The 57671-nt window shown below is 43.0% G+C and carries 33 protein-coding genes and 1 other RNA gene (2 of these 34 running past the window's edge); 21 read left to right on the plus strand and 13 right to left on the minus strand.

Annotation, left to right across the window (positions count from 1 at the left end; translation table 11 throughout):
• The 3 genes in view from Q4592_RS00510 to Q4592_RS00520 are tightly spaced (at most 9 nt apart) and all read right to left on the minus strand, a layout consistent with a single transcriptional unit that may run on beyond the window.
• Nucleotides 1–884, minus strand: the 5' portion of a protein-coding gene (locus tag Q4592_RS00510) for a peptidoglycan binding protein CsiV (protein ID WP_303508457.1). 304 nt of this gene lie to the left of the window's left edge; the window shows 884 of its 1188 coding nt (coding positions 1–884); the start codon lies at nucleotides 882–884; the stop codon falls past the left edge of the window.
• Nucleotides 868–4323, minus strand: a complete 3456-nt coding sequence (gene mfd / locus Q4592_RS00515) for a transcription-repair coupling factor (protein ID WP_303508459.1) — start codon at nucleotides 4321–4323, stop codon at nucleotides 868–870. The genes Q4592_RS00510 and mfd overlap by 17 nt, the downstream gene beginning before the upstream one ends.
• Before the next feature lie 9 nt (nucleotides 4324–4332).
• Complete coding sequence (locus Q4592_RS00520; protein ID WP_303508460.1) at nucleotides 4333–4911, minus strand: hypothetical protein; 579 nt, start codon at nucleotides 4909–4911, stop codon at nucleotides 4333–4335.
• 216 nt (nucleotides 4912–5127) lie between these two features.
• Here Q4592_RS00520 and Q4592_RS00525 point away from each other — a divergent pair, with 216 nt between their 5' ends.
• The 3 genes from Q4592_RS00525 to lolE are packed head-to-tail and all read left to right on the plus strand — an operon-like array spanning nucleotide 5128 to nucleotide 8243.
• Complete coding sequence (locus tag Q4592_RS00525) at nucleotides 5128–6312, plus strand: lipoprotein-releasing ABC transporter permease subunit (RefSeq protein WP_303508463.1); 1185 nt, start codon at nucleotides 5128–5130, stop codon at nucleotides 6310–6312.
• Nucleotides 6305–7003, plus strand: a complete 699-nt coding sequence (gene lolD, locus Q4592_RS00530) for a lipoprotein-releasing ABC transporter ATP-binding protein LolD (protein ID WP_303508465.1) — start codon at nucleotides 6305–6307, stop codon at nucleotides 7001–7003. Before Q4592_RS00525 ends, lolD begins: the two co-directional genes overlap by 8 nt.
• A gap of 1 nt (nucleotide 7004) precedes the next feature.
• The gene (gene lolE, locus Q4592_RS00535) at nucleotides 7005–8243 is read left to right on the plus strand and encodes a lipoprotein-releasing ABC transporter permease subunit LolE (protein WP_303508467.1); all 1239 of its coding nucleotides are present in this window, start codon (nucleotides 7005–7007) and stop codon (nucleotides 8241–8243) included.
• A gap of 43 nt (nucleotides 8244–8286) precedes the next feature.
• Here lolE and Q4592_RS00540 read toward each other — a convergent pair whose 3' ends face one another.
• A complete protein-coding gene (locus Q4592_RS00540) occupies nucleotides 8287–8790 on the minus strand; it encodes a DUF2062 domain-containing protein (RefSeq protein ID WP_137673015.1) in 504 nt (167 codons plus the stop codon).
• 68 nt (nucleotides 8791–8858) lie between these two features.
• Here Q4592_RS00540 and Q4592_RS00545 point away from each other — a divergent pair, with 68 nt between their 5' ends.
• From Q4592_RS00545 to Q4592_RS00570, 6 genes are read left to right on the plus strand one after another with little or no spacing between them, the layout of a single operon-like run.
• Nucleotides 8859–11042, plus strand: a complete 2184-nt coding sequence (locus Q4592_RS00545; protein ID WP_303508471.1) for a DNA internalization-related competence protein ComEC/Rec2 — start codon at nucleotides 8859–8861, stop codon at nucleotides 11040–11042.
• 56 nt (nucleotides 11043–11098) lie between these two features.
• Nucleotides 11099–12847, plus strand: a complete 1749-nt coding sequence (gene msbA / locus Q4592_RS00550) for a lipid A export permease/ATP-binding protein MsbA (protein ID WP_303508473.1) — start codon at nucleotides 11099–11101, stop codon at nucleotides 12845–12847.
• A gap of 47 nt (nucleotides 12848–12894) precedes the next feature.
• On the plus strand, nucleotides 12895–13833 hold the full coding sequence (gene lpxK / locus Q4592_RS00555) for a tetraacyldisaccharide 4'-kinase (protein ID WP_303508475.1): 939 nt from the start codon (nucleotides 12895–12897) through the stop codon (nucleotides 13831–13833).
• Nucleotides 13817–14005, plus strand: coding sequence for a Trm112 family protein (locus Q4592_RS00560; RefSeq protein WP_137673012.1), 189 nt, complete (start codon nucleotides 13817–13819; stop codon nucleotides 14003–14005). Before lpxK ends, Q4592_RS00560 begins: the two co-directional genes overlap by 17 nt.
• Nucleotides 14002–14736, plus strand: coding sequence for a 3-deoxy-manno-octulosonate cytidylyltransferase (gene kdsB, locus Q4592_RS00565; RefSeq protein WP_303508480.1), 735 nt, complete (start codon nucleotides 14002–14004; stop codon nucleotides 14734–14736). Before Q4592_RS00560 ends, kdsB begins: the two co-directional genes overlap by 4 nt.
• 32 nt (nucleotides 14737–14768) lie before the next feature.
• Nucleotides 14769–15245, plus strand: coding sequence for a DUF2947 domain-containing protein (locus Q4592_RS00570; protein WP_137673010.1), 477 nt, complete (start codon nucleotides 14769–14771; stop codon nucleotides 15243–15245).
• 70 nt (nucleotides 15246–15315) lie between these two features.
• Here Q4592_RS00570 and gltA read toward each other — a convergent pair whose 3' ends face one another.
• Nucleotides 15316–16587: a citrate synthase gene (gene gltA / locus Q4592_RS00575; RefSeq protein WP_137673009.1), complete on the minus strand. Its 1272-nt coding sequence runs from the start codon at nucleotides 16585–16587 to the stop codon at nucleotides 15316–15318.
• A gap of 336 nt (nucleotides 16588–16923) precedes the next feature.
• Here gltA and sdhC point away from each other — a divergent pair, with 336 nt between their 5' ends.
• From sdhC to Q4592_RS00620, 9 genes are all read left to right on the plus strand, one after another.
• Nucleotides 16924–17367, plus strand: a complete 444-nt coding sequence (gene sdhC / locus Q4592_RS00580; RefSeq protein ID WP_137673008.1) for a succinate dehydrogenase cytochrome b556 subunit — start codon at nucleotides 16924–16926, stop codon at nucleotides 17365–17367.
• Nucleotides 17361–17702: a succinate dehydrogenase, hydrophobic membrane anchor protein gene (sdhD, locus tag Q4592_RS00585; protein WP_303508486.1), complete on the plus strand. Its 342-nt coding sequence runs from the start codon at nucleotides 17361–17363 to the stop codon at nucleotides 17700–17702. The genes sdhC and sdhD overlap by 7 nt, the downstream gene beginning before the upstream one ends.
• Nucleotides 17703–17707: 5 nt before the next feature.
• Nucleotides 17708–19477 (plus strand): succinate dehydrogenase flavoprotein subunit, encoded by a 1770-nt coding sequence (sdhA, locus tag Q4592_RS00590; RefSeq protein ID WP_137673006.1) that lies wholly within the window; start codon nucleotides 17708–17710, stop codon nucleotides 19475–19477.
• Between the two features lie 11 nt (nucleotides 19478–19488).
• Complete coding sequence (locus Q4592_RS00595; protein ID WP_137673005.1) at nucleotides 19489–20202, plus strand: succinate dehydrogenase iron-sulfur subunit; 714 nt, start codon at nucleotides 19489–19491, stop codon at nucleotides 20200–20202.
• Between the two features lie 124 nt (nucleotides 20203–20326).
• Nucleotides 20327–23128 carry a 2-oxoglutarate dehydrogenase E1 component gene (gene sucA, locus Q4592_RS00600; protein WP_303508491.1) on the plus strand — a complete coding sequence of 934 codons (2802 nt, stop codon included), beginning with the start codon at nucleotides 20327–20329 and terminating at the stop codon, nucleotides 23126–23128.
• A gap of 21 nt (nucleotides 23129–23149) precedes the next feature.
• Nucleotides 23150–24331 (plus strand): 2-oxoglutarate dehydrogenase complex dihydrolipoyllysine-residue succinyltransferase, encoded by a 1182-nt coding sequence (gene odhB, locus Q4592_RS00605; RefSeq protein WP_303508492.1) that lies wholly within the window; start codon nucleotides 23150–23152, stop codon nucleotides 24329–24331.
• Nucleotides 24332–24423: 92 nt separating this feature from the next.
• On the plus strand, nucleotides 24424–25590 hold the full coding sequence (gene sucC / locus Q4592_RS00610; protein ID WP_303508495.1) for an ADP-forming succinate--CoA ligase subunit beta: 1167 nt from the start codon (nucleotides 24424–24426) through the stop codon (nucleotides 25588–25590).
• Nucleotides 25590–26462 carry a succinate--CoA ligase subunit alpha gene (gene sucD / locus Q4592_RS00615; RefSeq protein ID WP_137673001.1) on the plus strand — a complete coding sequence of 291 codons (873 nt, stop codon included), beginning with the start codon at nucleotides 25590–25592 and terminating at the stop codon, nucleotides 26460–26462. The genes sucC and sucD overlap by 1 nt, the downstream gene beginning before the upstream one ends.
• A gap of 216 nt (nucleotides 26463–26678) precedes the next feature.
• On the plus strand, nucleotides 26679–28766 hold the full coding sequence (locus tag Q4592_RS00620; protein ID WP_303508499.1) for a hypothetical protein: 2088 nt from the start codon (nucleotides 26679–26681) through the stop codon (nucleotides 28764–28766).
• 53 nt (nucleotides 28767–28819) lie between these two features.
• Here Q4592_RS00620 and Q4592_RS00625 read toward each other — a convergent pair whose 3' ends face one another.
• The gene (locus tag Q4592_RS00625; protein ID WP_154675870.1) at nucleotides 28820–28972 is read right to left on the minus strand and encodes a hypothetical protein; all 153 of its coding nucleotides are present in this window, start codon (nucleotides 28970–28972) and stop codon (nucleotides 28820–28822) included.
• A 462-nt stretch (nucleotides 28973–29434) separates the two neighbouring features.
• Here Q4592_RS00625 and pfkA point away from each other — a divergent pair, with 462 nt between their 5' ends.
• A complete protein-coding gene (gene pfkA, locus Q4592_RS00630; RefSeq protein WP_303509126.1) occupies nucleotides 29435–30397 on the plus strand; it encodes a 6-phosphofructokinase in 963 nt (320 codons plus the stop codon).
• Nucleotides 30398–30470: 73 nt separating this feature from the next.
• On the opposite strand, the gene Q4592_RS00635 is transcribed toward pfkA, so the two are convergent.
• Nucleotides 30471–31262, minus strand: a complete 792-nt coding sequence (locus tag Q4592_RS00635) for a DUF547 domain-containing protein (RefSeq protein WP_303508501.1) — start codon at nucleotides 31260–31262, stop codon at nucleotides 30471–30473.
• Between the two features lie 59 nt (nucleotides 31263–31321).
• Between Q4592_RS00635 and ffs the strand changes: the two genes are divergently transcribed.
• Nucleotides 31322–31418: signal recognition particle sRNA small type (gene ffs / locus Q4592_RS00640), an RNA gene on the plus strand.
• Between the two features lie 364 nt (nucleotides 31419–31782).
• Here the strand turns inward: ffs and Q4592_RS00645 are convergent.
• From Q4592_RS00645 to Q4592_RS00670, 6 genes are all read right to left on the minus strand, one after another.
• Nucleotides 31783–32619 (minus strand): hypothetical protein, encoded by an 837-nt coding sequence (locus tag Q4592_RS00645; protein ID WP_303508503.1) that lies wholly within the window; start codon nucleotides 32617–32619, stop codon nucleotides 31783–31785.
• Nucleotides 32620–32734: 115 nt separating this feature from the next.
• Entirely contained in the window at nucleotides 32735–33685 is a 951-nt protein-coding gene (locus Q4592_RS00650; protein ID WP_303508505.1) for a hypothetical protein, read from the minus strand.
• Nucleotides 33642–38330 carry a hypothetical protein gene (locus tag Q4592_RS00655; protein WP_303508507.1) on the minus strand — a complete coding sequence of 1563 codons (4689 nt, stop codon included), beginning with the start codon at nucleotides 38328–38330 and terminating at the stop codon, nucleotides 33642–33644. Before Q4592_RS00655 ends, Q4592_RS00650 begins: the two co-directional genes overlap by 44 nt.
• 5 nt (nucleotides 38331–38335) lie before the next feature.
• A complete protein-coding gene (locus tag Q4592_RS00660) occupies nucleotides 38336–42214 on the minus strand; it encodes a carboxypeptidase-like regulatory domain-containing protein (RefSeq protein ID WP_303508509.1) in 3879 nt (1292 codons plus the stop codon).
• A gap of 114 nt (nucleotides 42215–42328) precedes the next feature.
• Nucleotides 42329–43207, minus strand: coding sequence for a peptidylprolyl isomerase (locus Q4592_RS00665; protein WP_303508511.1), 879 nt, complete (start codon nucleotides 43205–43207; stop codon nucleotides 42329–42331).
• A gap of 2 nt (nucleotides 43208–43209) precedes the next feature.
• Complete coding sequence (locus Q4592_RS00670; protein WP_303508514.1) at nucleotides 43210–43962, minus strand: peptidylprolyl isomerase; 753 nt, start codon at nucleotides 43960–43962, stop codon at nucleotides 43210–43212.
• A 583-nt stretch (nucleotides 43963–44545) separates the two neighbouring features.
• Here Q4592_RS00670 and Q4592_RS00675 point away from each other — a divergent pair.
• On the plus strand, nucleotides 44546–57671 hold the start of the coding sequence (locus Q4592_RS00675) for an Ig-like domain-containing protein (RefSeq protein WP_303508516.1). 25214 nt of this gene lie beyond the right edge of the window; the window shows 13126 of its 38340 coding nt (coding positions 1–13126); its start codon is at nucleotides 44546–44548; the stop codon falls past the right edge of the window.

Here is a 57671-nt window from a genome sequence, read left to right on the forward strand (position 1 = left end):
TCGGCGCTTAACAGCACCACTTGTTGCTGCTCTTCTTCAACAGAAAGAGGCGCTTCTACCACCACTGTACTGAGTTCAGTCTCGGTAGTTAACGGATCTTCGCTAGCATTAACACCAAGCAACTCTTGCTCGGGTTCGTTGATTAACAGCTCTACATCTTCAGGTCGCTTAAGCAGCAGCTCTGTTTCAATGTATAAGTAGTGTTGAAGGTACACACGAATGCCGCCTTCTAATTCCCAAATCGCAGCAGCGGCTTCAGGCTCTACATCAAACGCTCCCACGGCAGTATCGGGGTCGTCAAACAGCGAAATGTTTTCAGCTGCTAAATCAAAGCCTTGGCTTTCCTCTATTATTGCATCGTCAGAGAAATTTAATGAGCCAAGTAAACGTCCGTCTTCGTTAAAACGGGTCGAGAAATCTTCACCAGCTTGAATTTGGTAGTGTTTAGCGCGATTACGCGGTGCAACTATTTCACGCCAACCAAGGTGAAGTAAGGGCGTGAAAGCAGCATGCTGTTTAAGCTTATTAAACTCATCATTTAGTTCTAGTTGCTGTTTGCTCAGCATTTGGCGTTTTGTTGAGCCAGTGATAGGCCAGCCTCTGCCGTCTATGCTCACCGGTAACTTATCAAATCGAGGGGCAATGCAGGGCTCTAGTTCATCATTACAACCAAATAGCGGCGCGAGTAATGGTTCGCTGGTATTTACGCCTAGCGTTTGTGGCTGCGGCCAATATTCTTGGCTACTTTCCACACTTACATTTCGCTTAAAAAAGATAACTTCTATGTCAAACCAGCGAGGTTCTTGAGCAACACTCGGTAAGCTGGTTAGTGTTACTGCAGCTAACGTGGTTAGCTGCAGGGCATTTTTAAGAGTTTGTCGCATTGGCAGTAAATTGCTCCAATAATGATTCGATCAAGCTTAATCGTTGTTCTGGGCTGTCGCTAGGTACCGCAAATTTAAGTTTATTTGCGCCTTCTAGGCGATAAATCGCTGGTTGTGATTGTAACAGGCTTACTAGAAAAGCGGCATTAACTTTTGTTGATTCGCCAAACTCTACCACACCACCTTTTGGTCCTGCTTCCACTCGCTTGATACCGAGTTCTTCGGCTTCAATTTTTAGCTTTTGTACTTCAAATAGGTTTTTTGCTTGCTCTGGCAATAAACCAAAGCGGTCGATGAGTTCAACTTGCAATTCACGCATTTCTGGTTGGTCAGCACAATTGGCAATGCGTTTGTACATGGTTAGGCGAGTAGTAACATCAAAAATGTAGTCGTCAGGCAGCAATGCTGGCACGCGCAATTCAATCTCACATTGGTCTGTTTGGCTTAAGTCCCAATTCAGGTCTTGCCCGTTTTTAAGCGCTGTTACAGCTCTATCAAGCATTTCCATATACAAGGTGAAACCTACCGCTTCAATTTGTCCGCTTTGGTCATCACCTAATAGCTCTCCAGCACCACGAATCTCTAAATCGTGAGTGGCAAGCGTAAAGCCTGCGCCTAAGTCTTCTAACTGGGCAATAGCATCCAAACGTTTAATCGCGTCTTTGGTGATAAGCTTTGGCGGTGGCGTGAGTAAATACGCATATGCTTGGTGATGTGAGCGACCAACTCGCCCACGTAATTGGTGCAACTGGGCTAATCCAAAGTTGTCGGCGCGGTTAATAATAATGGTGTTGGCGCTAGGGATGTCGATACCGGTTTCGATAATGGTGGTACACACTAAAACGTTAAAACGCTGATGGTGGAAGTCACTCATTATTCGTTCTAGCTCACGCTCGCGCATTTGTCCGTGAGCCACGGTTATACGTGCTTGCGGTAACCATTCACGCAGTTCTTGGGCCACGCGGTCAATGGTGTCTACTTTATTATGTAGGAAGTAAACTTGGCCACCACGCATCACTTCACGGCTTATCGCTTCTTTAATTAAAGCTGAGTCGTGCTCGCGAACAAAGGTTTTTACTGCTAAACGCTTAGCTGGCGGTGTGGCAATAATCGATAAATCTCGCATGCCGCTCATCGCCATATTCAAAGTACGTGGAATTGGCGTAGCGGTTAGCGTCAGAATATCGATATTAGCCCGCATGGCTTTGATTTGTTCTTTTTGCCTTACGCCAAAACGGTGTTCTTCATCTATCACCAACAAACCTAAATCGGAATACTTCACGTCTTTGCTAAGTAGTTTGTGGGTACCAATAATAATGTCGACTTTGCCGGCGGCTAAGTCTTTAAGCACTAGGTTTTGTTCTTTGGTGGTTTTAAAGCGCGATAGCGAGGCGACTTCGATTGGCCAATTAGCAAAGCGGTCGCTAAAGTTATCGAAATGCTGTTGGGCTAGTAGGGTGGTTGGCACTAAAACGGCAACCTGTTTACCGGCATTCACCGCCACAAAGGCAGCACGCATGGCGACCTCTGTTTTACCAAAGCCCACATCACCACATACTAGGCGATCCATGGCATTTGGCGTTTGCATGTCTTGCAGTGTGGCCCCAATTGCTTGTTGCTGGTCATCGGTTTCTTCAAAGGGGAAGTCGGCCGAAAACTGCTGATAAGCTGCATCGTCTAATTCATAGCCAAAACCAGGCTTGGCGGCGCGCTTGGCGTACACTTCCAGCAACTCGGCGGCAACATCGCGAATTTTCTCTGCTGCTTTTTGTTTGGCTTTTTGCCACTGGTCGTTGCCCAGTTTATGTAGCGGAGCGGTTTCGTCGTTTGCACCTGAATAGCGACTAATCAAATGCAATGCATTAACGGGAACGTAAAGCTTGGCTTGATTAGCATATTCAAGCGTTAAAAATTCAGTTTTTATGCCGCCATTTTCAAAGCTGGTTAAACCGAAATAACGACCCACACCATGCTCAATGTGAACCACTGGCTGACCAATAGTTAGCTCAGCCAAGTTGCGAATAAGTACATCGGGATTTAGCGTTTTGCTAGAGGCCTTGCGCTGTTTAGCGCGAACCTTATCGCCTAGTAAATCTACTTCGCTAATGAGTTGTATGTTTGGTTCTTTGAGTTCAAAGCCTTTGTCTAGCGGCGCTACCACCATGGCTAAGCTATCTTTGCTGGCAATAAAGTCGGCAATGCTGCTGTAGTCTTTCAAACGCAGCTTTAGTGGGCTTAGCAGGTTTTTAAGGGCTTCGCGGCGGCCTTCTGTTTCTGCAATAAAGCAGGTCTTTGGTTGCGGGTGATGCTCTAAATAATGACTAAGCGCTTGTAAGGGAAGATTTAAACGATGATTAACACTTAAATCGGGCAGGGTATGCGCGTCTAAATTTAGTTTGCCTTGGCTGCTACGTGCAGGGCCTTTATGTAGTTTTACTCCAGCAAACAGTTTTAATTCTTTAAAGCACTGCTCAGTACTTTGGTAAAGCTCATCGGGCGGCAAGATTGGGCGCGCTTTATCGTAGCGGCGGTTTTCGTAGCGCTCACCTAACTCGCTCCAAAACTGTTTGCCCGCATGATCTAAATCGCCCACCTTTAAAATAACGGTATTTGCCGCAAGTTGGTCAGTTAGGCTTTCGGTGTGCGCATGAAACAGCGGTAAGTAGTATTCGATTCCAGCCGGCATGATACCTTTAGATACTTGCTGGTATATAGAACCTGCATCACGGCTGGGTTCAAAACGGTCTCGCCATTGCTGGCGGAAGGTTTCAATACCGCTAGTATCCGTTGGAAACTCGTGAGCGGGCAGCAATGTGATGCTTTTGTGCTGTTCTGCACTGCGCTGGGTGTCGGGGTCAAATTCACGAATACTGTCGAGTTCGTCATCGAAAAAGTCTAAGCGAAAAGGAAAGTTGCTCCCCATGGGGTATAAATCGAGCAAGCCGCCGCGTAGTGCAAATTCGCCATGCTCCATAACTTGGTCAACATGCTGATAACCAGCACTCACTAAACGTTCTTTAAATGCCGCCAAATTTAGCTGCTGGCCTACCTTGAGCTGTAAGCTGTGTTTAGCTAAAAACTCTGCGGGGGCACAGCGTTGCAACCAAGTGGCAATAGGCGCTATAAGCACACTATTTTTATCGTGACTTAACTGATTAAGGCTTAATATTCGCTGCGATACAATGTCTTGGTGAGGCGAGAAGGTATCGTAGGGGAGTGTTTCCCAGTCGGGTAATAAATGCAGGGCACGCTGTGGCTGCAAGCCATTTACTTCTCGCTCGATTTGAAGCGCACTGCGAGTATCTTCAGTAAGAATAACAATTGGGGCGTCAAGTTGGGCAATATATTCTTGAATAACAAACGCTAATGCGCTGCCTGGGAGGTTGCTAACTTGTTTTTGATCGCCTGCTGATTCAGGACACGGTAAATTTAGTAACACAGGAAACTCTTATTTGTCGGCTTGCTGGCGAGCATCGGCTCGGGCTTTTAGTTGTTGGCTTTGCACGTGTAAGCTTGCTCGTACCAAGGCTTCTACGTCTTCATCACGAATAAGTTTGTAGCTTATTTCAATAAGGTGTTCGCTGCGATGGGCAATCGCTTTTGATTGCAATACCTCACCATAACAAAATACTGCGGTAGACTCTTCTGGTAGAAAAATCTTTAACTTGAGTAATTGGCCTTTCGGTAGTGCTTCTTTCCAAAAACAGTGTATTTCAGAACCACCAAACTGTTGGCTTAATGTGCGCTGTGCTGGACTGTCTTGTTGGACTAATACATAACTGAGTACGCGGTTCAGCTTTTGTTCTTGCGCATGTAAATAGCTTAGTAATTGCTCACCGGCTTCGCCCAATTGTTTAATGGCCCGTAAGCCTAATAATGATTGATGTTGACCAGGGTTAGCCAAAATAAATGGTTCGGGAATGCTAGCTTCAAATTCTGCAGTTGACTGAGGTAGCGCGCTGTTATCAATAGTTTCTAGATTAACGTTGAGCTGATGGGTAACACTAAAATACTGTTGATCCTGCATATTTCCCTACAAGCGCCGAGCGGCGAGTTATCAAATAGACCATGCTTAAAAGCGTAGTTGAAGGCGAAATTACAACAAGTTGTGTAACGGATTGCAAATAAACTGAATATCTTTGTTTTTTATGTGATTAAGCTAAGGATCTGACTTGTTGGGCTAACTGGCGCGCGGTATGATTAGCGCGATTTTTTACAACGCCTAGGGATGTCTGCCGCTTCGATGAAATTGATTGGCTTTATAGCATGGCGGTTCTCGCGAGGAGCCAAACAACAACGCTTCGCTTCATTTGTAAGTTGGTTCTCTACCTTGGGTATTACCCTTGGCGTGGCAGCGCTCATTACGGTGATCTCGGTAATGAATGGTTTTGAACACCAGCTCAAACAACGTATTTTGAACTTGGTTCCTCATCTCACGTTATCTTCTCAACAACTCGCGCCAAGTGCCTTAAACAGCGTAGCAAATGCTCCTTTGGTATTAAGCGAAGTAGTTTTGCAAAGCAGTACTAATTTGCATGCCGCAATGATGCAAGGCATTGATGTGACTCAGCAAGCTGATGCAGCGTTGTTACGTAAAAAAATGCTAATTGGTGACTTGGATAGCTTACAGGCCGGCAGCTATAACGCGGTTATTGGTATTGGTGTAGCAAACGCGTTAGGTGTGCGGCTTGGCGATACTATTCGTTTATTGGCCACCGATCGGCTGGTGTATACACCGTTAGGGGAAATGCCTTCACAACGTAACTTTGTGGTATCGGGGGTGTTTGAGTTTGCCGCAGAGGTCGATAAACAGTTCATCTTGGTGAATATTGAAGACAGCGCTCGCTTACTTCGCTCACCTGTGGATATGGTAAGCCAGCAGCGCTATTTCTTAGATGATCCTTTTCAAATTGAAACCCTCTCTAAACAGTTAGATGCCGCCTCGATTGAATATCAAGATTGGCGACGTTTCTACGGTGAGCTATTTGCTGCAGTAAAAATGGAAAAAAACATGATGGGTATGCTGTTCTGTCTAATTATTGCAGTAGCTGCCTTTAACATTCTTTCTAGTCTAGTGATGATGGTAGGCGAAAAACGCAGTGATGTTGCCATTTTGCAAACACTGGGTTTATCTCGCGACAAAGTTGTGATGGTGTTTGTTATGCAAGGTGCTTGGAGTGGCTGCATAGGCGCGGGGGTAGGGGCGCTAAGTGGTTGGTGGCTGAGCAATAACATTAACATGGTTATGTCGGGAATCGGTTTGAACTTTGCGGCTAATTTAGGCGGCGCAGGTTTACCCGTATTACAACGTAGCGACCAAATTATCTTTATTACGGTTGCTGCCATGCTGTTAAGCATTGTAGCTACCATTTATCCCGCTTGGCGAGCCAGCAAAATTCACCCTGCAGAGGCACTTCGTTATGAGTGAGCTTAATGCTCAGCCCGTTTTAGTGGCAAAAAATATTTGTAAAACTTACCAAGATGGTAGCCAGTTTACCGAAGTACTGCATGGCGTAGATTTTAGTGTTTACCCAGGAGAAGCGGTTGCTATTGTTGGAAGTTCTGGTTCAGGTAAAAGTACTTTATTGCATATTCTTGGTGGGCTCGATGAGGCCAACGAAGGCGAAGTAAGCATTGATAAACAACGTATAGATGGGCTAACGAGCAAGCAACTTGCAAAACTGCGTAATCAAAAGCTAGGTTTCATCTACCAATTTCACCACTTGTTGGGTGAATTTTCGGCAATAGAGAACGTAGCAATGCCGCTATTAATTGCTGGTCAGCCTAAAAAAGTAGCTTATGGCAAAGCAAAGAGTTTGTTAGAACGTGTAGGTTTAGGACATCGCTTAACGCACCGACCTGCCGAGCTATCTGGTGGTGAACGGCAACGTACCGCTATTGCCAGAGCCTTAGTGAATGAGCCGAGTTTAGTGCTAGCCGATGAGCCTACTGGTAATCTAGATAGCCACAGTACAGAGTCCATCTACCAACTAATTTTAGAGCTTAATCGCGATTTAAACACGGCTTTTGTGGTGGTGACTCACGACTTAGCATTAGCTGCTAAGTTTAGCCGCCAAGCGTATATGCAAGATGGCAACTTTGTTGCCAAAGGCGAATAGTATGCGCCTGCCTTTATCTTTTTTTATTGGCTTACGCTACCACCGCGCTAAAAACAGTAATGGCTTTATTTCGTTTATTTCAGCGTCTTCTACCCTAGGTATTGTATTAGGTGTGGCGGTGTTAATTATTGGCTTGTCGGTAATGAATGGTTTTGAAAGAGAGCTGCGTGACCGTTTTTTAGCCATTGTAAGCCATGGGGAGTTAGAGGCTGTAAATCCACCTCTAAGTGACCATGAGCAACTATTAAGCTCGGCTACTAATAATAGTCAAGTATTAGGCGCCGCTCCTTACATTAGCTTTAGTGCTTTGGTACAAAAAGGCAAAACCATGAAAGCCTTGGCTCTTAAAGGTATTGACCCTGAGCTAGAAAAAAACGTGACTAATCTACATCAGTACGTGGGTGACGATGCTTGGCACGCTTTGGCCGAGAACCAAGCTCAACTGGTGTTAGGTGCGGGTATCGCTGATTTGCTAGGCGTATCGGTAGGCGAGCAAGTGACCTTGTTGCTACCCAAGGCTAATCAGCAAAATCGGCTCAGTTCGCCACAGCGTATTAGAGTAAAAGTGGTAGGCTTAATGAACGCAGGCGGCCAGTTGGACAACCAGCTAGCATTTATTAATTTGGCTTATGCTCAAAAGCTTATGCAGTGGCAAGAGGGCGTATCTGGAATTAGTTTAAGGGTTGTCGACCCACTGAAAGCCGATAAAGTGGTGCGTTCGGTAGCTAAAACCTATCCGCAGTTAGTGTATATAAAAAGCTGGATCCGCCAACATGGGTACTTGTATCAAGATATCCAATTAGTCCGCACCATTATGTATGCCATCATGTTATTAATTGTTGCAGTTGCTAGCTTTAACATTGTTTCCACCCTTATTTTAGCGGTGAGTGAAAAGCGCGGGGATATCGCGATTCTTAAAACCATGGGGGCCAGTGATGCCAGCTTGCTTCGCAGCTTTGTGGTTTACGGTTCTTACAACGGTGTATTAGGTTGCGCTTGGGGAGCCGTTTTAGGTATTGCCGGTAGCTTTGGATTACCCAAATTAGTCGGGTTAATTGAGAGTTTAATGGGACATACCTTGTTATCTGCCGATATCTACTTTATCGATTTCTTACCCGTTAAACTAATTTGGACAGATGTATTAGCGGTGGTTGGGGCGGCATTGTTGTTGAGTATGTTGGCCACCATTTGGCCTGCTTGGCAAGCCACCAGAGTGAAGCCGGCTCAAGAACTGGGTTAAGGTAATGCAGATGCAAAAAAGGAGCGATTAAGCTCCTTTTTTATTAACGACGTTTACGGTAACGGCGCCGCACGGAGTATCGCCACAGTGCGTTTATTGAAAAGTAACCAAGTATTGAAAAGATAATGCCGCAGACCAAACTACCTAACAAGAACGCCGGACCGATGGTCGCTATCAAATGTTCTAAGCCATGCCATGATAATTCTAAATGATAATCTGCAACGGGCTGCCCCAATATGCCGGTGCCTACGATATAACAAAAATAGAAAATAGCGGGAATAGTAAAAGGATTCGAAATCCATACTAATGCTACTGAAAGCGGCAAGTTTACTTTAAACATTATCGCTAAAGCTGCCGCAATAATCATTTGCGACGGTAAGGGGATAAAAGCAACAAATAGCCCAATTGCAAAGGCACCAGCTGCAGAGCGTCGATTAAGGTGCCACAAATTAGGGTTGTGCAACCAGTCACCAAAAAACTTAAGGTGTTTGTTAGCTTTTAGCTCTTCTGTTTTAGGAATAAATCGTTGTATCGTCTTTTTTGGCATATAGTTTGTTATTGATAATAAACTTCTTATGACATATGAACGTCTTTTTACTAGCAAGTTTGCTAGCAATGACATCATCGTTAATCTGGCCTAGTTTACTGAGCCTACCTTTACTATATGTTAGCTACGTTGCACTAGCGGCTTTACTTTGGAAAAGAAAGCTCTGGGCTGCTGGCTTCATATTTGGCGTGTGTTGGATAAACAGCCATGCGCTGTATTATCAGTCATGGATTGTTGATATCCAACAAAAAGCGGCCAACTTTAGCATACATGGCGTGGTCTTGGCAGTTGATAATAATCAATACTGGCAAAAAGTTACGCTGCAAGTTGACCAGCTCGATACTAGATCAAGTTTAGCATGGTGGAAGCCTAAGCTAAGTTTGTACCATTCGCCTCAGAATAATCAAAGCCAAATATTACAACCTGGTCAATCGATTAAAGCTATCGCTAAACTTAAACCCGTATTTGCCAGTATCAATCCTGCGGGGTTCAATTACGCTCGTTGGCTCGTTTCAAAGTCAATGGTGGGGCGGGGTAGTTTGGTTTCGCACCAAGCCTTAGGTGAAGATGTGTCGTTTCGCGAGCGCTGGGTGGCGAATTTAGCGGGGCAATTAAGTGGTTATGAATATGGTGGAGAGCTACTTGCCTTAATGGTAGGTGATAAACGCTTGTTGAATTCTGAGCGGCGAACGCTGTATCAACAATCTGGTTTAGGTCATTTATTTGTTCTATCAGGTTTGCATTTAGGCATCGCAGCAATGTGGTCTTGGTGGCTGTTTCGTTTAATAGGGCTAACTATTCGAATGCCTCACGCTAGTGGTCCGTTGATCGCGAGTTTTGGGTGTTGCCTGATTTATTGCTGGTTGGCAAATTGGCAGCTATCAATGATGCGAGCTTTGTTGATGTATGGCTGTTTATTGGTGTTTGGTTTGACTACCCAAAGGCGTAACTTAGCCTCTGGCATTGTTGTTAGCGCTTTTATCATTCTGTTGCTTTGGCCGTTTAGTTTGTATAGCAACGGTTTTTGGCTTTCATATACAGCGGTATCAGTGGTTTTACTTTGTTTATGGCTAGGCCCTAGTAACAAGCTGCTGATGCTTGTTCTTATTCAAGCGATGATTGGTATCGCTATGCTACCGATTCAAGTGGCTATGTTTGGTCAGTTACCGAGTGGCGCTTTATTGCTAAACCTCGTCGCTGTTCCGTTATTTAGTATGATTTTGGTGCCGCTTAACTTGTTGTTAATGTTAGGGCTCTCTTTTGATTTTCCTGATGTAGAGAATTTAGCCGAGTTACTCAATAATTTGTTTGCGGTGTCGTTTCGAGGTTTAGACTTTTTGGCTGGTCTTCAAGCAGTGAGCTTTACAACACCCATTGCCTTATTGGGCTTGTGTGTGTTGTTGTTTAGTGTGTTGTTAACTGCGAGTGCAGTAGGTCGGCGCTTTGCCATTGCTTATCTAAGCGTTTTGCTGTTAGTTCCTTTGTTCAACTCATTTTGGCCTAGAAGTCTCAATTGGCAAGTATATGTATTGGATGTTGGGCAAGGCTTGGCTGTTGTTATTGAGCGTAATAACCAAGCCCTAGTTTTTGATAGTGGCCCGCGCTTTAGAAGTGGTTTTTCCTACGCAGAAAGCGTGATTCTGCCACTATTGGTAGATTTACGTATTGAGCACGTGACAGCTATTGTGACCAGCCACGGTGATAACGACCACGCAGGAGGAAGAAGGGTACTTGAAGAGGCTTTTCCTAAAGCGTTACGGTTTTATGGCCGCGATAAACGATTACCTGCTGAACGATGTAATGAGCAAATCAATTGGGGAGAGTTAGCGCTGACATTTCGTATGGCGAATTTAGGTGAGGGAAACAATGGCTCATGCACTTTGCGGGTTTTCGATGGTAACTACAGTTTGTTACTGACAGGAGACATAGAACAAATGGCTGAACAACAATTGTTAGCGGAAGGCTTAAGTAAAGTGAGTTTTTTACTGAGCCCGCATCATGGTAGTAACAGTTCTTCTTCTAACGAGTTTATTAATGCATTACAGCCCAAAATAGTGATGCATAGCAGCGGTGCTTATAATCGTTTTGGTTTTCCTCACACTTCAGTTACCGAGCGATATTCTGCCAGTGAGCAGTTTGTTACAGGAAAGGGCGGCGCCATTCATCTTGAAATTGGTGACCGTTCATACCAAGTCACTCAGCAGCGCTATCTCACTTCAAGCCCATGGTACCAACAAATCATCAGTTGGTGATTTCTCTATAAACCGCTAAACTAAGGCAATTTTTCCGATGGAATAACTCTGTTCTTATGATTCCAGAAACAGCTACTGATACAAAAGCGAACTATATCCGCTTATTAAGCTACGTAAAAGATCGCAAAATTGGCCTGATTGTCGCAATTATTGGCATGATTGGTTACGGTGCGGTTGATACTTTATTTGTGTATTCAATTAAGCCTCTTATCGATGAAGGCCTGTCGGGGGAAAACCCAGACATCATGACCTATATGCCGATCTTCATCTTGGGGATCGTGTTATTGCGCGGTATATGCGGATTTGCCAGTAGTTACGGGATGTCTTGGGTTGGTGGTCACCTTGTGATGAAAATCCAACGGCAAATATTTAATCATCTGATGTTAATGCCAGTGTCGTTTTTTGATAAAAACCCAACCGGCACCTTATTGTCAAAGATCACCTATGACTCTAACCAGGTGAGCACTGCTGCTACCGCTAGTTTAGTGAACTTAGTTCGCGAGAGCGCCACTATCATTGGCTTGCTGTGCTTGATGTTCTATAACAGCTGGCAATTGTCATTGATCTTCTTTGTTATTGGTCCTCCAGTTGGTCTTGCAATTAGTTCTGTGAGCCGCCGTTTCCGTAAAATTAGTACTCATTTGCAACATGCGGTAGGGAATGTCACCACCACCAGTGAACAAATGTTGAACGGACATCGTGAAATTTTGTCTTTTGGTGGTCAGCCAAAAGAAGCTGAGCGTTTTAACAGTGCTAGTAATATGATTCGACGTCAGCAAATGAAAATGGCAACGGTAAGTGCAATTGCTAACCCTGCAGTGCAATTTATTGCGTCTATTGGCTTATCGGTGGTGTTGTTTGCTGCATCTTCTCCAGAGCTAGTACAAGAGCTTACGCCGGGTACTTTTACCATTATTGTTACGTCAATGATGATGTTACTAAAACCGCTTCGCGTGATTACTCAACTAAATAACGATGTACAACGTGCAATGGCCGCTTGTACAAGCTTGTTCTCAGTGCTAGACATGGATCCTGAAAATGATAAAGGCACCTTCGAAACGCCGAGAGCTCAAGGTAAAGTGGTTCTAAAAGATGTGCAGTTTACCTACCCCACTAAAAATGAATTAGTGCTTAAAGGCATTAATTTAACCATTGAAGAGGGGCAAACGGTGGCGTTAGTGGGGCGCTCAGGTAGTGGTAAAACCACTATTGCCAGCTTGTTACCCAAGTTTTATGAAGTTCAGCAAGGCTCTGTTTTGTTAGACGACAGACCTATTCAAGACTACAAACTCGCCAATTTGCGTGAGCAGTTTGCCCAAGTGTCTCAAACAGTACACTTGTTCAGTGGCACTATCGCCGACAATATTGGCTATGCCAAAGAAGACGCAAGCCGAGAAGACATAGAGCGAGTTGCTGAAATGGCTAACGTGACCAGTTTTGTTGATAAGTTTGAAGACGGCTTTGATACCATTATTGGTGAGAAAGGTGTGATGTTATCGGGTGGTCAGAGACAACGGATCGCCATTGCACGCGCATTGTTAAAAGATTCACCTGTGCTGATTTTAGATGAAGCGACTTCAGCCTTGGATACGGAATCAGAACGTAAAATTCAAGAAGCGATAGATAGAGTATGTTCAGACAGAACTGCGATTGTGATTGCTCATCGACTTTCAACCATTGAAAGTGCAGACGTTATCGTTGTACTGGATGAAGGTGTGATTGTAGAGCAAGGTAGTCATGCTGAGCTAATGGCTCACAAAGGAACTTATCACCAGTTACACCAAATTCAATTTGGCGAAAAATAGTGACCTTTTGGTATCAACACGCGCGGCAGCATAAAGGAAAATTGCTTTTGTTACTGCCGCTTAGTTATCTGTTTCGTTTAGTAACGATTGTTCGGCGTTTAGCCTTTAATCGAGGCTGGGTGGCGAGTTACAGACCACCTGTACCCGTGGCGATAGTAGGTAATATTAGTGTTGGCGGAAATGGTAAAACACCGGTTGTTCTAGCCTTAGTTAAAGCAGCTCAAGAACGTGGGTTTAAGCCCGGCGTAGTGAGCCGCGGATATGGCGGTACTACCAAAAATTACCCTTACAATGTGACTGAACTTAGCGCAGCGGCAGAATGCGGTGATGAACCTTTACTGATTCACCTACGTACTCAATGCCCTGTTGTGGTGGATCCTAATCGTAGCCAAGCCTGTAAAAGTATTGTTGAACAAGGTGTGGACCTCATCATTTGTGATGATGGCATGCAACATTATGCTTTACAGCGCGATATAGAAATTGCCGTGATCGACTCGCAACGCCGCCTCGGAAATGGCCTTTGCTTACCGGCTGGACCGCTGAGAGAGCCCGCATCTCGTTTAGTTGATGTAGATTTAATCGTGAGTAATGGGCAACCTAGTTATTCAACTGAAAGCCATCTATTGCAATTGCAACCTAGTGCGCTGAAAGCCGTTAAGGGCAGTGGCGATATTCAAAGTGATAAACATTTTGATGCAGCCTTTGCAGGGATAGGTAATCCTAAGCGCTTTTTTGATTCTCTTGAATACTTGGGTTTTTCAGTTAAACAACGAATCAACTTAGAAGATCACCGGCCCCTAAGCCAAGAACAACATAAAGAATTGCTTGATAAAAGCGTGATTATGACAGAGAAAGATGCCATAAAATATCGCGATAGTGCGGGCACTAATTGGTATTATTTACCCGTAGATAGCGTGTTGCCAGAGCAGTTTTATCAACAGTTCTTCTCTTTATTACAGGAAAAATCTCATGTCAGTAGAACATAACCTATTAGAAATTGTGGCTTGCCCTCTATGTAAAGGTAAGTTGCATTTCGATAAACCTAACAACGAGCTGGTGTGTAAATTTGACCGTTTAGCTTATCCAGTGAAAGATGCTATTCCTGTTTTGTTGGTTAACGAAGCACGAGAAATGTCGGCCAATGAGTTACCGCAATGAAGTTTGTGGTAGTTATACCGGCGCGTTATCAATCTACGCGTTTACCTGCAAAGCCCTTACAAGATATTGCAGGTAAAACCATGATTGAAAGGGTGTACCAACAAGCGTGTAAGTCGGGGGCTGAACGAGTAGTGATTGCTACTGATGATCAACGCATTGTTGAGGTTGCTAACAGCTTTAACGCAGAGGTGATTTTAACCGCTGATACTCATGAGTCCGGCACTGAACGTTTAGCTGAAGTATGTGAGCGGCTAAATTTAGCCGACGATACCATTGTGGTAAACGTACAAGGCGATGAACCGCTTATTCCTCCAGCGGTGATTAGTCAGGTTGCAGGTTTATTAGATAAAGCGCCAGAAGTGAAGATGGCGAGTTTATCGGTGCCTATTACCGATGATACAGATATTCATGATCCTAACGTGGTGAAAGTGGTGTGTGATAAAGATGACCACGCCTTGTATTTTAGTCGCTCGGCAGTGCCACACGAGCGCGATGGTGATTGGCGTAGTGAGCTTTACTCTCGCCATATCGGTATTTACGCATATCGTTGTCATTTTGTCGGCGAATATTTGCAGTTAAGTCCTTCTCCTATTGAAAAAATGGAGAAGCTAGAGCAACTGCGAGTGCTTTGGCATGGACACAAAATAAAAATGGCTCGAGCGATAGAAACACCTGCGCATGGCGTGGATACACCCGAAGATCTAGAGAAAATCAGAGCCCTTTTTAATTAGCCTTTTTATAATGGTAAGTAACCAGAGAACGTATGAATTACATTCCTTTAAGTGAGCATAAAAAAGCATGGATCTTTAAACGTGCTGATTTACCCGTGAGTGAGGCAGACTCCAGCCTGATAAAACCAATGACCGACACTCGCGCTACGTTACTTTGGAAAGAATCCGTCAGCAAACAAGTGGATCACCCAGACTTTTTTAGAAAAGGGGATTGGGCTTTTAATATGGATACTTGGACTGAGCAAGGCAATTGGGAAGATGTTTGGGATAGCGATCAACTTACCTTGCCGGAAGAACTGTTAGAACACCTACAGTGGCAAGATAACACGGTGGTTTATTACTGTAACGACCAACACAATGTGATTGAAACGACCTGGGCAGTGTTTAAGCGATGCTGGAAGAACTTTCTTTTTATGGACGATGGTGCATTGTTGATGGCTAAAAAGCGTAGCGAAGTCGCGCAGTTTCTTGCCAATGGCAGTTATCAATACGGTAACAAACCTAGTTAACTAAATCGAAAGATAAAAAAATCCGAAACCTAGGTTTCGGATTTTTTGTTTAGCGCTCAGCAAATAAGATTTACTTGAACGGGCGGTGTGGTTCACCAGTGTAAAGCTGACGTGGACGACCAATTCGCTGAGTTGACTCTTCCATCATTTCTTTCCAGTGAGCAATCCAACCTACTGTGCGAGATAGCGCAAAGATTACCGTGAACATACTTACTGGGATACCAATAGCTTTAAGCACGATACCAGAGTAGAAATCTACGTTAGGGAACAATTTCTTCTCTTTAAAGTACGGGTCAGAAAGGGCTATACGTTCTAGTTCCATTGCAACATCCAATAATGGATCGTCAATGTTTAGCTCGTTGAGTACTTCATGACAGCTTTCACGCATTACAGTAGCGCGTGGATCGTAGTTTTTGTAAACGCGATGACCAAAGCCCATTAGCCGGAATGGGTCATCTTTGTCTTTAGCGCGTTCAATAAACTCAGGAATACGGTCTACCGAGCCTATTTCTTCTAACATAGTTAGACATGCTTCGTTGGCACCACCGTGAGCAGGCCCCCACAAACAGGCAATACCTGCAGCGATACAAGCAAATGGGTTAGCACCTGATGAACCAGCTAAACGTACTGTAGAAGTAGAAGCGTTCTGCTCGTGGTCTGCATGCAAAGTAAAGATGCGATCCATAGCGCGTTCTACAACTGGGCTTACCTTATATTCTTCAGTAGGTACTGAGAACATCATATTCAAGAAGTTTGCTGCATAGCTTAAATCGTTACGAGGGTAAACGAACGGTTGGCCAGCAGAATACTTGTAGCTCATGGCTGCAAGCGTTGGCATCTTGGAAATTAAGCGGTAGGCCGCTATTTCGCGGTGACGCTCGTTAGAAATATCCATCGAGTCGTGGTAGAAAGCAGATAAAGCGCCAACTACACCCACCATGATCGCCATAGGGTGCGAATCACGACGGAAACCTTGGAAAAAGTGGATTAACTGTTCGTGCACCATGGTGTGGCGTGTAACAGTTGTTTTAAATTTCTCGTATTGTTCAACGTTTGGTCGCTCGCCGAACAAGAGAATATAACAAACTTCAAGGTAATCAGCATGTTTTGCTAGGTCCTCAATTGAGTAACCTCGGTGTAACAAAATACCTTGCTCACCATCAATATAGGTGATTTTTGATTCACATGAAGCGGTCGCTAAGAAACCTGGATCAAAGGTAAAATACCCTTTTTTACCTAGAGTTCGAACATCAATTACGTCATGTCCCGCTGTACCAGACATTATAGGCAAATCATATGCCTCTTGGCCTGGCAGCGTTAGGGTGGCTTTATTGTCAGCCATAGCACGTCTCCCTTGCTTGTTCTAATTGTATTGTTATTTTGGATACAAAGCGCAGCACATTCTGACCCAACACTAGACCAAATGTCAATTAGCCTTGGTTGTGATTTATGGTGACTTATAGCGCTAATGTTAAATTTTCGATTTAAGTTGGCTGTTTCGTTGCGTTAAATTAGCTAAATGAAGGAAATGTTAATTGTATTTGTATTATGTGGGCGTTATACTTTGCTCGAAGTATAGCGCTAGTCCGAGCATTTTTTGCGCAATATAAATGGTAGTTTTTAGACTTTAGTCTAGTTTATGGCCTTAAGTTCACAAAATTAACATTATCGCAACTCGATGCCCTGTCCAGAGCTTCACTTTATAATCATAATAATACTCAAGGACCTGAGTGGGCAGAGAATCGTGAAAACAAAACAAAGACCAGTAAACCTCGACCTACAAACCATCAGATTTCCCATTACCGCTATTGCATCCATCTTGCATCGTGTTTCCGGTGTGATTACATTTTTCGCCTTGGCTATTTTGCTTGGCCTACTTGCTGAATCCCTTCAATCAGCAGAAGGTTTTGCAAATGTGCAGTCTATTATGGATAACTTCTTAGTTAAGTTAATCATTTGGGCCAGCCTAACTGCGTTGATGTATCACATAGTTGGCGGAATACGTCACTTGATTCAGGACATGGGCTATTGGGAAGAGCTAGATAGTGCCTCATCTAGCGCTAAAATCTCATTCATTATCACTGCTGTACTCGCAGTTCTAATGGGAGTAATCGTATGGTAACTAATGCTGCAACTTTTGGCCGTAGCGGCGTACATGACTATTTGCTCATTCGCGCAACCGCCATCATCTTAACTTTATATACAATCTACTTGTTAGGCTTCTTCGCATTTAACGATGTGACATATCAGTCTTGGAGTGGATTCTTCGCTTGGCTTCCAACCAAAGTATTTACCTTGCTTGCGCTGTTCTCAATGTTGATACACGCATGGATTGGCTTATGGCAGGTACTAACCGACTACGTTAAATGCACGTCATTGCGTTTAGGTTTACAGTTTTCTTTAACAGTTATAGCGCTTATCTATGTCGCTAGTGGCTTGTTTATTATTTGGGGGTAAGTCGAGTGGCAATTTCTATTCGAGAATTCGACGCCGTAGTTATCGGCGCAGGCGGTGCGGGAATGCGCGCTGCTCTACAAATTTCTGAAGAGGGCAAGTCTTGCGCCCTTATATCTAAAGTGTTTCCTACTCGCTCTCACACCGTATCTGCCCAGGGTGGTATTACGGTTGCTTTAGGTAACTCTCACAAAGATAACTGGCAATGGCACATGTACGATACCGTTAAAGGGTCTGACTACATTGGTGACCAAGATGCCATTGAATATATGTGTAATGTAGGCCCAGAGGTCATTATTGAGCTAGAGAAAATGGGCTTGCCATTTTCCCGTTTCGAAGACGGTTCAATTTACCAGCGACCATTTGGTGGTCAATCTAAAGAATTTGGCGGCGAGCAGGCAGCACGTACTGCGGCTGCGGCCGACCGAACCGGTCATGCCTTGTTACATACGCTTTATCAACAAAACGTTAAGAAAAAGACCACCATTTTCTCTGAATGGTATGCCTTAGACTTAGTGAAAAATGCTGAAGGCGAAGTGGTTGGTTGTACCGCCATGGATATCGATAGCGGCGAAGTGGTTTATTTCAAAGCAAAAGCAACGGTTTTAGCAACGGGTGGAGCAGGGCGTATTTTTGCTTCTACTACCAATGCACACATTAATACTGGCGACGGTGTTGGCATGGCGTTACGTGCTGGCGTACCAATCCAAGATATGGAGATGTGGCAATTTCACCCAACGGGCATTGCTGGTGCTGGAGTACTGGTTACTGAAGGTTGTCGTGGTGAAGGTGGTTACCTTCTTAATAAAGACGGTGAACGCTTTATGGAGCGTTACGCGCCAAATGCTAAAGACTTAGCCGGCCGTGATGTTGTTGCTCGCTCGATGATGACAGAAATTCGTGAAGGCCGAGGCTGTGACGGCCCATGGGGTCCACACCTTAAACTAAAACTTGATCACCTTGGTGAAGAAGTATTAGAAAGCCGTTTACCGGGTATTTGTGAATTATCTCGTACCTTTGCTCACGTTGATCCAGTAAAAGAGCCTATTCCGGTGATTCCTACTTGTCACTACCAAATGGGGGGCGTGCCTTGTAACGTAAATGGTCAAGCTATTACTAAAGACGAGAACGGTGAAGATAAAATCATCAATGGCTTGTTTGCGGTAGGTGAAATTGCCTGTGTATCGGTACATGGAGCAAACCGCTTAGGTGGTAACTCATTGCTTGATTTGGTGGTGTTTGGCCGCGCAGCAGGTAAGTTCTTAGGTGAATACTTAAGCGATGACATCAACATGGCAGACGCTACTGAAGAAGAGTTAGCAGCAGCGATGGCGCGATACAATCGTTGGGAAAATTCAACGTCTGACGGTGAAGACCCAGTGCAAATCCGTAAAGACTTGCAGCAGTGTATGCAACTTAACTTCTCGGTATTCCGCGAAGGCGAGTCTATGGCTCAAGGCTTAGAAGAGTTACAGGTGATTCGTAAGCGCTTAGAAAATGCTCGCCTTGATGACAAATCAACTGACTTTAATACCCAGCGTGTTGAATGCCTCGAGTTAGATAACTTAATGGCTACCGCTATTGCAACGGCTCACGCTGCAAACTTCAGAACTGAAAGCCGTGGTGCGCACAGCCGCTTCGACTTCCCAGAGCGCGACGATGCGCAGTGGTTATGCCACTCGCTATTCGATCCAGCTACTGAAACCATGGGGCGTCGTGAGGTGAACATGTCACCAAACCTGCGTGAAGCTTTTGAACCTAAAGTTCGTACATATTAAGGAGGCGGCAAATGAACGTTAATTTTTCTTTGTACCGCTACAACCCGGATACTGATACCAAGCCAAATATGAAGTCATATCAACTTGAGGTCCCTGAGGGCTCTGATATGATGGTGCTAGACGCATTAATTTTGCTTAAAGAACAAGACCCTAGCATTGCTTTTCGCCGCTCTTGCCGCGAAGGGGTTTGTGGTTCAGACGGTATTAACATGAACGGTAAAAATGGTCTGGCATGTGTTACACCTTTGTCAGACTTATTGGGTAAAGGCGATATAGTTATCCGCCCATTACCTGGCCTTCCTGTGGTTCGCGACTTGGTTGTGGACATGGGACAGTTCTATGATAACTATGCTCGCATTAAGCCATTTTTGATTAATGATGAGCAGATTCCGCCAGCTCGCGAAAACTTGCAGAGCCCAGAAGAGCGTGAAAAGTTAGACGGTATGTACGAATGTATCTTATGTGCATGTTGTTCAACTTCTTGTCCTTCATTCTGGTGGAATCCTGAGAAATTTGTTGGTCCTGCCGGTCTACTTGCAGCATACCGCTGGCTTGCAGACAGCCGAGATACAGCAACAGACGAACGATTATCAGAATTAGATGATGCTTTCAGCGTTTTTCGTTGCCATGGCATTATGAATTGTGTAAGTGTTTGTCCTAAAGGATTAAACCCGACAAAAGCAATCGGCCATATTAAGTCGATGCTGATAAAACGGGCTGTTTAGCAAAAGTTAATTTTTATAATTAGCTTGGTTCTAAATAGCCATTTTACTTCGGTAGAATGGCTATTTTTTTATCAAACCCTATAAAGTCATACAGTGACGTAGAAAATAAAGGGATAGCGTTTAAATGCAAAATGGCGTAATGAAAGCCTGGCTAGAGTCCTCGCATTTAGCTGGTGCCAATTCGACCTATGTGGAAGACCTCTATGAGGCGTTTTTAGAAGATCCTTCATCTGTATCTGAACAATGGCAGGAAGTATTCACTGAACTCCCTGCTGTAGAAGGTACATCTGAAGATACCCCGCACGCTCCAATTCGTGATTACTTTCGCCGCTTAGCGAAAGATACCTCTCGTTTTAGTTCACCTGTTGAAGATCCTCAACACGGTGCCAAACAAGTTAAAGTGCTGCAGTTAATTAATGCTTACCGCTTTCGTGGTCATCAGCATGCGCAACTGGATCCTTTAGGTTTATGGCAGCAAGAACGTGTAGCCGACCTCACTCCTGAGTTTCATGCTTTAGATAGCGCAGACTTTGAAGAAACCTTTAATGTAGGTTCTTACGCCATTGGTAAAGACACTATGGCGCTTAAAGATTTGCACAAATCTTTGCTTAAAACCTACTGTGGCTCAATCGGTGCTGAGTATATGCACATCACCGATACGGATGAAAAACGCTGGATTCAAAGCCGTTTAGAGTCTGTAGAAGGCCAAGGTGAGTTTACTCAAGAAGATCGGGTTCGTTTCCTTAAAAGCTTAACCGCAGCCGAAGGCTTAGAAAAATACCTAGGGGCTAAATTCCCTGGTGCTAAGCGTTTCTCGCTAGAAGGCGGTGACAGCTTACTTGTTATGCTAAAAGAGATTGTTCGCTCTGCGGGCATTCAAGGTACTAAAGAAGTTGTAGTGGGCATGGCTCACCGCGGTCGCCTAAACGTACTGGTGAATGTGTTAGGTAAAAATCCATCAGAATTGTTTGATGAGTTTGCCGGTAAACACGACGATACTTGGGGCACTGGTGACGTTAAATACCACCAAGGTTTTAGTTCAGACTTTGCCACTCCGGGTGGTAACGTGCACATGTCATTAGCGTTTAACCCATCTCACTTAGAGATTGTTAATCCAGTAGTCATGGGCTCGGTACGTGCCAGGCAAGATCGACGTGCAGGTGAGAATTGTCTGCCTATTACTATTCATGGTGATTCGGCGATTGCCGGGCAGGGCGTAGTGCAAGAAACTTTTAATATGTCACAAGCGCGTGGCTTTAAAGTGGGCGGTACGGTGCGCATTGTAGTCAACAACCAGGTTGGTTTTACTACCTCTAATCCTCGCGATACTCGCTCAACACAATATTGTACCGATATTGCGAAAATGGTTCAGGCGCCGATATTCCACGTTAATGGCGATGACCCAGAGGCTGTCGCTTTCGTTAGCCGCATGGCCCTAGATTACCGCAATACCTTTAAGCGTGATGTCGTGATTGACTTGGTATGTTATCGCCGCCACGGGCATAACGAAGCTGATGAGCCAAATGCTACACAGCCTTTGATGTACCAAAAAATCAAAAAACACCCAACGCCGCGTAAGTTTTACGCCGACGTATTGGTAGAACGTGGCCAGTTAGATAGTGCCGAAGTCACTGCGCTAGTTAATGGTTACCGTGACCAACTCGATAACGGTGATTGTGTTGTCGACGAATGGCGACCAATGACCGAACACAGTGTTGATTGGCGTCCGTACCTTGGTCACGAGTGGGACATGGAGTACAGTTCTTCATTGCCTATCGAAGCCGTTAAAGATTTAGGTGAGCGTTTAACCAAATTGCCGGAAGAGCACAAGCTTCATCCTCGAGTTAAGAAAATTAACGACGATCGTATGTTAATGACCCGTGGAGAAAAACCGGTTGATTGGGGCTTTGCAGAGAATTTGGCGTATGCGAGCTTGCTTGATGAAAAGCAAAATATTCGTATCACTGGTCAAGATTCTGGTCGTGGAACATTCTTCCACCGTCATGCTGTATTGCACAATCAAACAGATGCATCAACCTACGTACCGCTTAAGAACTTAGCTGAAGACCAAGGCCATTTAGCCCTATTTGACTCAGTATTGTCAGAAGAAGCTGTGTTAGCGTTTGAATATGGTTACACCACTGCAGAGCCTTCTACTTTAGTGATTTGGGAAGCGCAGTTTGGTGACTTTGCTAACGGCGCTCAAGTGGTGATTGACCAATTCTTATCCTCAGGAGAGCAAAAATGGGGCCGTATGTGTGGCCTAGTTATGTTGCTTCCTCATGGTTACGAAGGCCAAGGTCCAGAGCACTCATCAGCGCGTTTAGAACGCTACCTTCAGCTATGTGCTGAGCACAACATGCAAGTGTGTGTGCCATCTACGCCAGCTCAGGTTTACCATATGTTGCGTCGTCAACAGGTGCGTCCAATGCGTCGTCCACTGGTCGTTATGTCGCCTAAGTCGCTATTACGTCATCCATTGGCGGTATCTAGTTTAGAAGAGTTGGCCGATGGTCAGTTCCAAAATGCGATACCAGAGATCGATGATTTAGATCCAGCGCAAGTGCGTCAAGTGGTGATGTGTTCAGGTAAAGTGTATTACGACTTACTAGAACAACGCCGTAAGAACGAGCAGACTGACGTAGCGATTATTCGCGTAGAGCAGTTATACCCGTTCCCAGACCAAGACGTGCAACAGATTTTTGAGCAATACAAACACGTAGAAAGATTTGTTTGGTGTCAGGAAGAACCACTAAATCAGGGTGCTTGGTATAGTAGCCAGCATCACTTTAAATCGGTAATCCCTGCCGGAGCAGATTTACGTTATGCTGGCCGACCAGCATCAGCATCACCTGCGGTTGGGTATATGTCTCTTCACTTAAAACAACAACGCGCCCTCGTTACTGATGCGTTGACAGTTGAATAAAAAAGAATAAAGGAAGCCTTAATGAGCATTGAAATTAAAGTGCCAGACCTACCCGAATCAGTAGCTGATGCATCGATTGCAACATGGCATAAACAGCCGGGTGATGCGGTTGAGCGTGATGAAGTCATTGTAGATATTGAAACCGATAAAGTTGTTCTAGAAGTGCCAGCAATGGAAGCCGGTGTTCTGGAAGAGATTATTGAAGCTGAAGGCGCTACCGTTCTTGGTCAGCAGCTTATCGGCCGAATGAAAGCTGGCGCAGTTGCTGGTGAAGAAGTAAGCACCAAAGCCGCTGACGCTGATGGCGAAAAAGCCGACAGTGCTGATGAGTTATCACCTTCTGTACGCCGCCTAGTGGCAGAGAAGGGTATTGATGCTTCTGCAATTAAAGGCACAGGCCCTAATGGCCGAGTGACTAAAGAAGATGTTGAAGCGCATATTGCTAAGCCAGCTGCTAGCGCTGCACCTAAAGCAGAAGCTGCTCCACAAGCACCATTATCTTCACGTAGCGAAAAGCGTGTAGCAATGACTCGTTTACGTAAGCGCGTAGCTGAGCGTTTGCTTGAAGCGAAAAACACCACGGCGATGTTAACGACTTTTAATGAAGTAAACATGAAGCCAATCATGACATTGCGTAAGCAATATCAAGAAGTGTTTGAAAAGCGTCACGACATTCGCCTTGGTTTTATGTCGTTCTACGTAAAAGCGGTAGTAGAAGCTTTAAAACGTTTCCCAGAAGTGAATGCTTCTATCGATGGTGACGAAATTGTTTATCACAACTATTTTGATGTGAGCATTGCCGTATCAACCCCTCGTGGTTTGGTAACGCCAGTATTGCGCGACTGTGATTTGCTAAGTGTTGCTGATATCGAAAAAGGTATTCGTGAACTGGCTATTAAAGGTCGTGATGGTAAGTTAACCGTTGAAGAGTTAACCGGTGGTAACTTTACCATTACCAACGGTGGTGTATTTGGCTCGCTAATGTCTACGCCAATTATTAACCCACCGCAAAGTGCTATTTTAGGCATGCACAAAATTCAAGACCGTCCAATGGCTGTAAATGGCCAAGTGGAAATTCTACCAATGATGTACTTAGCATTGTCTTATGACCATCGCTTGGTAGATGGAAAAGAGTCTGTTGGTTTCTTAGTAACCATTAAAGAGTTACTCGAAGATCCAACACGCTTATTGCTCGACGTGTAATAAAAGTTTGTATTGGGCCTGAGTTTCAGGCCCTTATTCGGAAAGGTGTTCAGCACCTCTAATGTATCCCCTAACACTATGGATAGAACATCATGAATTTGCATGAATATCAGGCCAAGCAATTATTTGCCGACTATGGCTTGCCAGTGCCAGAAGGTTACGCCTGTGATACCCCACAAGAAGCAGCTGAAGCTGCGGGTAAAATCCCTGGCTCTACCTGGGTAGTTAAAACTCAAGTTCACGCAGGTGGACGTGGTAAAGCCGGTGGCGTAAAAGTTACCTCTGATAAAGAAGAAATTAAAGCCTTTGCTCAGCAATGGTTAGGTAAGAACTTAGTGACTTACCAAACGGATGCTAACGGCCAACCAGTATCAAAAATCTTGGTTGAAGAAGCATCAGATATTGCTAACGAGCTTTATTTAGGTGCGGTAGTAGACCGTGCTTCTCGTCGCGTTGTATTTATGGCTTCAATTGAAGGCGGAGTGGAGATCGAAAAGGTCGCCGAAGAAACGCCTGAGCTGATTCATCAAATGGAAATTGATCCATTAGTGGGTCCACAGCCATACCAAGCGCGTGAGCTTGCGTTTAAATTAGGCCTAGAAGGCACTCAAATCCGTCAATTCACCAAAATCTTTGTTGGTTTGGCTGAAATGTTCACTGACCATGATTTAGCCTTACTAGAAATTAATCCTCTAGTAGTTACCGGTAGCGGCGATTTAGTGTGTCTAGATGGTAAAATTACCATCGACTCAAATGCCATGTACCGTCAGCCTAAGCTACGTGAAATGCATGATCCTTCGCAAGAAGATGAGCGCGAAGCACATGCCGCTCAATGGGAGCTAAACTATGTAGCCCTAGATGGCAGCATTGGTTGTATGGTAAACGGTGCTGGTTTAGCAATGGGAACCATGGATATCGTGCAATTGCACGGTGGTTCTCCGGCTAACTTCTTAGATGTTGGCGGCGGCGCAACTAAAGAACGTGTAACCGAAGCATTTAAAATTATTTTGTCAGACGACAAAGTAAAAGCGGTATTAGTAAACATCTTCGGCGGAATCGTTCGTTGTGACTTAATTGCAGACGGTATTATCGGCGCAGTTGAAGAAGTTGGCGTAAGCGTACCAGTAGTTGTTCGCCTAGAAGGTAACAATGCCGAATTAGGTACCCAACGTTTGGCTGAGTCTGGCCTTAACATTATTGCAGCTACCAGCTTAACAGATGCTGCAGAGCAAGTAGTTAAAGCTGCGGAGGCCAAATAATGAGCATTTTAATCGATAAAAATACCAAAGTGATTTGCCAAGGTTTCACTGGCGGACAAGGTACCTTCCACTCAGAGCAAGCGATTGAGTACGGAACGCAAATGGTAGGTGGTGTATCACCTGGTAAAGGCGGTCAAACTCACTTAGGTCTTCCTGTATTTAACACGGTAAGAGAAGCAGTAGAAGCCACTGGCGCGGACGCAACAGTGATTTACGTTCCTGCTCCTTTCTGTAAAGACGCTATTTTAGAAGCAATCTCTGCGGGCATTAAAATCATCATCACCATTACTGAAGGTATTCCAACATTGGATATGCTAGACGTAAAAGTGAAGTTAGATGAAGCTGGCGCTCGTATGATTGGCCCTAACTGCCCAGGCGTAATTACTCCTGATGAATGTAAAATTGGCATTATGCCTGGTCACATTCACAAAGCCGGTAAAGTAGGTATTGTATCGCGTTCAGGTACTTTAACTTATGAAGCTGTTAAGCAAACTACCGACGAAGGGTTTGGTCAGTCTAGTTGTGTTGGTATTGGTGGTGACCCAATTCCTGGTTCAAACTTCATTGATATTTTGGAGATGTTCCAAAATGATCCGCAAACAGAAGCCATTGTAATGATTGGTGAAATTGGCGGTAGTGCTGAAGAAGAAGCTGCTGCTTACATTAAAGCTAATGTGACTAAGCCGGTAGTCTCTTACATTGCTGGTGTTACAGCTCCTCCTGGTAAGCGCATGGGCCATGCTGGCGCTATTATCGCAGGCGGTAAAGGTACCGCAGCTGATAAATTTGCTGCTTTGGAAGACGCTGGTGTTAAAACAGTACGTAGTCTTGCTGATATTGGTAAAGCATTACGCGAAGTAACAGGCTGGTAAGCTTTTTACGTTTAATATTAAGGCGCCGTAGGGCGCCTTTTTTGTGACTATTGTTTTAGCTAGAACAATCGGCTCTTAACATTTTGGTAAACTCAACTAACTACAATCACAATAAACAGCGCGAGAAGCCTGAATTACTTGATTTTGTGAGGGGAATGAACAAGGATGGAGGTATAAAAAATAAAATTAAAACTAGACTAACAACAAGGATGAACTATGAAGGATTCACCTCCTATAGAACACTTGTATTACACCGAACCTAGCCTAGATAAAATTCTAGGTAACCTTGATAAGGTGAGACAAAACATTTTCCCTAACTTATCTGAAGAAAAAGATCTGTTAGAGCAAAGTTTTCCATCGGTTTGTTTAATTGGCCTTGGCCGATGTGGTTCGAATATAGCACTCGATGTAGCCACCTTGGTTTACAACTCCCGCACACATTACCTCAACGAAATTGAATACCAAGATCAAATCGCACAAGAGCGTGAATTTAAGCCAATGCGTTGGATTAAAAATCATTTGCCACTGGATAACGGTAACGGTGACAACCCAGTATTTTTAATCGAGCCTGTGGTGTTGGTGGGGGACTTAGATAAAGATATCGCGGGTCGTATTAAATACTCCTCGCAAGCTGGGCGTCAAAAATTCTTAGAGGAATACAAAAAACTCCAGCTAATGGATTTGTCTGAAGTACATGCCGGTGGTGCGGGTAACGCACCTATCTTAGGCCAGTACTTAGCCAAAATTATTCTTAATAAAGAAACCGGCAGTTTTAGAAATGAAGACTGGCGACATATTCATTCTTACTTGGTGGATTCTTGCGGCATTAAAGCTAACCAATCGCGCTTGTATTTTTATATTTTCAGCGCGGGTGGTGGCACTGGCTCAGGCATGGCTTCAGAGTTCGGATTAGCGCAACAGTTTTCCTACCTTAGCAAAACCTTCGACTACCAAGTCTCGCCGTCTAATCAGCCAGATAAACGCGACTCATTTGTTTTCGAGCCTATCTTTACGTCGGGCATTTGTATCCTCCCGAATATCTCTGGTAGCAGCATTGAAGTGTCTGAAGCGCTGCACATCAACGCCGGACGCTTGCTGTGTAAATATCTTTCTGAGGAGTGGGATTTCTCCTACAACGTTGAGCGCGAAAGCAATGACGCGCCAGAAGATGTAATGAAGCGCATTCGTCCTTGGAACTCAATGATGCTGATCTCTAACGACATCATGCGTTATGTAGAGCAAGAAGAGAGCGAAAACGGCAAAGATATTGATGTAAACACCATGGAGAAATACGCTAACCAGTACATTTCTCAGCAAATATTTAATATTTTAACGGCTCAAGCCGTTACTACCGATTACGACGAGAACTACTTCCGTCGTGCGGGTATCGATATCTCTGAAACAGTGCGTTTAGACGCCAACGATTTGTTCATGAGTATGGCTGGGCCGGTTGCAGTCGCTTACGCAGAAAGCGTAGTGAACAAATCAGTGAACGATGATGTAGACATTGACGAGCTATTCTTCCGCTCTATTGATTTGCCGCACTTTAACCGCGATACCCAAGCGATTGAAGGTATCAGTATTCTGCCTATCGAGTCTCAGCGCTATAAGCAGTCTTTGAAGAAGTATCAAGAAAGCAAATATGATGCTGAACAGTTAAACGATTTACACTTCTTTAAGCATTGTTCATCGGTAATTTCGATTATTTCGCTGCCTAAAGATTACAAGTTGTCGTTTATGGACTTGAATAAACTCAAGGTTCATATCAACAAACTGTTCCCAAATACTACGCTTAAACGTTATGCCTTGGTCATTGGCGCATCAGCGAATTTATCGTTAACCACCTTGGTGGCCAAAAGCCCTTGTTTAAGTGACGACTTCTTAACCTTAGTCGTGGCTTACATTAAGCGCTGTTTTGCCAAAGAAGAGTACCGCTATAACGACGATATCGACCAAGCTATTTTGCGTTTTATTACTCAAGAAGAGTTTAAACCAGAAGAGTTACAAGAATTTTTGTGGGACTTTGAAAACCCAGCCAAGATTTTAGATACAAATTGGTACGCCATTAAACCAATGTACGAGAAGAAGTACCGTGAGTTAATTGGCGAGCCAGATAAGTTTGTTTCTATTAACGATATCCGTTTAGACTTTAAAAATGTTGAAAATGCGATTAAATATCTACGCGAAATTTATCGTCATAGAATCAGCAAAACCAATATTTTGTCTTTAGATAATCAAGCAGAGGGGGTGATTCATTTATCACCAGGTTTACATTCTATTGAACCTGTTCCAGACGCTAAATAGTAAACACTAAAAAAGGGGCTTTAGCCCCTTTTTTGTTGAGTAAACGGTAACAACTAATTGTTGCTTAAGTTCTCGCTGTTCAATACTAAGTGCTGTTCTTCAGCGTCTAGGTTTTGCTCTTGTTGACGCAATAAATTGTAGTTTTCTACAGCTCTGCGGTTGGTCGCAACATTTCGTTCGATGGCATATTGAAGATCAGACTTCATGGGATTCCCTTTAAATACATGATCAAACTTATTGACCTCATGGTCGGCACAATTTTGCAGGCGGTATGTTACATTTATGTGAACGAAAAGTGAAGTCTTAACTTGCGTTTTAAACAGACCTTGCTGCTTAAATGTGCAAATTTAGCAGAAAGCTTAAATCCATCTATAATCCGATGCATGCCTCGTGATTAAACTTGGACAAGGGTGAAAATTTGTTTCAAAATGTGGGTGTTATCTGATTAGGGTCATAAAACTTTTACCCATGGCGTGGCACAATGCGCGCACTTAAAAACAGTTCGATGAAAACGCGGCAACGCAGGCTTCGAAGCTGTTAACAGAAAATATTTATTGCCCCCGACTATTCTCGTTAAGCAAATAAAATCAATAAGCATTAACAGGGTAGTGGGAGGAATCGTTGAATTATTACGTAAGTTTTGGTCAGTTCAGCTTGGTGAGGGAATGATGGTTAAGAAAATTGGTGTTTTAACGAGTGGCGGCGACGCTCCTGGTATGAATGCAGCAGTACGCGCAGTTGTGCGTAGTGCTTTATCTAAAGGTATTGAAGTATACGGCGTATACGACGGTTACATGGGGCTACATGACGATAACATTAAAAAGTTAGACCGTTATAGTGTGTCTGATGTTATCAACCGTGGTGGCACGTTCTTGGGCTCAGCACGTTTTCCTGAGTTTAAAGAACTTGCAGTGCGTGAAGTTGCCGTACAAAACATGAAGAAACATGGCATCGAAGCGCTAGTAGTAGTGGGCGGCGACGGTTCTTACATGGGCGCTAAAAAGCTAACTGAAATGGGCTTCCCATGTATTGGTCTACCAGGCACTATCGATAATGATATTGCGGGTACCGATTACACGATTGGCTTCGACACCGCATTAAATGTAGTTATTGACGCTATCGACCGTATTCGTGATACGTCTTCTTCACATAACCGTATTTCTGTTATCGAAATCATGGGCCGTTACTGTGGTGACTTAGCCATGCAAGCAAGCATTGCTGGCGGCGCAGAATACGTGATTATTCCTGAGAAAGGTTTTGATCGCGAAGGTTTGTTACAAAGCCTTCAAGATGGTCAGAAAAAAGGTAAAAAGCACGCCATTGTTGCTATTACTGAACACATTACTAATGTGAACGAGCTAGCTGCCGGTATCGAAATGGCCACTGGCCGTGAGACTCGCGCAACCATTCTTGGTCATATTCAGCGTGGCGGTACACCAACAGGCCGTGACCGCGTAATGGCTAGCCGTATGGGCGCTTACGCCGTAGAGCTATTGCTTGAAGGTGAAGGTGGCCGTTGTATCGGTATTCAAAACAACACCATGGTGCATCACGACATCATTGATTGTATTGAAAACATGAAACGTCCATTCAACGAAGAGTTATACGACTTATCTACAAGCTTGTTCTAAGCTATTTGCGTTGAATAAAAAAGCCCGCTATAGCGGGCTTTTTTGTACCTGTGTTTTAGCTTAATCGCGGTAGCTAGCGGTAATCATTTAGCGACCAATCGTAATCTAAATAGCTAATTTTTGCCGCTTTCACTTGCTCTGGTGTAATCCTTAAATCAACGGCATAGTCACTAAGATAGTTATTTAGGCTCTTACCAAAGTCACCTTTGTACCACTTAAAAATAGACGACAGCTTTAAGCGATTGCTCTCTTTGTCATAGTGGTTCTTATCACTTTGCAAAAATTCTCTAAAAGCCTGTTTAAGCTGTTGTTCAACAGCATCGCCGGTAAAGGCAACGCTTTGCAAAGGCGGGCAACTAATGGCAGCACACACCACCGCCGCATGAATATGCGGGTTGTTGTAACCCGGGCGAATCAAATCATGTTCGATATGGTCTAGGCTGACTTTATCGCCAAACAACAAGAAACGTTTTTTCTTCCAAGGTGACTGAAACAAATTACCTAAATCACGAATCGAGGTGATATTGGGGTAGGCGGTAAGAATAAACTGAACCGTATAGGCGTTATAGGCATTGATAAGAAGCGCCAGTTGTTCATTGTCACTCCACTTATCAAACTGAGCTTGGCTCACTGATGCGATAGACGCTAAATACTGATCCAGCTCTTGTTGATTAAAGTTACTGTAATCAACTCGGCTTTCTTGGTTTGCCACTGGCCAATGTACGTATTGTTTAAGCAAACCATCCCATTGCGAGTGATCGAAAGACTCAGCTAATGCTAAGGGCGAAGAAATTAAACTCAGAAGGATTAAAACTTGAGCAAACAAACGCTTTGCAGGGCTAATAATCGCGTTTAGCGTTTGCAATACTGTAAGGCTTAAGCGAGAATAGCCTCGCTTCTTCGGAAGCTCATCTATGGTGGCCCTATTGGTCCTCCCGCATTGATACTCTGTGAACTCGGCCAGGCCCGGAAGGGAGCAACCGCAGCAGACGACTCGAGTGCCGGGATGTGGCTGGTAGGGTTGCCACCCAATCTTATAAGTTACTAATTCGATAAGATTTCTCACAGTTCTTCCTTTTCTAAAATTCAATGCTCAGTCGGCGCTGTTTATTTGTATAAGCCTATTTGAGCTTAGCTTATCCAACTCTTAAGGTGTTTTATCTAAGCACAATATTGCTGTTAGTTAAGACAGGGATAGTAGAGGATTACTTTCAATGTCGCGCACAAACTTCGCATCGTGTCGTAATTGATATTCAATTAACCCATTGAGACCTTGTTGAATGAACGCTTTAGTTGTCAAACTGGCTAAACGTCCTCAACAAGTGCTGTAGGTTTGCAAGGCCGGTTAATAGAGTCCACGTAACAAGCAATGAAACTAGAAGAACTCAAGGCGCTTTAACTTTCTCTTCGTGTTCTAGGTCACGAAAAAGGTTTTGTCGCCAATCAAACTCTAGGCTGCGGTCGTTGGGGGTAGGGTCGTAGTAGTAGGTGAATTTAACAAAACCTACATTTTTGCGTTTGGTGGTGCCAGTGTAAGATGAGCCGAGGAAATTACCTGCTATTTTTCGATAATTGGCACTTATTATTTCCCCTTTGCTGTTTAGCTTAGTATTGATCCGGAATGCGTAACCTAAAGTAGAACTGTCGTAGGTGGTCATTGTTTTAGTGTTCGAAGAGCGCCTCTTTTTAAGTATAAGTTTGTTAGTGTAGCCAATCAGTGGGGCTTGGTAAGGAAATGGATATTCAGAATTAGTTGGGGCTTTATTTAGTTTAAACAAGCCATCATCAGCATTAGCAAAAGTGACTTGCAGCTCATTGTTGTTGTTGTGTACATCAGTATACTCACCATCTAAATAAAAGAAAATATGAGCCGTATTTCCCTTGCCATAGGGAAAGATCCAATCGCCTTGCTCAAAGTCAAAGCCGATTGCTTCTCTTCTCTTGGGTACAGGAAGAAGAAGTTTCTTGGCATACATGGCAGTTGGTTTTTTCTTTTTGCGCAGCTCTACAGTGAGGTTTTGGTCGCTAGGGCCGGTTCTTAATTTAGATTGGTAGTACCCCTCTTTATTTACCCTTACTATTACCCCGAGGTTTTGTCTACGAGTAGCTTTAAGTTCTCCATTTTTATCTGTTAATTCTTTGACATTAGCTCCTTCATTACCAAGGATAAAACCCAAAAAGACTTCAGCATTCTCTACAGGTAGACCATCTTGATCTACCACTTTAAGTTTTACGCTAGTTAAGGTGCTTGCGCAGGCGCTCAAGTTAATCAACACTAGGATTAACGTTAGGCGTTTAACTAATAAAGTCATTATCAGTTCTTTAGTATTTGGCAGGCTACGGCGCTTTAACTTTCTCTTCGTGTTCTAGGTCGCGAAAAAGGTTTTGCCGCCAATCAAACTCGAGGCTGCGGTCATTGGGGGTGGGGTTGTAGTAGTAGGTGAATTGTACAAAACCTTCATTATTTCCTTTAGCTGTATCGACGTAAGCTGAGCCGAGGAGCTCACCTGCTATTTTTCCATAATTGGCACTTATTATTTCCCCTTCACTGTTTAGCTTAGTATTGACACGAAACACATAACCCAGAGCGAACTGGTCATAATTGGTCAATTTTTCCGAGTCAGAGCGAAAGCTTTTTAAGGTTATAGCATTTTGGTAAACTTTTTGCGGGGCAAGGTATGGGAAGTGGTATTCAGAAGCCGTAGAGTTTTTTGTTAGCTTAATTAGTCCATCTTCTGGTTTCGAGAAACTTATTCGCAACTCATCGCTATAGTTGAATACATCTGTATATTCACCGTCTAGGTAAAAGAATATATGAGCAGTATTTCCTTTACCGTAGGGGCTAACCCAATCAGCTCGCTCAAAGTCAAAACCAATCGCCTCTTTTTTCTTTGGGAAGGGAAGAGTCACCTTTTTGGCATACATAGCCGTTGGGTTTTTCTTTTTGCGTAGCTCCATGGTGAGGTTTTGGTTACCGCTGCTGGTTCTAATTTTTGACTGATAGTAACCCTCCTTGTTTATTCTTACTATTACTCCAAACAGACCAACGCGTAAGGCTATAGCTTCTCCCTTTTCATCAGTCGTTCCTTTAAATTTATTACTGCCTTTGCTGAGCATAAAGCTCATACTCACTTCAGCATTTTTAACCGGCTGGCCATCTTGATCTATTACCTTGAGCTCTATTTCGGTTAAATTTTCAGCGCAAGCGCAGAGGTTAACCAGCAGCAGGCTTAGTATTAAGCTTTTAATTATTTTCATTGGTGGTTTCCTCAGTCTTAGCCAGTTCAAGTAGTTTTTCAAAAGTATGGTGTACAAAGGGGAGTGGTAAATTTTTTATATCGCTATGAAACCAATCAAAAGGGTGGTCTTCGTCGTCAGTTCTCTCATTTGGCCAGAAGGGGTTGCCGTCGGGTGCATCAGGTCTTAGCGCTTGCATGTTGAAGTTTCTTCCTGGACGTTCTAGTTCTTTCAAACTACTGGTCGCGACAGCAAAAGATCGGGCGGGAATAGCATGGGCTAGCAAGCTCCATAGAGTATGGTTTTTATTTTCTGGTGAAAACAGTTCTAGCATATCTTGTTGGGCAGGGCCGCCGCTGCGCATGTGTTCGCTATCCCCAATGGGTGCGTAGATGTTATTAAACTCGAAGGGACGAAAAAAGCCAAACTGAGCAAGATGTTGGTCGGTCAGTTTTCTTGTGCCAGGAGCATCTGGGTTGATTGCCGCAGTTGCTTCTTGAGCATTCATACTCCTATATGGGTTGCGCCCTGGTTTAATGCCAATATATGGTAAATCGTTTGAGGAACTGTTTTTTGCCCAACCAGCTTGGCGTCGAGAAAAAACATAAGCAAGTAGGTTTGTTGACCCTTTAGACATTTCTTGGGATACCCAAGCATGCCGAGCGAAATCCCAACTCCAAGGCAGACCCGAGGCGGAATCACTAATATAAGTACCTAAACTTTCGTTATCATTGGCATTTTCTAACACTTCATCTCCAGGGGTATAGAAATTATATGCTAGCTTTAGAGCAGGCGAGAAAATATTATTCCAGGTTAGGCTTTTTCTCGGGTCTGTATCTGGGAATAGTTTGTGCCATTCAGAGGCGAAAAGTTTTTCAGGGTAGTCATGCATGTCCTTTTCACGCATGCAATTTTTCATTATCTCTTGGTCTACACAAGCGCCTTGCGTTTGGCTTGCATCATAAGCTTCTATAGGCACTGCGGCATTAAACAAAAAGTATTTATCTACTGCTAAGCCCTGATGAGAAATGGCATTAGATACGACTACATTGCCTAAGCTGTGAGCTGCAATATAGGTGCTACTCGCATTTGGGGTTTTCTGCTGTATTGCAGCGGGTAAGTATTGGCTGGTGTTAAACGCGTTGTAAACCGCTTTATGGTAATCTTCTCCAGTATCACCCACCCACGTTACACCCATAAACTTGCCTTTAAAACCGAACCTGTATGTTCGTTTGAATATATCTGAATGCCAATCACCTGCTTCATCAGGATCAACGTTGTAGCCGTGCAAAAATACAAAGTATTCGTTTTGTGAGCGGCTGTCTGGGTAGCCTGGTGGAGCTGCAATTCCGGTATCGGGTAGGCCAAGTTGGTCGCCATTCATTACTGGATTGGGTACGTTGCGTAGGTTAGCGTGCCTAAACATGTTTTGTACTTTAGCTGCGTTTATCCATATCGATGAAGTGGCTACATTCTTGTTATCGGATTTTTGAGTAATATTCAATACTAATTCGAAGGGGGTATGATAGTTAGACGCAGTTGTTGCTTCTAGGTATATCACCCCTCCTAAGCCTTGACCGATACGGCTTATGAACTCTTCGTTTATTATTACACCGAGTTCATTGATGGTCTTTAGCTCCGCTTCAGCGTATTGTTCAGCAGTTGGTGGGTGAGTTAAAAAAACGTTGGGTTTTAGCTCTAACTCTACGTTGGTTGGCTCGATAGTGTTAGATGTAATGTCACCAAAAAAATTAAAGGCTGATTGAGCTTGTTGTAGACTATAGTTGTGCTCGCTGGCAGGGAAACGCTCTAGCGCTGAAGCGACATCAAGATATATTGGGAAAAAGTCAATCAAATCATGCATCCCATTAACAACGCTATCGCTGTTGTCTAAAGGAAGCCTGTCATCTTCTCCTCGCTGGCTGTCAAAGTTGTCGTTAACCCACATAAGTAAAGGGTTATCAATTCTGTTGTTGGTATCTATTGGGTGGTCACTATCGGGAGTAGTGATAATGTGCCCATCGTTATTCATATCCGTGACTAAACCAAAGGGGAGAAATGCGTAATCCCAGAGAATATTTTGCGAGTCTTCGTTTAAGTATAAGCGTAATGACAAGTAGTTATCTGGTTCTAACTGCGATAAGTAGTCTAAAGAAGATTGAGGGAAGGTTATTTTTCCATCCGGAGATATAATTAACTGTAATTCGTTTTCGCCAAACGCCAATACAAAAGTTTGATTTGTGTTAGTGCTCAAGCGGTCGTAGTTCCCCGCAACTAAACTATAAAATGCTTCAAGCAGCTCGTTTCCAGTGGCAGGCTGGGGATCTAATATACTGTTGTCAATGAGGAGGTTGTTGTCGTTAGAGGCGAGTGTTAAGGCAAATTGGTAACGACTAAATTGGTATTCTGGACGGTATAACCACTGATAACTAGGGAGTGGCTGGTTTGGTTGTTGATATTGGTTAATTTGTTCGTTGTAAACGAGCCATTGTTGTAAGTTGTTTTCTTCATCTTCGACAGGGGTGAGTAACGGAACAAATGTGGAAGGACGTCCTTCGTAGTCGTTGTTATTATCCGCAAAATCGGGGCCATCGATGATTGGTTCAGCGGAAACGTGAATATAGAAATGATTAGGTGTAGTGTCGTCGTTTGCGAATTTTAATACTTGGGTCTGACGATTGGGACGAATCGGGAAGTGCGATAACTGAGAGCCAGAAGCATTGTCGAGTAAGTTAGGGGCTACTATTTTAGCCAGTCGGCCAGTAAACCCGTAATCTTGCCCATTGTTGTTAGCTAAGCCATTAGGGAGAGGGCTTCCGTCAGCATTTAACCATTCGGTATATACTACTAATTCGTTGTCGGATAATAAGCTAGCACCATCACTTCCAATAAGATGGCTATGGTTTTGCCCGCTGGTTAAGCCGTGTGAAGTGTCGTAATTTCGTTCTGCCCATACTTTTATATTTGGTGGACGCAGTATGATCGGTTCGAGTAGTGTCGAATTGGTAATATTTGTAAGTTGAGTGCGTATTGTACCCAAGTAGCCCGTTGAACGGTTTATCGCAACAATGTTGACCCATTCGCCTGGTTTTAAGTGGTTTGATGCTCGGTTTTGGTAGTTTTCTGTATAACCTGCAGTACTTGTCCAATCAGAAAATTTTTGCCCTTCAAATATGTCAGCACCTGCGCTGAGTAAACTTGCGTTGGGCCCCCTTAGGGTAATTCTATAATATGGGGGAATATTGTCTGACTCTTTGCCTTTTAGGCCTTGTCGATTAACTATGGCTTCGCCAGTGGACTCTCGAAACACCAAAATGTCGGTATTTGCTAAGTCACTTTTACTAATACTGCTTAGCAAACCAGTATTGTGGAGTTGTGCTTGACGATCTGCTTGTCTAATTAGATCCGGTTCTCTATTTTGAGTTAGATTAGAGCTAAACCATACTCCCTGGATCGAAGCTTCTTCACCATTTAATTCGGTAGTAAAGCGCTGGACTTGCTGTTGATTCTCGGTAATGGTTTCCAAGCGACCAAGCTTAGTCAAGTCGGGAACACCGTCTTGGTCAAAGTCGTAAAATTGTTGAGCTACAGCTGGGTTCTCATCATTTGGTGTGTTGTAGCGAGTATGACTACCTATTTCAACTTTATTTCCTTCTCCGTCCTCAAAAGTAAGTTGACCAGACAAAGACATTATGTCAATTAAAAAAGGCACTTTAGTTATAGGGTTTTGATTACTATTTAAAATGTTGTCAATTGCTCTTTGAATCTCACCTTGATGTGTGCCAGCTCCAAGGTTGGGTGTACTCATACATACGTCGTATGTATTAACGAACGTCCAATAGGATAATGGTGCTAAGCCCTTCGGATTAAAAGCTAGGTAGTTTACTTGTGCCGCGAGTTCGGTTCTGTAGCTGAGAGGGAATGGTAAACAAGCTGGTAGTATTGTTGTTAGCGCAAAGACTCCTTGTTCGTTAGTTATCGCAGCTTCGTGTTCTCGACTTCGTACATATACTTTAACCCCGCTTACAGCGCCATGGTCGCCGGGTTCAAAAATATTGCCGTTGTCGCTGTAAAAGCTAGAACGCGGGCCTACGGTTCCTTCATGTGCACTCAGCACCTGACCTTGTTGGTTTATTATAAGTGATTTCATACCTGCAGGAACGCTGTAGGATTGAGATAAATCTACGTTAAAATGCAGTAAAATAAGCTGAGTGGCATCTCCAAGACGGTCAGCTTGTCCTCGCACTAAAACGCTCTTAACGGAGCTATCCAGTTGAGGTTTGTCTATTTCTGTTAGATTATCAGCCGCTACAAATGTAGCCGCCTGATACTGTGTGGCCGATAAGAGCGTTGCACTGCGACTTAGATCGTTAGCATGAGCACTTAAAAAAGTCTGGAGTTTAAGTTGTTGTCCGAGATAGAAGCTAGCTGAAATGATATTCACTTGTGAGCTAGGGACGGGAAGATTAATCGTTGCTGCTTCAGTCCCGTCATCATTGTACTCTACAAGAATTGCTTCATCGTTTTCATCGGTAACCACCGTTTTTGCCATAACATAGCCAGTTTTTACACGAGTTTGAATAATCGATGATTGTGAAGTGAAGGCATTGCTAGTAAAAACCAAGAGGATAGCCGTAACTAATATTGCTATGTGCAAACGGCTTTTTTGTACAAAACCTAAGGTTAAATGTTTCATTCTGCTTACTCGCTTAGGTTTTGGGTAATAGCTGCGGTTAATTCAATTAAACTAGCTTCGCCATTGGCGACTTGCTCAGCCAAGGATTGCTGTTCATGTGGTATCCAACTAGCTCCCACATAATTGAGAGAGCTTAAGGCAACTGGGAGCGGGGTTATTAAATGTTGGGTGTCGGTTATTTCTGCTACGCCAATGGGGGAGATAACCCCTTTTGCAGAGTTGTAAGCCACCAGCATCATGTAATTGCCTACAAAACTGAGATAGTCGTAGCTTTCTTGGTATTTAGGTAGCTTAAAGCGCGTACCCACTAAGCCTTCAATTTGTATATCTTTAGGCTGCGCGGCAAAAGCCCAAAGAGGGGCGAATTCCGGCATGATTGGCGCGTTAATGGTTGATAGCTGTGCAAGCTGCATATAAACATGGCCGTTATTGAATCCTTCAGGAAATAATACAGTTGCATTGCTTAAATCTAGTGTTACATCACCACCGGCTAGCACTGTGTTGGCGTTTCCGCTACTTATAAATTCTGCAGGTAAGGCTGTGTTGATCTGGCTTACTCGCAATAGTCCGCGCTCGTTTAGTCGTTGTGATTTAACTGTAAGTTGATAGCGCTCTTCGCTTATTCCCGGTGTATTCATTGCTCGGTTTACAATTAGCGTATAGGTACCAGCGGCAATAGATTCATTGGCGGAGTCTTGGTAACCAAAGGCGAAGCCGCCATCGGCATTGGTGGTGGTCACTAACTGTAGGGCTGGAACTTCAACTTTTATGCCCGCTAAGGTTTGATTAAATTGATCACTAACTGCCCCGGTGATTAAGGTGGGTAGGGGGCGTGTAGTAAATTGATGCCTACTTAGTGTTTTACCAGCGTAAACAACTTCAACTTCAATTGTCGCGCCGTAACCGAGAGGTGAACTTGGATATACGGCTGCTGTGGTTGCGCTTGGTAACAGGGCAAGGTTTGTGTCTACCGGCTCTCTGTTTCTAAATACTTGTTGGAGCGTATATCCTTTGGCTTGCAAGAAGTCGGTACCTGGTGCGTCGTTATTAACATAGGTATGGCCGTTTAAGGTTTCAAGTACTTTTACTTCAAGCTTAGTTAGGTCAATTTTTTGGTTAAAGTAGAGTTCTATGGCTTCTGTTGGCTCAGCAACCTTAGTGGCATGTTTCGGGCTCACTTTAGTCAGGGCTAAATCTACGCTATCTAGTGCAACTTGCTGAATAGTTCTACTTGCCGCTGCGAGAGTTTGATTGTTGCTATCAAGCACTGCAAACTTTACGTTTATTTCTCCTAGCTGCTTGGGTAAGGGCAATTCACCACTCGCCACCGTTGCAGCACTATTAAGCAAAATAGGTTCATTTTTATCTATCCAGGCAACGACCTTGGTATTTGCCGGTAATTGCTGATAGCTAGTGGCGACTTGAATAGTGTTGCTGGTGTCTCCTAGCATGAAAATCGCGTTTTCGGGTGGCAGCAAAGCGCTAAGGTTAAGGTTGCTGCTCAAGATAAAGCGAAGTTCTGTAGACACTTGATTGCCAGCGAAGTCGAATGCACTAATTAATACGGGGTGTTCTTCCCCAAAAGCGATATCTAGTGATTGAGAGAAACTAAAAACTTGAGGATTACTAGTGGGGGTTAACTTAAGTACACCATCATTTATTGTTGCGCTAGACAAGTTATCGTCTGTAATAAGGCCACTAATGGTGAAAGTGCTTTGGTTTATCTGATTAACGGCAGGAATAGCCAAATAGTTATTTACGCTAATGACCGGTGTTTGAGTGTCTCTTGTTACGGTAACTGACTTTGAGCTGCTGTTACCCAGGCTGTCGCTTACATTAATGGTAATGGTTAATTGGCTTTGTTCTGCTGGGAACGGAATGCTTTTGCTTAGTTTGCTTACAAGTGTGTCGTTATTGGAATAGGTTATTAAGTCCGCACTAGTAACTGACTCCCCGTTTATATCAACGTTTACCGCTCCGCCGTAACTGTTAATTCTAGCAAGTAGTTGTACTTGGTCATCGTTAATTACAGCGTCGTTTAAAGGAGCACTCAGTGCAATTTCTGGGTTTGGAAGCTCTGTGCTACCGGAGGGGCGGTAAAGTACATTAAGCATGCTTGAGGCAGTGCCGACATTTTGCCCTTGAGCGATTAAGGTGAAGGTGTTATTGCCTAAATCTAATGGGATGTCTGTTGCCGAAAATCGGTAAAAACTGCCTGAAACATCAAGCTCTGAGTGCAGCAATAACTGATTAAGCCGAATACCATCAACAACAAACCCCTTTGGAACATGAAGCTCTCCCGAAATTGTAATGAGTCGGTCGCTAACTACGCTGTGATTTGTGGGCTTTATGTTGGTCCATTTCACCGTAGAGTATCTTTTGATATTAATCTGTTCGGTACTGATATTGCGGTTGATGTCTGCAGCTGAAACGGTTATCTCGTTATTACCATAAGCTAAGGGGACTTCTGCGCTGAAGCGGTCATTCATAAGGACTGCATTAAACACAGTAGAGAACGGTTCATTTGTTATGGTTACTTTTTCTACTCCGCTTAGCGCCTCTTTAGGGTCGACTACGCTACCACTGAATAACATGCTTGGTGCTGTTGTGGTGTTGGGTAGGGGATCTAAAGTAATCGTTGGCGGAGTGGTGTCGGGAGCCGGCTGGTAGATAATCTGATGAACTATTTGCTCGTTGCCATTAGGCGTGCTTAGTTTTAGTACTAACTGATTCTCACCCAGAGAAAGCGCTATATTGCTGATTGAAAAGGTGTATTTGTTTTTTAATGCGGATTCTACAAGCGATGCTGACTCCCCATTTACCGTGAGTTTAATGTCACTTAAAGGCCAAGTTGTTTCAATATCGCCCGACAACACGATAGGTGATTGCGTCACAACCTGCTGATACGTTGGGGTGATATTGCTGAACGTATCGAGTAAGTTTCTTTGAATAATGACAGATGCATTGGCTAAAGATCTACCTGCTTTTCTGGCTACCACCGTTAATGTGTTTTCCCCGACCTCAAGCGCCATATTCGCGCTGAAGTGGCTATTTTCTAATTGCGATAATGTTAGCGATTCACCAGTCAAACTGTTACTCAAGTGAAGTTCTACATAGCGTAAATCGGACAGCTTTCCTGAGCGGGTTGTGATTTGCCCATTTAATTGATATTTGTCTTTTTCGGTTGGAGAGTTTGCCGCTTCTAAGGTGATTGAGTAGTCTCTTTGAGAGTCAATTATGCTCGCCAAAAACTTAAATATTTTGTGAAAAATAGAGTCAGGACTCACAATCTTTAGATGAAACTCATTATTGCCATCTACTAGGTCGACCCAATGGGTAAATCGGTACTGGTAAATGGTTTTTACATCGCCCTTTCTCGCGATTCCAGAATTTTGAGTTTTCGCTACTGCCTGAGGCACCAGTTCAAAAGGAATTGCTTGGTTATCGATATATACAACGATGTCGTCGGCTGACCAAGTGCTGTAAAAGGTGCCAGAAAGGGCAGTTGAGTCACCTATGATCTCGCTCCCATTTATTGGCGACGTTGGAAAGTTTTCTTCGTTGTTCGTAAAATTGATATCAACGCTTTTAGTAATTTCATAACGATCATTAATTGTCGCTGTAACAACTACAGTATTAACACCGGGTTCAAGTTCAAGCCAAGCTGAAAACTGTGAGCCAGTAACTTCAGCAGCTATTGAAGCATTAGCGTTTATGGAAATAGACACTTGGATATTAGTACTTTTGGTGCCGGAGACTAAGCCAAGTAGTTTGATTTCAGAATAAGCCGTTTCTTCGACTAATTGAGTAAACTCTATTGAGGCAGTTGTTTTATCGCTACTGTCCCAAAACGGACAGCCACTAAGCAATAAGCTAATCATCACTAAGATTGTGGCACGGCTAAAACCTAACGTTGATATAGTTAGCTTCCTAAAACTTTCCTTAACACTCTTTATCCATAAAGATAGAACTAGCATCCTGCTATTCTCACTACTTAATTAGTTTTCTTGGGGGGAGGTCCATTCAATCAATGCTGTACTTTTAGCTAAATCTGATGCTTCTTTTACTGCTTTCTTTAGTTGAATAGGAGCAAGGCTTTTACGTATTTCAAGGCTAACTTCTGATAGCGGCTTTGGCGGCAGTTGGCGCTTGGAGATCATTCGTAAAATGTATACGTCTCCATTCACTAATGTTGGTGGTGATGTTTCGCCAACTTTTAAGCCATTTAAAGATGCTTGTAGTTCTGCTGGTAACGAAGTTACCGCCACTAACTCTTTTTTATAATGCAAGTTGAGCTTTGCTAAAGAATCACTGTTTGCCGACCACTCCACTTCATTTTGTAAACGAGAGAGTTGCTCAAACAATGACTTTCGCTGTTGCTCATTAGAGGCTGCAGGTTGTATTAGTTGCTCTAGCTGTAGTTGTTCAACTGCGCCAAAAGCTTGCGGGTTTTGTTGATAGTATTTGCTGACCATCGCAGTAGATACTGGCGTAGGATTTACGTGTTGCTGTAAGTATTGCTTAACTAGCAACTCTTCTTTATACGCCGCTACTTTTAGTTCGATTTGCTTGGTGGACTCTGCGGTTAATTGGGGGATGATAGCGTCACTCATTGCTCTTGCTGAAATCAAGCTTTCAATCACCGAATGACGGACTTCTTCTGGTAAATCTGTAATTTGCGCCGAACCAAATAGTTTCTCTAACTGAAACGTTACCATTTCATCCGTAATAGCGCTGCCGTTTACATTTACTATTATTGGTGAACTACTAGCTGTTTCTTCTTGAACAAGAGGGGCACTTTGCTCGCATCCGAGCATAGCTAAGCTAGACACTAACGCCATAGCTTTAGCTGCATTAACTAAACGGTATGTATTCATTGCTAATTACCGAAACTTTGTTTAGTAATTTTGATATCGCTTTGTAAACGGGTTATTTCTTGAGCTTTGGCTTCGCTACGAAGTTGGTAGCGAATGTTTCCTGCTACTGCTTCCAAAGGCTTGCGAGACAGCTGCGGCTCTTCTAACAAGGTCACGATATGAAAACCGAATGCAGTATTGAATGGTTCGGTAAATTCACCCACTTTTAGCTTAAAAGCGCGCTCAGAAAACTCAGGGCTAACAGCACCTTCTGATAACCAACCTAAGTCGCCGCCTTTATTGGCAGACACTATGTCTTCGGATTGTGCTTTTGCTAGTGATTGAAAGCTTTCGCCGGATTGTAATTGGCTATGTAATTGGCGGGCAAGAGTCAGTTTAGCTTGACGTTCTTGTTCTTCCATTCGGCTTGTTGTGCGAATTAGAATATGTGCAACACGAGCTTGTTTGGTTTCGTAGTTTTTTACGTTGTTTGCGTAGTAGGCTCTAACCATGTCGTCGGTTACCCGCTGCTCTAAGTACTTATCGAAATAGCGACTAATGTAAATTTGACGCTCTAAGTCTTGAACTTCTGCGGCAACCTCTTGCTTATTTATAAGGTTTTGCTTAGTAATTTGTTGGGCTAGTGATTCTTTATACACCAGCTCATCAAGTACTTTAGATTGAGTTGATGAGTCTTTGTTGGTGATTCTTTTATATTTCAGGTAGGCGTTAAATTCATCTTGAGTGATGTTTTTTTCACCAACTGTTGCCAACACATCTTTATCCTCACATCCGCTAATGACAAACGTGCTGAGTAGAGCCAAAATGAAAAATATACGTTTCTGTCCATGCATAGCTTCTTGTTACATCCTTATGTACTAAGCGTTTATTCTTGCAAGTCGGCAATTATCTTATTAATGAATAGTATTTACAAATACTTTTATTAATTAACTGTGGTGTTAAACGCTATTATCTCTTGTTTAGAACGGGCTTTATGAGGAACAGGCTTTTATAAATCTTTGAAAGCGGTTTCTAAAAAGGAAGTTGAGTTGTAATTATGTCTGATAGGTTAAGCAATTGTTAATCTTTGCTTTATTCTTATGTTATTTGGCTTTTTCTTAGTGCCGCCTTACGTTTATAGCTAGCCACCTTCTTATTGATTTAAATATTCATATTATTGTTGAGGGAAATATTATACTACGTTAATATCGCGTGCTATTAGCTATGTAAAAATGGATTTTTACTATTCCTCTGTATGGATGCGGGGGATCTATAGTACTCGAGTTTACACTCCTCCAAATTTTCGCATTGTTAATATCATAAATATATTTTGCGTATTATCGCTTTTGGAGAACATGGATGTATAACCGCAAGCATTTGCGATTTATTTGTTTATTATTAGTTTTGGTGTCTGGCTTTACTCGGGCCGAAGTTGATATTAGATCCTCTTTTCCCCTATCTGATAGTCGTGAACAAAACAGTTATGTAGCTGTTATCAGCGAGTGTTCTACAATTGCTTTTCTGGAAGCGGGCAGTGTAAATCAACGTTATACATTCTCGAGTAAGGATATCAGCTCCTGGAGCGACGCCAGTGGTCGTTGCCAAATCAGTTTTACCTTGAGTGGCGCAGATAAGTACTCTCCATCAGTAAAGGTGGTAAGGCTTGACGAGCAAGAAACTATTCATAATGAGCAATTTGCTTATGAACAGAACTCTCCTTCATTAAGCGTGGAAAACGCTTCAATTTCGGTCCTTGATAATCAACAGTATTTAACGGTTACTTTTAACGCCAGTGATGACACGGATCTTTCTGGAGTAGAAGTTAACGCTATTGCGTTAAGAGCATCTGATATTCGCGAAGCTGGTGGTGTTATTACTGAAGCTCGTAAACGCTCTTTTGCCAAAACGGAAGGTACGGTAGCGCTCGTTCCAGTGAAAAATAACCAAGAATTGTTTAGCTTAACACTCCCTGTAAGCGGCTCACTAAGTAATGCTGCCATTGCTAGCGATGTGGTTATTTTGGTTGATGCGATTGCTATTGACGCTTCTGGGAACCAACAATCCCTTTCAAAGTTAGTATCAACTGGTAACAGTATTAAAGAGGATGTGCTGTCTTTAGTGCTTGAATCTGAAAAAATTCAAGTGACGGATCCTTTACAAACTGTGGCTCTAAACCCCATTGTTACTTTTGAATTTCGCGGCCCGGTGAGTATGGCTGGTTTAGGTAGGGGAGTTAAATATGAGTCCAGTGATCCAGATTTAGTGGCGGTTACGTCTGCAGGGGTGGTTTATCCTCTGGCAGAGACAAATGGTGACCCGGTAACAATAACTGTAAGCTACCCCGGCTTAGACGACACAAAAGTATTGGTAGATGTAGATTATTCTAAAACTCTTGAGCGTCTCTCTTACGTGGGCTATGAAAGTGGTAAAGCTTGGGTATTACCTTCATTAAATCAACCTCACACTTTGCCAAGCCTACTGGGTCATTATTCCGATGGCTCTAGTACCTTAATACCGGGTGGTTGGAAGGTTGTTTTCAATGTACCTGATGCCTATAAATCACTCTTACAATTAGGCAGCGCTAAACAGTTGCAAGCTCACTCAGCGATTATGAGTGATCATCCCGCAGCGGTGTCGTTTTATTTAGAGGCTCTTCCGAATATTAAAGGCAGCGTTGATGTAGCGGCAGTAGATGCTCTTCCTAAAATCAGCATCGATGTGCCTAATCAGCTAGCGTTGCCTTCTACCTTAGTGTTAAAAGCCGATGCAATTGATGATGTAGGTATACTCAACGTCGCTTTTATTGTTGATGGAGTTGTAATGGGGGAGGTGTTTAATCCTCCTTATGAGTTAACACTTCCATTAGACGATAGTTTTGTGGGGCGAAGCTTCGAGATCTTGGCCACTGCTACAGATAGTGCGGGTCAAAAAAATAGCTCGGTTGTATCACAGGTTAAATTAGTCGCGGAGCCTCAAGCTGAAGCGCCTAGCTTTGATTTTGAAAACCCACAAGATGGTTCTATATGGGTTGAAAATACTGAAGTTCATGCCAGTATCAGCAGTTTATTGGGTACTTTGCCTGAAATAGTTAATCAAACGGGTATTATTAAAACAGAGCTTTATTTTGATGGCGAATTGGTCGGGAGCGCCAATTTCCCCGCGGTTGAGCAGCGTAAAAACTTGATGGGTGAAGACCAGTTATTTGAGGTGTGGTCGGTTAACTATCAATTGCCTAATGTTTCAACGAATGAGCGAAATGTTAGTGTTTATATGAATGTGTATGCTGATAATAATGCCGTGTTTCGTAGTAACTCTCGGTTGATTACTATTGTTAAAAATCAGCAGCCTACTATATCAATTAATACGCCTACTTCGGGAAGTTCAGTTACTGCAGGGCAATTGTTACCTATAGAGGTTGCCGTACAAGATGACACCTTATTTGCTGGTACGGATGTTTCTCTTTTTGTTAATGGAGAATTGTTTGATTCTCAAGTGTTAATCGACAAAAACAATCATGCTGGCAAAGCGCTGCAAACTGAACGTGTATCATTTCAGTATCTTATTGATCCTGAACTTATTTATAGTGATATAGAAATACAGGCCAAAGTGAGAGATTATCACCAGAAACTGGTGTCTAGCGCTATTGTAAAGGTACCGGTAAAACAAGATTTTGCACCGACCGTAGCGATAACCAGCCCTAGTGAAGGGTATGTGGTTACTGCGGGTTTACCTCTACAGATTAGAGCGGATGCAGCAGATGATATCGCTGTTAGCCAGGTAGATTTTTTTGTTAACGGAAGACTAGTCGCGAGTGATTCATCTGCGCCTTATGCCGCGACTTATAACACCCCTGACAATATTTCTATAGCTCAGAAACTTACCTTATCGGCTATTGCTACAGATAATAAAGGCCAAAAAAGCGATAGTGCAGTTGTCAATGTTACCTTAGGATTTGATGAGGAAGCACCTGTTGTTAACCTAGCTTCACCTCAAGTAAGTCTGTTAGAACTCGGTAGAGATTACGCCACTGTTATTGAAGATGCAGAGTTTGTCCTTAAAGCGACAGGGTTTGACAATGTTGGTGTAAGTAAGCTTGAGCTTGCCGGTGTTGTTAAAGTCGGTAATGATTATGTGTTATCTGGTTCACTCGATTCGAAAATTGCAGGTGACGAATTTAAACCTCAGTCAATTCCTGGGGCGGTTAATGCTTTTTCAGCCTTAAAAATGATCCGAGCGCCGCAGTTTTTAGGCAAGTCTAGTTCTGAATTTGATAGTTATCCTATTTCTATTACGGCGTGGGATAAGACAGGAAATAGCTCTATTGTGGAGTTATGGGTTGCAGTATATGAAGACAAAGCACCTGAAATAGTTGAGATAGTGAGCAGTCACAGCTCATATCAAGCTAATGACCTCGTTAATTTAAGCTTTTTAGCAAAAGACGACCGTTCAATTGTTGGTGCAGAGCTGGAGTATTGGGTTGATAACAAACGTATCGCGTTGCGACGCTTTGACCACTCATCTGGGCTTATTCCTGGGCCTGATTTATCTATTTCTGATAGTTTATTGTTGTCTGAATTTGCAGTTGAAAATGAATCTCAGTCATTTGAGGTTAGAGTAAGTGCCTGGGATCAGATTGGTCAGGTATCCGCGGTAAAAGTGCTCGAGTTGGGCATTGTTCCTGATGAAGAAGGTCCAAACATCGCCTTAGTGACCCCTAAGTTAGGCGAAGAGTTAGTACGTAACAAAGAATACCCCCTCGAAGTGATCTTGAAAGACATTTCTGGGCTTGCTGACGCTAGAATTACTGTAAATGGCGTACATCATGATTACTCAATTAACGACTTTGAACCTAAGTTCACTTTATCGCAAACCATAAGTATTGCTGATGAAGAGACGATTAATGTTAACTTGCAAGCTAACGACAGATATGGCAATTCAAGCTCTGCTGAATGGGTATTTGACACGACTAAAAACCAAGCGCCGATCATATCAATACGTCAGCCAGCTTCAGGCTTAGGCGTAACGGAAGGCGAAGCACTTAATATCGCTGCTTTAATTACTGATGATCTAGGCCTTGCACGTGTAGAGTTCATTGCTACCGAGCTTGGTAAAGAGAAGGTATTTGAACTGTTTGAAGGTGACAAGCTTAAAGAGATAGTAAACTCTGGTGGATATTTCTCAGCATTTACCCGTATTCCCCATTTAGCGAACGATACCAATTTATCGATACGAGCAGTTGATACACATGGTTTAAATACTACGCATGTACTCGAACTTAGGTACTTTGAAGACACCATTTCTCCCACCATTGTTTTGTCGCAACCTAATTCAGATTTGGAACTACTACCTACTCAAGCCTTTGATGTTTCCGGTATTGCTAGTGATGAAAGGTATATTGCTTCTATTGATGTGGTGTTACTCGATAGTGAAGGAGAAAAGGTAGATATTGAATGGGAAAGTTTGGCGAGAAAGGACAGAATTGAGCAAATTACGGTTAGCAATGACAACTCATTTGGTTCTACCGTTATTGCTGAACATTTCCATTCAGACTTTAATGCTAGATTGAGACTACCGAATAATATTGGTGATTATGGCAATGGTAAACACTTCACTTTCGCAGTAAAAGCACTTGATCAAGGTGCTAATCAAGTAGTGTCTAATACCGTTAAGTTAACTATTAAAGATGATCAAGTTTCTCCCACTATTCGAGTATTAGAACCATTGAATACCCTTGTAGAGGGGCAGCCATTGAACTTTGTCGCTGAGTTACAAGATAACGTTGCTATAGAAAGTTACAAAGTGGTATTGGTAGCAGACGAAGTCATCGAGCTTATGAGTGCTACTAATGTTAAAGACGCTAAGGTTACGCTGACTAAAGATGCTATTTACGATCTTAGCAATTTGGAGCCGGTAACTGAGGATGGCAAAGATTTAGCACTTAAGATAGAGGTTACGGATACGTCAGGCAATGTTACTGCGCTTTCTCATAACGTGACCTTAATGCCTGATATGCCGCCTGTTGTAACGCTAGTCGAGCAGTTACCGGAAAGAAACTGGACGGATGGTGATTTAGTTCGTACGCGTTTTTCGGTACAAGATGACTATATTGATAGTGAAACGAGCTCTTATTTTTCAAGCGTTTGGAGCAACTTAAATGCTGAAGATGTGCTGGTACCTCGCTTATTTACCAGTCAAACAGAGTTGGTTGCAGGTAAACAACGCTGGACTATACAATCTAGCTATCCTGAACACGGTAGTTTAAATGCTTATTTAGAGTTAGATGACAAACGTTATGCAGTGTTTAAGGACCAAAAATTTGTTGCCTATCCTGAACAGTTTAGTGCGAATTCGTCTCTTCGCCTATTAGTAGACAATGCTAATGTCACCTATAAAATACGTTATTCAGAAGCCTCTATCTGTCAAGTAGAGCCTACTACTATTCTGCTCACAGCAGAACAACTGGCTGATGATAACGGTAAGTTAATATTTTCAAAGTGGCTTCCTTCAAATAGTCCTTATATTGATATTGAGCCAATCATAAATGGCGTAGAAAATAGCTTTTATTTGAAATCTTTTAGAATAGATTTCCTTTCTAAATCTGGCCCTTATACCCTTGGTGACAAAGCTCATAGCGCTAGGTCTGCAAATCAATTACAAGTTAGGCTAAGCGACCATCATTCGATTAACGGTGAGAGTTTGTTGCTTATTAAGGGGGCTGAAAGAATTACTAAGCTCGCTCAGAATACTCAAAATACTTGGCTTATTCCTTTTGTTGCAACTAATCGCCGTTTATCTTTGTTTGCCTTTGCTATCGATTGGCGTTCACATTTACGCGGCGAATTAGTGCCTTCAGCTTCTTTGTCATTAGACTTAAAGACTGACGAATTAGACCCAACTGTTTCTATAGTATCTCCAACGGTTGAATCTGAGCTCATTGATGGTCAACGACTCTCTGTTAAGTTAAAAGCCAATGACAATGCGGGGATTAAATCGTTAGCTTTATTCGATAATCAGGGCCTGTATTCAAAAGTAGCGACTTGGCCGCAAACCGAAAATTTTGAGTTCCAGTATTGGGTTAAAGATATTTTGCCAGGTAGCGCATTAAATTTGACCGCTGTAGTAGAGGACCATTCTGGTAAATTGAGCTCTCAAGACATTAGTTTGCCAGTTATTGAGAATAGGGCGCCGCTTCTTAAGCTGACAAAGCTGTCCTCTTATAAGGTTAATAACAAATATCAAAAAATTATTACCGATCCTGCAGTTTTAGAGTATGCCGAGTTTTGGTTACGCACAGGCGAAAATTTTTCGCTAGCGTTTAATGCTTCAGACGATACAGAAATTAGTCAATTGTCTTTATATCGTGTGGCTCGAGATGGAACGCTTGTTGAAGAGTACCTCAAAACATTCCCGGTTGTTTGTCCTGCTTATCCAGAAAGAAATGTTAACACTCAGCTGGAATTAGACTTTTTGCAAACAGAGCCAACAGAGTATCTGCTAAAAGTAAAAGATGGTTTAGGACAAGTTACGGAGCGTAAATTTATTGTGCATCCGCTTGCCAATATTGCGCCAGAGATACGCATAGTTAGTCCCGCTGCCGATCAGTTTATTGTAAATGGTACTTTCCAGATTAAGGTAGGGGTGTTAGCGACTGACGATAGGCTATTAAGTGACTCAACAATCCAAGTCTTTGCTAATGGTCAGCTACTTTCTACCATCAAATCTAACAATGGTGTAGATGTTAAAGACGCGCAAATAAATGAAGCGATTGCGCAGCTCTACGATGAATATGAACGAAAGTATTCTGTAGCGGTTGCCGAGCAATATGCTACGAAAAAAAGCCCAAATCTGATTACTAAAACTTTTCTGTTACAAGTTCCAGAAACGGTATATCAAAAAAATAGTAATATTGAATTAACAACAACAGTTACTGATAGCGACAATGCGATTGCAAAACATAGCTTGGACATTATTGTTGCTGTTGATGAGATTAACCCTGAAATAGCAGTAATATCACCTGAATTAGGGTTTGCAGCGACTGAGCATAGTGACTTTAATTTGCAATGGCGGGCTTACGATAACGTCAAAGTTTCTAGTATGGAAATTGAGGTAGGTTATGGTTTATGGGAGCCTGGTTTCGCCTATCAAAAACTTGATAGTTTCGAATCGGTAAGGCGAGTAAGTTCTATACCCAATGTTGATAGTGACCCTACTACAACGAGTAATATTGATACGCCAGTTTATTCTCAATTATTGCACGTAGAACGGTTATCTGAAATCGTTAATTTATTCAGCAATATTAATGATATAGAAACTGCTAGGTTTGATTACTGGGTTAAAGTTAAGGCGGTTGATGCGTCTGGTAATACCTCCACTCGAGAATTTAGTCTACCGATTAAAATTGATGAACGGCCAGTCATTGATATCCAGAATCCACTTGATGGCTCGAGACAAGTTGAAGGTAGTTTTCTCGATATTCAAGTGAACGCTTTTGACGATGTTGGTATTGATTCCGTTTCCGCAAAAGTTCGCCGTGGCGACCAAGTACTTTTAGATTTCAAAAATAAAAAACCTCCTTACAATTTTGCGCTAGAACTACCTGTATTTGATAGTAAAGATGCGGATAACAATACGCTCATCATCGAAATAGAAGCATTAGATACTTATGGTGCGAAATACGGTGATTTAGACAAGCATATTGCTAATGAACGTATTGCAATTCAGTTGGTTGAAGATAAGCCACCAACAATAGTGATTGCAGCTCCTACAAATAATACAGTGATGACCGAGGGTGAAAACCTACTGATACAAGTGAACGCTGTCGACGATGTCGCTGTTGATAGGGTATCACTCTCTGTGACGGGCTTATTAACTGGAGATAAAACGTTTGTTGCGGCTAAAGCGCCTTATGAGTTCTATTTGAACGTGCCTTTTGGTCAAGCTGGTCAAGATTTAACTTTAAGTGCTGTTGTTACTGAATTGCGTTCAAATGGAGAGCCTCGCTCCGTTCAGACCACTAATTCTACACGGGTTATTGTTGAACAAGATAACCAAGGGCCTGAGTTAACTATTGTTGATCCGGTTATTGGCTCTACGGTGGCAGAAAATAGACATCTACCGTTTAGCTTTATTGTAAAAGACAACGTTAAAGTGGCTAATGTCAGCGTAGACTTGTTGGTTGATAGTGACTTAAACGGGACATTCTCTCAACATGAACTGGTGCAAACTAAAGTGCTATTGGGCGCGCCATGGAGTGGTAAAGTCGCTCTAAGAAAAATTGATGATTACGTTTCAGCTCATTCTTCAGCATTGAATAACCTTCCTGTAATGCTCAAAGTCACCGCGAGTGATGGTGCCGGGAATAAAACTTCATTAGAGAGAAGTATTCAGCTTATTAAAAACCAACCGCCTGTGGTTGACGAAATTTCATTTCTTGATGCTAAAGGTGCAGTTGTTGCGCAAAATGGCGGCTCGGTTACCGAAGGTAGAGATCTTGTCGTTCGTGTCGCAGCCTCTGATTTGGAAGCTGGCGTTGAACGAGTTAGCTTGTATCAAGCAATAGATGTTGTTGATGGAGTTTCCGCCGATTACCAGCTAATTGGTACTGATGGCTTGGCACCTTACCAGTTCCACATAACGGTGCCCCAGGATCTTGTAGGTAAAAAATTAGCGTATAGAGCTATTGCAGAAGATGTTGATGGTAATTCTTCAGAGTTATCGTTACCTGCGGTGTTAAACATACAGGCTGATCAGCCGCCTACAGTAAAGATTATTCAACCGAGTAATGATCTTGCTTCAGTGATTGAGGGGCAAGTACTATCGGTCGTCGCTGAAGTATCCGATGATATGGGGGTTGATGGCGTTGACCGAGTAGATTTTTATGTTAACGGCTCTTTAGTTGAAACAGTTTTTGAGAGTATTTCAGTTAATTCTGGTGGTCTTGGTCAGTTCGGTCAGTATCAACTAGACCTTGTTCCACCAGAAGGAGCTAAAGGCTTTGTTTTACAAGCTGTCGCGTACGATCACTTAAATCAATCAAGTAAATCACAGTCAATACATGTAGGTATTTTAGAAGACACTGTTAAGCCTGTTCTGGAAATTTTGCATCCGATTGATGGTGATATTCTCACTCAATCTGAAGTGCTAACTATTGCTACGGCTGTTTCAGATATTGGAGTAGATTCAAATAGAACAGTATTGGCCCTCCTCGTGCGTGAGTATCAGTCTGAGGCAGGGGAGTGGCTTGAAATAGCAAGTCAAAATGTTCAGCTGTTTAGAAACGATGACGATGCTGAACGACCAAATATTGCGCTTAGCCAACCCGAACAACATAGCTATGTTTATTGGACAGAAATTGCCGATGGCAATGTATTAACGCGCCAAAGGAATAGAAACGAAAGAGTTAGAGTTGTAGTGAAAGTGATTACGCCTAACCATGAAGTTATCACTGAAACCAGCCATGAGATAGGCTTAGGCTTAACTAGTCAGACTTACTTTATGCCTTCGCTTGGCCAAGAATCAGCCGCTAAAGACATTTATTATAATGCCGTTCAACAGTTTAGTTCACTAGAGCGAAGGGGCGCGGTTATTGGTAGTTGGAGTACCGTTGACCCCCTAGTTGCTGAGCAAGGTATAGCTTTTGTCTCGGACTACAAATCAAGTGATTCTTGTGGTGCTTGTTCGGGCCTGTTCTTAGCTGAATTTGTGGCAGAAGATAATGAGCTCGGTGAGCGTTTTGTTTACTCCGAATTATTAAATGGGGCTTCAGAGTACTTTGAAGGTGTTATTAGTGAAGTACATGCCGACGCCAATTTTGTTCTGGCGTCTAAACATGGTGTCGTTGATGTAAATAACTCCCATTCTCCAAGTTCTTTTACGCGTTTACTACAGCAAGAGATAGATATAAACCCTGAAACCGGCGCAAAGTATGCGGGTGGTGAAGATGGTGAGTTACTCGTTTTCTCTATTCGTAACGGGGATGGACAGTTTGGCTTACCTTACCTGTTGGAAGGACGCTATTCCTTACCTTATTCTCAAGTATTTGGTTTAGATAGAAAAGACGGTTTAGCCTTTGTGGCTAATGGCTACGGTGGCGTTCAAGTAATTGATCTAAGTCAGCTAAGTGCTCCTAGGCGAATTGGATTTATTAAGCCTGATGGCTTTGCTCGTGATGTGAAAATTGAAGGTCACTTTGCGTTTATTGCCGCTTCTCACCAAGGTTTAGTTATTGCCGATATTGCGGATCCATCAATGCCTATTATTGCAACGATAGATACGCTTGGTATTGCTAATCGAGTCGAAATTGTAGGGACTAAAGCATTTATTGCGGAAATGGCAGGCGATGGCAAAGTCTCTCAATTTACAGTGATAGACATTAGCGACCCCTATAATCCTAGCTTTATTCAATCGACTCCACTAAAGGCCGAACGAGAAGATTTAAGGGCAACGGGTGCTTATGACATATCAGTAGTAGGTAATCAAGCTTACGTCACGACCCAGTACTTAGATCAAGAAGACAAGCCTAGCCAAACAGTTCTACAGATTTTCGACATAGCAACCTTAGCTCAATTAGGTACAGACGCATCTATACCGGCTATGTTGAACCGTGAGGCAGGTAAAAATGGATATGTTGCTCGAGATTTAACTTTAGCTGGTGGCGCGATACAAGTCGCCAGTGGTATGCAAGGTATTGCTAGGGTTGAACTGTCTGAACTCACGGTTGTTGCAACGTCTCCAAGTCAGAATCAACATCAAGTGAGTACCGCTAGTTCATCTCTCTTAGTTGAATTTTCTGCACCATTGCATCCTGAACAAGATTTTACCCAGTTCGTTAGTATCTATAGTGGCGAGGTACTTAAAAACGATGAGGGTAACTATCAACTTGGCGAAGATGTAAGCGAGCAGTTTGCTATTGCATTTGTTGAGCGTGAAGTTGATAGTCACACCGCTTTACAAATTACCGCTAATAAAGAACTGCTACCTGGAACCATTTATACCGTGGTAGTTAAGTCGGGTTTACAGCCGCTAACGGGTTATTCGTTGGCAAATGATTACGTTTGGGAGTTTGATACGTCTCCTGCGGGCTCTTTAAACGCTCCAACGATTACTGCAATCCAACCTTCACAAGGTAGTATTCGTGGTGGCGAACTGGTTACCATAGATGTACTTGATTTAGGACTTGAGCCGTCGATAACCTTTGGTCATCAAGCTGCGGTTATTTCGTCAATCGAAGAACTTGATGGTCTTAGCCGGTTAACCTTGCTGTCACCTCCTAATTACGCAGGGCCATCAGCGGTTCATGTTGAAAATTCTGCAGGTTTATCAGATACCATTATTGGTGGCTTTACTTATTTAGATGTATTACAGATTAACGCGGTCACTCCGGGGGTTGTAAACGTTAAACAACTAGGAGCGGGAGAGCGAGTCACTATAACTGGTTACGGTTTTAGTGAGTCGTTGAGCCTGAATATTTATGTAAACGGTGACACTAATAAGGCTTATAAGACAACAGTAAACAATGATGCGCTGGTGTTACATAGTGCAGAACGCTTAGAGTGGGTAGTTCCGAACTTAGACCTACCAACGAGAACCTACGTTGACTTAGAGCTTGTTGACTCAATTACTGGGCAAGTCGCTTACCATGCCAAAGCTGTGTTTTTTGGTGGTTTGTCTGTTAATAGAACGCTGCAAACGGCAAAAAAACCGACAATTGAATCGATTAAGAAGGATATTGCTAGAGCATTAGAGGGGTTGCCACCACTTAATGCTCCAGATGTGACCAAATTACCAACTGGCCGAATTATTGGATTAGAGTCTGATAGTGAACTAGGGCTTTTGTATGTTTTGGGGCTACCCATCCCCGCATTAAATGGCCCTGAACATAGTGCTTTAGCAAGCAGTGCCGAGTTTAATAGTTTCATTTTACCGGGTTGGTTGTCTTTGGTTCACTATGATTCTAATCACTTAGAGAATGCAGCCCCTATGCACGGCTTAGGCTATTACGATCTACCTAAAGACGTATGGCCTCGCTCAATGGTTCTCGCCGATCAGCATCTTTATGTATCTGCCAATGGTTTCGATATTCCATTTATTAATACGCCTTATAAAAATCGAAATTGGATCTTAGTGTATGACCGTGAAACTAGACTGCCTTCGGAGTTAGGGCAAGAGAGTAAAAACAGAGATATTTTGTTTTCTTTACCTATTCCAAGTGAGCATGCACCTAAGAAAATGCAAGTGGTAGACAAGCTCTTAGTCGGTTTAGTTGAAGACACTGAAATTGTGTTATTTAGCTTGGCAGATCCTGTTAGGCCGAGTTTGGTTCAACGTATAAGCAGTGCAACTATTGGTGGTGTATTGCAAAAATTGTCTATTCAAGATTTTGCAGTTGTAGGGGAAAAGTTAGTTGTTAATGCCAAAGTAAAAACTAAGCACTATCTGATTGATTTTGATCTGTCACGGCCGTCGGCGCCTCAAATGTCAGCGCGCTTATTTGAGGGCGACAATACACAGAAAATAGGGGGACAAGGGGATAGCAATAAACTTGTTGTAGCAAGTAGTGGTGATGACCTAAGGGCTGTGAAAAGCGGCGCGGGTATCATCGAGTTTAACGGCAATACCAACTTGAGTTACTTAGGCCATTATACTGACAATGGCTTTCCATTGAAGCCTATGCTTTCCGGTATGAGTACTACTTATACGTCAGTTGCACAGCTTAGGTCTTTAGCTGGTAATAGCTACGAATTTAACCTATTAGATACGAGTAGGCCATCTAACATATCTGTTTTAGATGCCCTTCATTTAGATTCAAATTTAAATGCTTGTCGTGTTCAAGGTAACTACGGCGGTGTTAGCCATTTGCCTTACGGTGTTCAGCATCTTACCGACGATGGCGTTTATGTAGTTTCATATGTAGAAGAAGTTACAAATGGTTCAAGCAGTTGTGAAATCGGTTATACCTCTCGCTTGCAGCTTGTAGACACTTACGTTAGTGATATTGTTAGTCATTATCCAGCCCAAAATGCCCAACTTATTGCCGTAGATACTAGGATCGAATTTGATTTTAACCATAATTTAAATATTCCAGCGAACGAGAGTGCAAGCACATATTTATCTCGTTATGTGGCGCTAACTAAAGACGACGGAACAGACACTGGCTTAGATCTTAATTTTGAGGCTAGCATTGATCCGTCTAAAGCAAATCGATTGCTTATCACTCCGCTTATGCATTTTGATGCAGGCGCTAGCTATACCGTTACTATAAAACCTGAATTAGGCAGTCGTCGCAGTGAAGGCTTAGTAAACTATGAATTACGTTTTTCTACTGCGAACCTATTAGGCGAAGCGCCGAAAATTAAAGGTGTTGAGCAAGCAGTCATTGTTACCAGTGGTGGCCAATTTGTTGTTCATACCGCGTTTGCTGAGAACCCAATAATTAGGGTTGGCGACGAAATAGCTGGTGTTGAACCGATCGCTTCAGACGGTAATT

The sequence above is a fragment of the Agarivorans sp. 1_MG-2023 genome (genome assembly GCF_030548385.1).
Taxonomy (GTDB): domain Bacteria; phylum Pseudomonadota; class Gammaproteobacteria; order Enterobacterales; family Celerinatantimonadaceae; genus Agarivorans.

What these genes read in the sequence shown, in the direction of transcription:
- sdhD (WP_303508486.1), top strand. Translation starts at nt 17,361, where the DNA reads ATGGTAACTAATGCTGCAACTTTTGGCCGTAGCGGCGTACATGACTAT.
- Q4592_RS00560 (WP_137673012.1), top strand. Translation starts at nt 13,817, where the DNA reads ATGTCAGTAGAACATAACCTATTAGAAATTGTGGCTTGCCCTCTATGT.
- sucA (WP_303508491.1), top strand. Translation starts at nt 20,327, where the DNA reads ATGCAAAATGGCGTAATGAAAGCCTGGCTAGAGTCCTCGCATTTAGCT.
- sucD (WP_137673001.1), top strand. Translation starts at nt 25,590, where the DNA reads ATGAGCATTTTAATCGATAAAAATACCAAAGTGATTTGCCAAGGTTTC.
- Q4592_RS00570 (WP_137673010.1), top strand. Translation starts at nt 14,769, where the DNA reads ATGAATTACATTCCTTTAAGTGAGCATAAAAAAGCATGGATCTTTAAA.
- Q4592_RS00540 (WP_137673015.1), bottom strand. Translation starts at nt 8,790, where the DNA reads ATGCCAAAAAAGACGATACAACGATTTATTCCTAAAACAGAAGAGCTA.
- lolD (WP_303508465.1), top strand. Translation starts at nt 6,305, where the DNA reads ATGAGTGAGCTTAATGCTCAGCCCGTTTTAGTGGCAAAAAATATTTGT.
- Q4592_RS00520 (WP_303508460.1), bottom strand. Translation starts at nt 4,911, where the DNA reads ATGCAGGATCAACAGTATTTTAGTGTTACCCATCAGCTCAACGTTAAT.
- pfkA (WP_303509126.1), top strand. Translation starts at nt 29,435, where the DNA reads ATGGTTAAGAAAATTGGTGTTTTAACGAGTGGCGGCGACGCTCCTGGT.
- sucC (WP_303508495.1), top strand. Translation starts at nt 24,424, where the DNA reads ATGAATTTGCATGAATATCAGGCCAAGCAATTATTTGCCGACTATGGC.
- sdhC (WP_137673008.1), top strand. Translation starts at nt 16,924, where the DNA reads ATGCCCTGTCCAGAGCTTCACTTTATAATCATAATAATACTCAAGGAC.
- Q4592_RS00595 (WP_137673005.1), top strand. Translation starts at nt 19,489, where the DNA reads ATGAACGTTAATTTTTCTTTGTACCGCTACAACCCGGATACTGATACC.
- lolE (WP_303508467.1), top strand. Translation starts at nt 7,005, where the DNA reads ATGCGCCTGCCTTTATCTTTTTTTATTGGCTTACGCTACCACCGCGCT.
- Q4592_RS00655 (WP_303508507.1), bottom strand. Translation starts at nt 38,330, where the DNA reads ATGAAACATTTAACCTTAGGTTTTGTACAAAAAAGCCGTTTGCACATA.
- Q4592_RS00525 (WP_303508463.1), top strand. Translation starts at nt 5,128, where the DNA reads ATGAAATTGATTGGCTTTATAGCATGGCGGTTCTCGCGAGGAGCCAAA.
- Q4592_RS00545 (WP_303508471.1), top strand. Translation starts at nt 8,859, where the DNA reads ATGACATCATCGTTAATCTGGCCTAGTTTACTGAGCCTACCTTTACTA.
- Q4592_RS00665 (WP_303508511.1), bottom strand. Translation starts at nt 43,207, where the DNA reads ATGAATACATACCGTTTAGTTAATGCAGCTAAAGCTATGGCGTTAGTG.
- gltA (WP_137673009.1), bottom strand. Translation starts at nt 16,587, where the DNA reads ATGGCTGACAATAAAGCCACCCTAACGCTGCCAGGCCAAGAGGCATAT.
- Q4592_RS00620 (WP_303508499.1), top strand. Translation starts at nt 26,679, where the DNA reads ATGAAGGATTCACCTCCTATAGAACACTTGTATTACACCGAACCTAGC.
- odhB (WP_303508492.1), top strand. Translation starts at nt 23,150, where the DNA reads ATGAGCATTGAAATTAAAGTGCCAGACCTACCCGAATCAGTAGCTGAT.
- Q4592_RS00625 (WP_154675870.1), bottom strand. Translation starts at nt 28,972, where the DNA reads ATGAAGTCTGATCTTCAATATGCCATCGAACGAAATGTTGCGACCAAC.
- msbA (WP_303508473.1), top strand. Translation starts at nt 11,099, where the DNA reads ATGATTCCAGAAACAGCTACTGATACAAAAGCGAACTATATCCGCTTA.
- kdsB (WP_303508480.1), top strand. Translation starts at nt 14,002, where the DNA reads ATGAAGTTTGTGGTAGTTATACCGGCGCGTTATCAATCTACGCGTTTA.